At 36.6% G+C, this 55184-nt stretch carries 36 protein-coding genes; 19 read left to right on the forward strand and 17 right to left on the reverse strand.

What is annotated here, in order from left to right; all coding sequences use genetic code 11:
* Positions 1–494: 494 nt before the first annotated feature.
* Positions 495–1865 carry a hypothetical protein gene (locus IR022_RS12225; RefSeq protein WP_194203896.1) on the forward strand — a complete coding sequence of 457 codons (1371 nt, stop codon included), beginning with the start codon at positions 495–497 and terminating at the stop codon, positions 1863–1865.
* Positions 1866–2034: 169 nt separating this feature from the next.
* Positions 2035–2694: an FKBP-type peptidyl-prolyl cis-trans isomerase gene (locus IR022_RS12230; protein WP_194203897.1), complete on the forward strand. Its 660-nt coding sequence runs from the start codon at positions 2035–2037 to the stop codon at positions 2692–2694.
* A 6-nt stretch (positions 2695–2700) separates the two neighbouring features.
* Here the strand turns inward: IR022_RS12230 and dacB are convergent, their stop codons facing one another.
* Complete coding sequence (dacB, locus tag IR022_RS12235) at positions 2701–4137, reverse strand: D-alanyl-D-alanine carboxypeptidase/D-alanyl-D-alanine-endopeptidase (RefSeq protein ID WP_194203898.1); 1437 nt, start codon at positions 4135–4137, stop codon at positions 2701–2703.
* Positions 4138–4253: 116 nt separating this feature from the next.
* Here dacB and IR022_RS12240 point away from each other — a divergent pair, with 116 nt between their 5' ends.
* From IR022_RS12240 to IR022_RS12250, 3 genes are all read left to right on the forward strand, one after another.
* The gene (locus IR022_RS12240) at positions 4254–5390 is read left to right on the forward strand and encodes an AI-2E family transporter (RefSeq protein ID WP_050708575.1); all 1137 of its coding nucleotides are present in this window, start codon (positions 4254–4256) and stop codon (positions 5388–5390) included.
* A gap of 43 nt (positions 5391–5433) precedes the next feature.
* Positions 5434–5814 carry a DUF3127 domain-containing protein gene (locus IR022_RS12245; RefSeq protein WP_194203899.1) on the forward strand — a complete coding sequence of 127 codons (381 nt, stop codon included), beginning with the start codon at positions 5434–5436 and terminating at the stop codon, positions 5812–5814.
* A gap of 95 nt (positions 5815–5909) precedes the next feature.
* On the forward strand, positions 5910–6863 hold the full coding sequence (locus tag IR022_RS12250) for an NAD(P)-dependent oxidoreductase (RefSeq protein WP_194203900.1): 954 nt from the start codon (positions 5910–5912) through the stop codon (positions 6861–6863).
* 93 nt (positions 6864–6956) lie between these two features.
* Here the strand turns inward: IR022_RS12250 and IR022_RS12255 are convergent, their stop codons facing one another.
* Positions 6957–8315: a DUF4026 domain-containing protein gene (locus IR022_RS12255; protein ID WP_050708572.1), complete on the reverse strand. Its 1359-nt coding sequence runs from the start codon at positions 8313–8315 to the stop codon at positions 6957–6959.
* A gap of 296 nt (positions 8316–8611) precedes the next feature.
* On the opposite strand from IR022_RS12255, the gene IR022_RS12260 reads away from it, so the two are divergent.
* The 5 genes from IR022_RS12260 to IR022_RS12280 all read left to right on the forward strand — a co-directional run bounded on the left by IR022_RS12260 (position 8612) and on the right by IR022_RS12280 (position 14251).
* Complete coding sequence (locus IR022_RS12260) at positions 8612–10162, forward strand: L-lactate permease (RefSeq protein ID WP_050708571.1); 1551 nt, start codon at positions 8612–8614, stop codon at positions 10160–10162.
* 119 nt (positions 10163–10281) lie between these two features.
* On the forward strand, positions 10282–11022 hold the full coding sequence (locus IR022_RS12265; RefSeq protein WP_050708570.1) for a (Fe-S)-binding protein: 741 nt from the start codon (positions 10282–10284) through the stop codon (positions 11020–11022).
* Positions 11019–12395 carry a lactate utilization protein B gene (locus IR022_RS12270; protein WP_194203901.1) on the forward strand — a complete coding sequence of 459 codons (1377 nt, stop codon included), beginning with the start codon at positions 11019–11021 and terminating at the stop codon, positions 12393–12395. The genes IR022_RS12265 and IR022_RS12270 overlap by 4 nt, the downstream gene beginning before the upstream one ends.
* Before the next feature lie 35 nt (positions 12396–12430).
* On the forward strand, positions 12431–13009 hold the full coding sequence (locus tag IR022_RS12275) for a lactate utilization protein C (RefSeq protein WP_194203902.1): 579 nt from the start codon (positions 12431–12433) through the stop codon (positions 13007–13009).
* 225 nt (positions 13010–13234) lie between these two features.
* Positions 13235–14251: a pentapeptide repeat-containing protein gene (locus tag IR022_RS12280; protein ID WP_194203903.1), complete on the forward strand. Its 1017-nt coding sequence runs from the start codon at positions 13235–13237 to the stop codon at positions 14249–14251.
* An 84-nt stretch (positions 14252–14335) separates the two neighbouring features.
* Here IR022_RS12280 and IR022_RS12285 read toward each other — a convergent pair whose 3' ends face one another.
* From IR022_RS12285 to IR022_RS12335, 11 genes are all read right to left on the reverse strand, one after another.
* Positions 14336–15265, reverse strand: coding sequence for a hypothetical protein (locus tag IR022_RS12285; protein ID WP_194203904.1), 930 nt, complete (start codon positions 15263–15265; stop codon positions 14336–14338).
* A 131-nt stretch (positions 15266–15396) separates the two neighbouring features.
* Positions 15397–15909 (reverse strand): hypothetical protein, encoded by a 513-nt coding sequence (locus IR022_RS12290; RefSeq protein ID WP_194203905.1) that lies wholly within the window; start codon positions 15907–15909, stop codon positions 15397–15399.
* Between the two features lie 50 nt (positions 15910–15959).
* Positions 15960–17945, reverse strand: a complete 1986-nt coding sequence (locus tag IR022_RS12295; protein ID WP_194203906.1) for a DUF4954 family protein — start codon at positions 17943–17945, stop codon at positions 15960–15962.
* Positions 17946–18257: 312 nt separating this feature from the next.
* Complete coding sequence (locus tag IR022_RS12300; protein ID WP_194203907.1) at positions 18258–20252, reverse strand: glycoside hydrolase family 97 protein; 1995 nt, start codon at positions 20250–20252, stop codon at positions 18258–18260.
* Positions 20253–20303: 51 nt separating this feature from the next.
* Positions 20304–21539: a glycoside hydrolase family 71/99-like protein gene (locus tag IR022_RS12305; RefSeq protein ID WP_194203908.1), complete on the reverse strand. Its 1236-nt coding sequence runs from the start codon at positions 21537–21539 to the stop codon at positions 20304–20306.
* A 59-nt stretch (positions 21540–21598) separates the two neighbouring features.
* Positions 21599–23113, reverse strand: a complete 1515-nt coding sequence (locus IR022_RS12310) for a RagB/SusD family nutrient uptake outer membrane protein (protein ID WP_194203909.1) — start codon at positions 23111–23113, stop codon at positions 21599–21601.
* Between the two features lie 35 nt (positions 23114–23148).
* Positions 23149–26085, reverse strand: coding sequence for a SusC/RagA family TonB-linked outer membrane protein (locus tag IR022_RS12315; RefSeq protein WP_050709366.1), 2937 nt, complete (start codon positions 26083–26085; stop codon positions 23149–23151).
* A 72-nt stretch (positions 26086–26157) separates the two neighbouring features.
* A complete protein-coding gene (locus IR022_RS12320; protein WP_194203910.1) occupies positions 26158–27291 on the reverse strand; it encodes a hypothetical protein in 1134 nt (377 codons plus the stop codon).
* Between the two features lie 113 nt (positions 27292–27404).
* Complete coding sequence (locus tag IR022_RS12325) at positions 27405–27935, reverse strand: DUF5004 domain-containing protein (RefSeq protein WP_082204102.1); 531 nt, start codon at positions 27933–27935, stop codon at positions 27405–27407.
* A gap of 357 nt (positions 27936–28292) precedes the next feature.
* Entirely contained in the window at positions 28293–29903 is a 1611-nt protein-coding gene (locus tag IR022_RS12330) for a DUF6377 domain-containing protein (RefSeq protein ID WP_194203911.1), read from the reverse strand.
* A 187-nt stretch (positions 29904–30090) separates the two neighbouring features.
* Positions 30091–34131 (reverse strand): hybrid sensor histidine kinase/response regulator transcription factor, encoded by a 4041-nt coding sequence (locus tag IR022_RS12335; protein WP_194203912.1) that lies wholly within the window; start codon positions 34129–34131, stop codon positions 30091–30093.
* Positions 34132–34407: 276 nt separating this feature from the next.
* Between IR022_RS12335 and IR022_RS12340 the strand changes: the two genes are divergently transcribed.
* The 8 genes from IR022_RS12340 to IR022_RS12375 all read left to right on the forward strand — a co-directional run bounded on the left by IR022_RS12340 (position 34408) and on the right by IR022_RS12375 (position 50330).
* Entirely contained in the window at positions 34408–37554 is a 3147-nt protein-coding gene (locus tag IR022_RS12340; RefSeq protein ID WP_194203913.1) for a SusC/RagA family TonB-linked outer membrane protein, read from the forward strand.
* A 112-nt stretch (positions 37555–37666) separates the two neighbouring features.
* Complete coding sequence (locus IR022_RS12345) at positions 37667–39466, forward strand: RagB/SusD family nutrient uptake outer membrane protein (RefSeq protein WP_242053232.1); 1800 nt, start codon at positions 37667–37669, stop codon at positions 39464–39466.
* Positions 39467–39623: 157 nt separating this feature from the next.
* On the forward strand, positions 39624–40754 hold the full coding sequence (locus tag IR022_RS12350) for a glycoside hydrolase family 105 protein (RefSeq protein WP_194203915.1): 1131 nt from the start codon (positions 39624–39626) through the stop codon (positions 40752–40754).
* A gap of 128 nt (positions 40755–40882) precedes the next feature.
* Positions 40883–42769: a glycoside hydrolase family 97 protein gene (locus IR022_RS12355; protein ID WP_242053236.1), complete on the forward strand. Its 1887-nt coding sequence runs from the start codon at positions 40883–40885 to the stop codon at positions 42767–42769.
* A gap of 118 nt (positions 42770–42887) precedes the next feature.
* Entirely contained in the window at positions 42888–45038 is a 2151-nt protein-coding gene (locus IR022_RS12360) for an alpha-glucuronidase family glycosyl hydrolase (protein WP_194203917.1), read from the forward strand.
* A 113-nt stretch (positions 45039–45151) separates the two neighbouring features.
* A complete protein-coding gene (locus IR022_RS12365; RefSeq protein WP_194203918.1) occupies positions 45152–47116 on the forward strand; it encodes a hypothetical protein in 1965 nt (654 codons plus the stop codon).
* Between the two features lie 520 nt (positions 47117–47636).
* Positions 47637–48830 carry a glycoside hydrolase family 76 protein gene (locus tag IR022_RS12370; protein ID WP_194203919.1) on the forward strand — a complete coding sequence of 398 codons (1194 nt, stop codon included), beginning with the start codon at positions 47637–47639 and terminating at the stop codon, positions 48828–48830.
* Between the two features lie 27 nt (positions 48831–48857).
* A complete protein-coding gene (locus IR022_RS12375; RefSeq protein ID WP_194203920.1) occupies positions 48858–50330 on the forward strand; it encodes a glycoside hydrolase family 125 protein in 1473 nt (490 codons plus the stop codon).
* Between the two features lie 90 nt (positions 50331–50420).
* On the opposite strand, the gene IR022_RS12380 is transcribed toward IR022_RS12375, so the two are convergent.
* From IR022_RS12380 to IR022_RS12395, 4 genes are read right to left on the reverse strand one after another with little or no spacing between them, the layout of a single operon-like run.
* The gene (locus IR022_RS12380; protein ID WP_194203921.1) at positions 50421–51536 is read right to left on the reverse strand and encodes a DUF4252 domain-containing protein; all 1116 of its coding nucleotides are present in this window, start codon (positions 51534–51536) and stop codon (positions 50421–50423) included.
* Positions 51533–52048: a hypothetical protein gene (locus tag IR022_RS12385; RefSeq protein ID WP_194203922.1), complete on the reverse strand. Its 516-nt coding sequence runs from the start codon at positions 52046–52048 to the stop codon at positions 51533–51535. The genes IR022_RS12380 and IR022_RS12385 overlap by 4 nt, the downstream gene beginning before the upstream one ends.
* Positions 52038–52541, reverse strand: coding sequence for an RNA polymerase sigma factor (locus IR022_RS12390; RefSeq protein ID WP_194203923.1), 504 nt, complete (start codon positions 52539–52541; stop codon positions 52038–52040). Before IR022_RS12390 ends, IR022_RS12385 begins: the two co-directional genes overlap by 11 nt.
* Positions 52542–52574: 33 nt before the next feature.
* Complete coding sequence (locus IR022_RS12395; RefSeq protein WP_194203924.1) at positions 52575–53042, reverse strand: DUF4252 domain-containing protein; 468 nt, start codon at positions 53040–53042, stop codon at positions 52575–52577.
* A gap of 215 nt (positions 53043–53257) precedes the next feature.
* Here IR022_RS12395 and guaA point away from each other — a divergent pair, with 215 nt between their 5' ends.
* Positions 53258–54775: a glutamine-hydrolyzing GMP synthase gene (gene guaA / locus IR022_RS12400; RefSeq protein WP_194203925.1), complete on the forward strand. Its 1518-nt coding sequence runs from the start codon at positions 53258–53260 to the stop codon at positions 54773–54775.
* The last annotated feature ends 409 nt before the right edge of the window (positions 54776–55184 follow it).

Consider the following 55184-nt stretch of genomic DNA (forward strand, 5'->3'; position numbering starts at 1 on the left):
GTGGCCTATGTTTTCTTGTGCTTATTGTGTTGGAAATTAATTGTTTGAATCTATGTTTTTTGTTTTTAACTAATTTAAAATGCAAATCTGATAAAAATATATTTCCTTTGTAGTGTCAATTAGACGCAATTAGAGGGGCTGAAGTTGTAAAATTTATGTTTTTATTTGAAGAGAATCTTGAAGAGGTTCTAATCTGAAGATTCTTAGAGGTTTTCTAAACTTATAGGAACTATAAGTTGTGGGTAAGATTATACTAGTCAATCGAAACCTACTTTGTTTGAAACACTCATAGATGATTATAACATTTTTTGCTTTTGTTGGTCTATCTGAGAACCTAAGAATTGAATATTGCAATGGGTGTTTATCGGCAAGCTACTGATCACTAACATTAGTCGTATTTTATTTTGAGTTGGAGTTCTATTCTCTCATAGTTGTTTGTGAAAGAATGTCCTAATTTTTAAAAAAGTAAATGTTAAACTCGATTAAGCTAGAAAATGAAGAAAAAAATCCTTTTTATTTTATTATTACTCACTGTAATGTTTAGAGCCAATGCTCAGGTGGGAATTAATACAGAAAATCCTAAAGCAACACTAGATGTTAGTGCTGCTAAAACAGACGGGACTACTGCTGAAGGAATTATTGCACCTAAATTGTCTCTTCAACAATTAGTTGTTAAAGATGCAAAGTACACTGCTGACCAAGTAGGTACAATTGTTTATGTTAACGATATATCGGGTACAGTCAGTACCAAAACCGCTAATATAAAGAAGGTAGGGTATTATTATTTTGATGGTACTTTATGGAAATCTTTTGATCAGGGGTGGGGTTTAACCGGAAATAGTGGAACTGATGGTGCTGTTAATTTCTTGGGTACTATAGATGATAAGGATCTGGTATTTAAAAGAGGAAATCAATTAGCCGGTTATTTGGGAGGTACCTCTGGTAATGCATCAAATAATACTGCATTTGGTGTAGGAGCACTTAGTCTTAGTGCAACTGAGATAGGAGCAAATGTGGCTATGGGAAACAATAGTTTACAAAATAATCTTAAAGGTGTTAGTAACACTGCCATAGGGCATAGCTCTCTTAGGAATAGTACTGGTGGTAGTGGTAACTGTGTAGTTGGTACTAGTGCTTTAATAGCTCTTACCACCGGAGGCGGAAATACAGCACTAGGGTATAAGGCTGGGATGGGACTTGTTTCGGGTACTAATAATATTGCTATTGGTGGACAAACTGTATTACCCGAAACTGCCTCTAATCAAATGAATATAGGTAATTTGTTATTTGCTACGGGGCTTAGTACCTCTACTGATCCAGTATCAAGAGTAGGAATAGGAACACCCTCTCCCGCTGCTAGATTGGATCTAAATGGAGATTTAATTATTAGAACAGCTAAGGCTTCAGCTACAAATGTATCTGTAGTTGTGCGTAATAATGATACAGGTTTGATTGGTGTACTACCTCAAACACATTTTACGTTGGTTGTGGCTGCCGGTGCTACTGCATCAATATCTACTGCATCATTGCCTTATCCGTCAGCAGGTTCCCTTGTTATAACTTCAGGTAACCAATGCGGTAGATTTGTGACTGCTATGTTTAGCGTTGTGGTGTCACATCCTACAGATTTTAGCCTTCCAATTGTATACCAAAATAGCATGGCTAGGCAGGTTGTGGGAATACCAACAAAAATAAACTCCTTCAAGTATCAGCTAAAGTTTCCGGAGGTAACTCCATGTCAAACAGAGGGAGGTACCACTCAGTTCGATTTTACTCTGGATACAAGCGTGCCGGGTCAGGTATCTATTACCAATAATGGAGATTTTGAACGTACTTATACTTTGAAAATTTCTCAAGTAGGATAATATTAATATTAAAGAGATTATAAATATAACGGCTTTATTTAGAGAGTGAGAATGATTTTTGAATCATTCTCACATTTATTTTATAGAGTATATGTTGATATTCACATTTTTTATATCAGACTTCTATTAAAAACCTCTATTTTTGCCACATAAATTGAAAATTAGTCTAATGAGAAAGAAATTATATCTTTTCCCTTTGTTCCTTTTAGTATTTTTCATGTTTACAACAACATCTTGTCTTAATAGCAATAATGATAATGATGTAGAAATAGATGAAGAGTGGAAAGCTTTAAATGAAACACGATTTGCAAAAGTCGCTAGCGATGATTCTTTTAATGCATTATTGTCTCAGTCGGGTAATGGTAAAGTATACTGGCAGCCATCAACAGTAATTACGGATGGTAATTCAGTAAGAATGACTGTTGAAGGAAGACCTGAATTTACTGATACGGTAGTTGCTCGTTATGAGGGATGGTATTTTGATAGAGATAATAAAAAAATAATTTTTGATTCTACAGAAAATCCATCACTAATATCTCAGATAAATTATACATATGGACTGTCGTCAAGTGTACAACCAAACTATACTAGATCACAATTTACAGTGAATAAAGTTATTGATGGTTGGATTACGCTTCTTCAAGATATGAAAGTTGGAGATGAGCGTGTTGTTTGCATCCCTCAAGAACTAGGGTATGGTAGTGTTGACAATACATATACTCCAAATGTAACAGGAGCTTCTACTTTTAAGATTATTCCTGCTTATACAACTCTTTGGTTCAGAATCAAGTTATATGAAATTATACCGATGAAACCTTTAAAGGACTAAAATCGGTCAAAAGATATCTAATAATAAACTTTCAATAGCCCTCACAACATCTTTGCGGGGGCTATTGTAGTTATTAACCATAATACTAAAGGTGTATTTTTTGTCTCCATCTATGTAATAACCTGCATAGCACTGTACATTGGCAATACTCCCACTCTTTACATAAAGTTTTCCTTGTAAACGAGTTCCTTTTAATAAATTTCTAACCGTACCTTCTTTTCCTGCTTTGGGTAATGATGTAAAGAATGCGTTTGAATACCTGCTCTTTGTTTGCATATACGCTAATATATCGCAAAGAATCTCGGGATTGATACTGTTTGATGGAGCTAATCCGCATCCGTCATAAATGTGTATTCCATCTGTATTTAGACCTTTAGATGCCCAGAAGTTGTTTGTTCTACTGATTCCTTCAATAAGAGGATCACTATATATATCGGTGTTGGAGCTGCGTCCAATGGCTCTCATTAAATGTTCTGAATAATGGTTGTTACTCTTCTCATTAACTACGCGTATAATATCTTTTAAGGAGGGAGATAGCTCTCTGTAAAAAGGAACTGCTTGATAGGAGGTTGCTCCATAAGAATTGTACATCTGCTTGAAATATTGTTGTCGTGCAGTTTCTATTGAATTTATTCTAAAGTTGTTTTGAGCTAATGTATTCGCAAGAGTTTCACCTAACACCATTCCCGGATCGGGAAAATCTCCTTTAATAATAAAAGATGATCTTTTGGTTGGAATATCTCCTACCAGCCTTCTGTGATTAGAGAATGGTTCTCCATTTATGTTACTATTGTCTTTGTTCTCGTAATTCAATTGCAGATTATTAGTGAATATAATATTCCTCATGTCAGGAACCGTTTTTATGATAACGGGACAAGTATCTGTTCTCATTGTATTCAGATACAATTGATAGGTATTGTCAAAAATACTAATACCATAAGCTCCCGAAGCAAAGTAGTTTCCCATGTCCTCTTTGAGCCATTTGGATGATATTCCGTTATAGCCGAAAAAATCATCGGCAATTGTAATGTCAATAGGATATTCAGGTCTAAATTTTTTCTGAATCTGTTGTACCCAATTCGCCAAAAATGCAGTAGGAGTATCAAATAGATACTGACTACCGAGAGTTGGATCTCCAAATCCTTTAATAATCAAGTGGCGGGAATTGTTTGGGTCAATGGATAGTTCTGTTGCAAATTGATAATTTTCACCTAATAATTCAATAGCGGTTGCAGTTGTCAATATCTTTAGAGTGGAAGCAGGCGTTAAAGAAGTAGCTTTGTTATATGATATGATCTCGTTTCCCGAAAGGTCTTTTACACAGAAGCCGATTGAAGCATGTTCGAATCCGGGTGTTTGTACAAATTTTTCAATTGCAGCATTATTTTGTGCGGAAGCATTTATTAAACAGAAGCTTAGTATGGCGATTAGGTGAAATTTCATATGATAAGAGTTGAATAATATGTAATAAATATTTTACTTTATTTATTAGAGTTATTGTTTCTGAAAAAAAAAATATCTTTGTAAAGATAAACAAATCGAAAAATAAGAAAAATTTCATGAGGAACAGTTTTGATAGGCCTTTTACTTTCGATCGGGTAATCCGCTTGTCTATAAGTGTGATACTGATCGGGCTTGGCATATATATGATTTATATTCTGAGAAGCGTGTTGCTTCCGTTTCTAGTGGCTTGGTTAATGGCTTATCTGCTAAATCCTGTTGTTCGTTTTATCAAAGACAAACTTAGGCTAAAGAAGAGAGTTGTTGCCGTGTTAATTACTTTTGCAATGCTCATTGGGGTGTTAACGCTTTTCTTTTTTTGTATAACACCTTTGGTGGAAAACGAACTTTATCAGATCAATAGTCTTATTACTTCATACGATCTTCAATCCTTTACGGTCAATGGTATGCCATTGAGCGTACACGATTTTATTGCTAAAAATATTGATTTCGATTCTCTCAGAAACGTCTTGTCGAAAGAAAATGCTTCTGATACAATTAGATATTTGATTCCGACTCTAGAAAACATGGTATCTAATAGTATATCTTTTATTCTCGGTTTTACAGTAGTGTTTATTATTATATTATATCTGATATTTATTTTATTGGATTATGATAAGATCAATAAATTGTGGATGGATCTTATTCCTCATCGCCATAGAGCTTTTGTTAGCAGAGTAACTGTAGATGTTGAAAGAAGTATGAATACATATTTCCGTCATCAGGCACTTATCTGTGTTATTGTGGCTATTTTATTTGCAACGGGTTTTCAGATAATAGGATTGCCTTTGGCCATAGTGCTGGGCATTCTTATCGGGTTCCTACATATGGTACCCTATATGCATATTATAAGTATAGTGCCTGCTGCATTATTATGTTGGTTAAAGGTTTCTCAAACGGGTGAGAGCTTTTGGGCTCTTATCGGATTGGTTATTTTACTCTATCTTGTTATCCAATGTATTATCGATATTATACTTGTACCTCGAATAATGGGTAAAGCTATGGGGCTCAATCCGGCTATAATATTACTGTCTCTTTCTATCTGGGGTTCACTTATGGGTATTGCCGGAATGATTATAGCAATTCCTCTTACTACATTGCTGCTTTCTTATTATCAGCAATTTATAGACTCAGAGGAAGAAGTAGAAGGGGGTATTTCTTCTGAAAAATCAGATAAAGAACTCTCTAATGAGTAGTTTTTTGTACCTTTGTCTTTAATAAAAAATTTAAGATTGAATTATGCAATTAATAGCAAAATTAATACAAGTATTGCCAGTCCAAACCGGAATGGGAAAAAACGGAGAGTGGAAAAAACAAGACGTAGTTGTTGAAACAGATGGTCAATATCCAAAGAAAGTATGTATCTCAATATGGGGTGATAAAGCCAGCGAATCGGTACTTCAAATCGGAAATATGCTTGATATATCTTTTGATGTAGAAAGCCGCGAATATAATGGACGTTGGTACACAGATGTAAAAGCTTGGAAAGTAGATTTAGCTATGCCTTCTGCAGGTGGTGCAAGTCAGGGAATGCCTGAATATGCTCAACAAACGCCTCCTCCTCCTCCTGCTCCTGCCGATTTTGGTGGTGGAGATAGTGCCGACGATCTGCCTTTCTAATTATTTGTTGAAAGCAACATATCGTTTTCTGAATCTTTACTCATAAAGATATAAGTATCTTGCTAGAATATTAAATAGTTTTTAGAACTTAGATTATGAAGAAGAAAGTATTGTCGGGACATAATTTTCATCGTGAGCCTTTTCAAGTATTAGATGATTTGTTTGATGTAACGTATCCTCCAACAGGACACTTCAAAAAAGATCAGATACTTGATATTATAGAGGATTACGAGGTCTTTATCCCAAATTTTAGCTTTTATACAGATAAGGAAATTATCGATAAAGCGAAGAATTTAAAGCTGATAGCTAACTTTGGTGTAGGATATAATAATATTGATGTAGAGTATGCAGCTCAAAAAGGAATTGCGGTGACTAATACACCCAATTCGGTTTTAGAGCCTACTGCCGAACTTTGTTTCGGTCTCATACATGCAGTTGCTCGTCGTATTGGTTTTTACAACAATAAGTTGCGTACGCCGGAAGGGCTGAGCTGGGGATTATATGATAATCCGGGAATAGCTATTTTTGGAAAAACGCTAGGGATATATGGTTTTGGACGTATCGGTCAGGCTGTTGCCAGACGTGCTATTGCTGCCGGAATGAATATTATTTATCATAATAGAAAACCTGTTGCAAAAGGTATAGAAGAGCAGTATAATGCTAGGTATGTAAGTTTCGATGAGTTACTTTCTCAATCTGATTTTATAACTATTAATGCTCCTGCTACACCCGAAACTTATCATATTATTGATGAGAAGGCAATTAATAAGATGAAATCAAACGCAATACTTATTAATACTTCCAGAGGTTCTACGGTTGATGAGGCTGCATTAATAAAAGCGTTGAAAGATAATCGGATATTTGGTGCAGGATTAGATGTTTTTGAGAACGAACCTCGTATCAACCCCGAATTTCTAACACTCGATAATGTTGTTCTGACTCCTCATACGGGAACTCAAACTATCGAAGGTAGATATGATATGCAACGCGAGGTAGCCGAAAATATAATAAATTTCTACAATGGAGGAGAAATTTCTAAGGTGAACTAAGTAAGCTGAAAAGTAGAATTAAGATAAGACGATTAAATAAAAAGCCCTTGTGAATCTAATTCACAAGGGCTTTTTATTTTCTGTTGTAATATGTTAATCATCAATATCCTCTTCCTCAATTAGCTGATAAACGGAATCGGGGGTATATTGGTTACCTTCTGCATCATAAATAATCCAATCTGTTAATACTTCAATCGGGTATGATTTAATATCGCCCTCTTTAAGAGAATCTATCCAATAAGGTGCATTAAGGAGTTTTCCCTCTATCTTTTTAGTATCAGCCGAAATAACACTGAACCATAGATGTTCTCTTTCGGTATTGTTATTAGCATTGTCTACTATTAGACCAAATTTAACGATGAAAGACCATTGATTTTGATTCTCTTCTTTTTTTCCAAATAACTTTTTAAAGAATGACTTTGTAGATGGTACTGAATGTTTCTCGAAAATATGTAGAAAGTGAAAGAAACGATCTTTAGCTAATCTGCTCATTCTTAAAGTTTCCTCAGTGGAAACAAATAAAATAGGATTATTGGCAAGAGTAGAGGCGTATATTTCGGGCGAAATAAGGTTTCCGTCTTCAATAGCAAAGAGTACGCCCGAAGGTTCCGAGTGTGCATTGGAGTCTCCCTCTCTATCGTGAAAGCCACCCAGAATAGGAGTCTTAAAATCCTTCAAGGCTTCTTCCCAACGAATCCAAGTCAGATTTATATCTAATCCGTCAAAACCTGCGGTAAATTTTTCATTTTCTTTTACCGGGTCTGATAGAAATCGTTTTACAGTATGGTTTACCAGATCATACATCTGTTGTGCACCATTAGTGGTATTTAGTATCTCGAGTTCAACAAGACCACATCTAACCAACCCATGTGTGTGAAACCAATATTCCGTTTTTTCTCCTTTTTCATCATATACTGCATGAAGTGCATATAAATAATCGGGCGAAGGTGGAATTTTTGAGGATGCTGTCAAACTTAGCCATTTTCCCGAAAGAAGTCGGAAAGACATAAAATCAATAACTAAACTAGCATCGGGTACTATGGCATCCAATACCTTTAGTTGAAGATGAAATGAATCGAGAGCTTTCGATCCAAAGTTTACAGCAGCGTTAATATATTTTTTTTGCGATAAAGCAATATTAAAATCATCTTCATTTACCATATTGGCAAGCCCGAATTCTTCAAGGCGAAGGTCTTCTACTGATAGTACCGATAATACAACTCTGTAAACCTCATTTAAGTATTCTATTGTAGCAATATATTCCTTTTCAACATGGTCGGGAGCTTGTGATAGTTCGAAGGATAAAAGGTTGAAGCCAATGGAGTTGCTGAGGGAGTGGTTGATGTAATCTTGAGTGAAAAGGCTTTCTTGTTTATAAGATATAACCCCCATAATTGAAGGTTGAAAGATTTCTCCTTCACTCAATAGCCTATATTTATTGTCGTTTTCCATATTTATGTCAAGTGAATTTGTAACCAAAGATAAGAATAATAGGGATAAATTAATCTTAGTTGGATTTTGAATTGAGGCTTTCAAGTCTTACAACACCTATATTACCTGAGATTTTACAATTCTTAAACAAATATGCAATATAACATATGAATAGATAGTCGTTTTTTGGAAAAAAAAATATAATTTGCGTTGTCTATCTGGAGTTAACCCCAATTTGGAAACAAACTAATACAATTTCTGCCATGGTTTTAAACGTAATTCTTCAAAGTTCTAATTTAGTCGTAGACCTTAATTGGATGTCAGTTGTATTTGCCGCAGTGCCTGTAATTCTACTTATCATTTTGATGGGTTTTCTGAAAATGTCGGGAGATAAGAGCGCACTTATAACATTAGCGACTACCGTTTTAATTGCCTTATTTGCATTCCATCTTCCTGCGGCAGATACGGGATTGTCAATTATTTATGGAATTCTAAAGGCTATATTCCCTATATTGATTATTATCATTATGGCTATATTCAGTTATAATGTATTGGTACATACGGGGAAAATGGAGGTGTTGAAAGAACAGTTCTCTTCTATATCATCGGATAAATGCATTCAGGTTTTGCTTCTAACATGGGGGTTTGGCGGTCTTTTGGAGGGAATGGCCGGATTTGGAACAGCGGTTGCTATTCCTGCTGCTATATTGATTAGTTTAGGTTTTAAGCCAATCTTTTCGGCAGTAGCCAGTCTGATAGCCAATAGTGTTGCAACTGGATTTGGTGCTGTAGGTACTCCCGTTAAAGTATTGGCGGAACAAGCCGGAGTAGATAACATACAGGTGTTAAGTACACAAGTCGTGTTACAATTATCACCCTTAATGATACTTATACCCTTTGTGCTTGTGTTTATGACCGATCCTCGAATTAAATCTTTACCTAAACATATTCTATTGAGTGTTATCGTTGGAGTTGTTTCGTTGGTAACACAATATATAGCTGCAAGATATATGGGAGCCGAAACGCCTGCGATATTGGGTAGTATTGCTTCTATTATTGCAATAATTTTATATGCTAAAATTACTGCAACAGATGAAGATAGAGAATTGAAAGCTAAATTTCCTCAACGTTCTTGGGGCGAGATAATAAGTGCATGGAGTGTTTATGGTTTGATATTGATATTAGTAATATTAACCAGTCCATTATTACCATTTAGGACTATGCTTGCTCCGATTTTAAGTACAACCTTTAGTTTTAATATATTTGATACTGTTGCACAGGCTGATATTGTACGTGCTGTGAAAATCTCATGGCTTATAGATGCCGGTGTTCTTTTATTCCTAGGTTCTATTTTAGGAGGACTAATTCAAGGAGCTAAAATTATTGAGCTGTTGAAACTATTAGGTAAAGTTATAAAGCAACAACGCAAAACTATCATTACAGTGTGTTGTCTTATTGCTCTTTCTTCGGTGATGGATTTCTCGGGAATGATAGGTGAACTAGGTTTAGCTTTGGCAATAACAACAGGTTCTCTATACCCACTATTCGCCCCAACAATCGGATGTCTTGGTACATTCCTTACAGGTAGCGATACTTCGTCTAATATTTTGTTTGGAAAACTTCAAGCTTCGGTTGGTAGCACTATTGGGGTCGATCCAAGTTGGTTGGCAGCAGCAAATACAGCAGGAGCAACAGGTGGAAAGATTATTTCTCCACAAAGTATAGCGGTTGCAACCTCGGCTTGTGGCTTACAAGGACGTGAAGGTGAGATAATGAAGAAGGCTATGCCTTTTGCTTTAGGATATATTGTTGTAGCAGGTCTCATGGTATATTTTGTTCCCAAATTGATGGGCACACTTATATTTTAAGGTCTCAAAATCCTTTGGTTACAAGAAGTGAGAGTGGATCTATGCATTCGCCATATATGACAGTTACATAGATCTGCTCCTATTAAGAAAAGCATATCAACTAAAAAACTATAATAGAAATGAAAGTCGGACTATTTATTCCATGTTATGTAAACGCCATATTTCCCGAAGTAGGCGTAGCGGCATATAAGCTGCTCGACCATCTGGGAGTAGAGGTAGATTATCCGATCGATCAAACTTGTTGTGGACAGCCCATGGCTAATGCAGGTTTCGAGAATGAGGCTATACCTTTGGCTCAACAATTCGAGAAGTTATTTGATAAGTATGAATACATTGTAGCTCCATCAGCGAGTTGCGCTGTATTTGTAAAAGAAAATTATCCTCGATTATTAGAGAAGGAAGGGCATCTTTGCCAAACTAGTGGCAAGATATATGACTTCTGCGAATTTCTGCACGATGTGTTGAAGGTGGATAAACTACCGGGAAAGTTTCCTCATAAGGTGAGTGTGCACAACAGTTGTCACGGAGTACGTGAGCTTCATTTGTCATCCGCTAGTGAGTTGAATATCCCCCGCTATTCAAAAATCAGAGATTTATTGGATAAGGTTGAAGGGATTGAAGTACTCGAACCGCAAAAAGTGGACGAGTGTTGTGGCTTTGGTGGTATGTTTTCCATCGAAGAACCCTCTGTATCCGTATGTATGGGACAAGACAAAGTAAAGAACCATATGGCTACGGGTGCTGAATATATTACGGGCGCTGACAGCTCATGCTTGATGCATATGCAAGGAGTGGTAAGTAGAGAAAAACTACCTATCAAGTTTATTCATGTTGTTCAAATTTTAGCTGCCGGACTATGAGTACAAAACATACAGAAGCTGCAAACCGCTTCATAGCAAATAAAGAACAGGAGACATGGCACAATGAGACTCTGTGGTTTGTTCGAGAGAAGAGAGACAAAATGGCTATGGATGTACCCGAATGGGAAGAGTTGAGAGAATTGTCGAGCAAAATAAAAATGCACACAATTACTCATCTTGATAAATATGCTGAAGAATTTACCAAGAATGCCGAAGCAAATGGGGTGATAGTGCATTGGGCAAAGGATGCTAAAGAGCATAACGAGATAGTATATAGTATCTTGGCAAGACACGAGGCTAAAAAACTGGTAAAAAGTAAATCGATGCTTACTGAAGAATGCCACATGAATCCTTATCTCATAGAGAAAGGTATTGATGTTGTGGAGAGTGATCTTGGCGAGCGTATTCTTCAATTAATGGATGAGCCGCCTAGCCACATTGTGATGCCTGCCATTCACTTGAAAAGGCAAGAGGTTGGTAAATTATTTGAGGAAAAATTACATACTGAAAAAGACAATAGTGATCCGACTTATCTGACTCGTGCAGCGCGTCAGCATCTACGAAACGAATTCCTTACAGCAGATGTGGGAATGACGGGATGTAACTTTGCTGTTGCAGATACGGGTGATGTGGTGGTATGTACCAATGAAGGTAATGCCGATATGGGAACATCACTTCCTAAAATACATATAGTATCAATGGGATTAGAGAAACTGATTCCCAATCATAAATCGTTGGCTGTATATTCTCGTCTATTGGCTCGTTCGGCAACGGGGCAACCTGTAACGTCGTACATGTCCCACTTCCGTAAACCACGCGAAGGTGGTGAAATGCACATTATTATTGTAGATAATGGCAGGAGCGATATTTTGGGTAATGACGAGCATATTCAAACATTGAAATGTATTCGTTGTGGGGCTTGTATGAATACCTGCCCTGTATATCGTCGTAGTGGAGGATATTCCTATACCTATTTTATACCGGGTCCAATCGGGATTAATTTGGGTATGTTAAAGAATCCCGAAGAGTATTACGATAACGTTTCGGCTTGTTCGCTGTGTTATTCTTGTAACAATGTTTGCCCTGCAAAGATTGATTTGGCTGACCAGATTTACAGATGGAGACAGAACTTAAATTCTTTAGGTAAGGCTGATAAGATGAAAAAGATGATGTCGGGAGGAATGAAATTTTTATTCACTCATCCTGCATTATATAAAGCAGGTCTGAAAATGGCTCCTATTATCAATCATATGCCTCGATTCCTTATTTATAATGGATTGAATGATTGGGGTAAAGGGCGCGAACTGCCTAAGTTTGCATCAGAATCTTTTACTTCGATGTGGAAGAAAGGTAAAGTTCAGAAGAATAAGTAAATAAAAGGGTCTGAGACCTTAAAAAGAATTAAGCTATGAGTAGTAAGAATGATATATTATCGAATGTAAAGCGACATATTAAAGTTCAATATGATATGCCCGATTTAGATATTGCTGCGATTCAATATCCCGACAAGCTCGAAAAATTTACTCAGATGTGTAAAGCAGTGGGCGGCGATGCTATGGTTGTAAAGGAAGGAGAAGATATAAATGCTTTGATACGTTCTCTATATCCCGAGGCTAAAATTATAGCCTCTAATCTGCCCGAAATCGATATAGCAACTATTAATCCTGATAATGTGGAAGATGCCCATAGTTTAAATGGGACTGATCTGGCAGTTATTCAAGGAGAAGTGGGCGTTGCAGAAAATGCTTGTGTATGGATACCACAGAATGTAAAAGAAAAAGTAGTTTATTTTATTTCCGAGTATCTGGTTATTCTTCTAGATAAAAACAAGATTGTACATAATATGCACGAAGCTTATGATCAGATAAAGTTTAATGATTATGGTTTTGGTGTATTTATTTCGGGACCGTCTAAAACGGCTGATATAGAACAATCATTAGTAGTAGGGGCTCACGGAGCTAAAGGTGTGATTGTATTGTTGAAATAGTACATCGTTTATATATAGAGAAAGGCAGATTATCCAATAAGATAGTCTGCCTTTTTCATATTAGCGATCTACCTTAAAAAAGGCGGCATAGAGATGACTAAATGTATTTAATAGAATGTTTTTTAGTTATAACTAGCTATGATTGTTATACTTGTAAAAATAAAGAAATAGGTATGTGAGCTTAATTGATTATCTTTGTAGTCGAGATTGGTTTAAAAATAAGTTATGTCAAAGAGAGCAAAAACATTTTCAGCACTATTAGAAACAAATAAAAAAGCTATTTCTAAGTTTTATTATAAGTATATTTTCCTGATTATTATATTCGGAACTATTCTTCTTGGGATCATTTTCTATAAACTCGATGCCCACATTATGCTCTTTGGAGATACTACGGCTGCGTTAGGAGAATATGTGAGAACAGTAGCAACCGTACTTGGAGGTGCCTTGGTACTTCTCGGTTTGTGGATTAACAACCGAAGGGTGGCAGAACAGACGCGTCAGAATAATATTAATGAAAGAGGGCAGATTAATACTCGTTTTAAAGATGCTGCAACATTATTAGGTAGCGATAGTGTGAGTTCTATACTGTCGGGTATTTATGCTTTGCATCAAATAGCTCTTGAAACTTCTATCGGTGATAAAGGGCAAAGAGGCTATGTGAATATTATACAAGATATTTTATGTGCCTATGTACGAGAAAACACTGATACGATACAAAACGAGGAGAATGGAAAAGCTTGGCGAATAAATAAAAAGCCTACTATTGTTATTCAAACTATTGTTAAAGTACTTTTTAAGAATGATAAGCAGGTATATAGTAATTTGATGACCGATTTATCCGATTGTGTTTTTGAGGGAATCAATCTAGATGAGGCTCATATTGCGAATGTTGATTTTTCGCGGACTAAATTTATAAAGTCAAGTTTTAAGAAAACAGCTTTTATTGCATGCTATTTGGAAGACGCTTTCATTGATGATGTGGATTTCACTGATAGTAGTTTTGAGAAAACTGTATTTGACTTATCTCACATTAAGAACATCTCTTTTGCGAAATGTCGAATTATACAATCTGATTTTTGGGATGTGGTCTTTAATAAGGTGAGTTTTAAGGATGCAGTTTTAGATAATTTGGATTTTAAAGACGTGGTTTTGGAAGAGGATGTATATTTTGAAAACACAAAATTAGAAGGATATTCACCAGAAGAAATTAAAACAAAATCGAGCATCATCACAAAAAGTTAATATCTGAGTGTAGACATAAATAAAAAAGAAGGAACTTAAATTTAGTTCCTTCTTTTTTATTTATAGTTTATCTTATACTATTTATTATTTGATAATAAAAGCATTTTTTGCACTTAGCTTCTCTAGATTTTTACCTATGCGAACAGACGCTTTATCGATATCATTCTCGCTGCTAGCTCTACTCTTGTTGTAACGAGAACTGCATTCTTTCTCTATTTCTATCGGAAATTTGGTGTAATAACGTAATGTATCATATTTTGCTTGAAAATGTTCAGCATCACTGTTTACTAATTCTTTGAAACGACTGCGATACAAGTCTAAATATTTTTGAGCAGGTTCGCAATCAACAGTTATAGTATCAGCAACAAATACAAAAGGCTTTAAATCACTCAATTTATAGTTGCTTTGTTTAAGAGCGAAACCTTCAGGTAAATTTTCACGTCCTACATAGTTGTAAAAGTCATTCTCTCTAAATAGCTTTGATTGAGGGGCAGTCGTTAAATTTGATTCGCCTTTAGCAATTACAACTCCATTCTTATAGGGTTCGGTTATTCCCAGATGCCAGAAATATTCGTATTGTTCAATAAACAGATGATCACTGATTACTTTAAATGGAACATCTATAGTATCTCCTGGTTGTATCTCGAATGGGTGCATATAAGCAGTCTTTATTTTTTCATATTCTGCACTACCTTCTTCCTCTTTGCCTCTTTCGAAATATATTTCGTGGAAGAAAATATAATTACTTAATGTAGGGTTGATAACGCACCCTTGATCATTGGGCTTTACAAAAAATTCAATAGATTCTCCATTATATGCCAAAGAGTGTCTTCCTGCAGGTAATTCTACGGTTAGACCAGAACTGGCTGGCAGATCATAAACGATTGAGTCAATTTTTACCTGAATTGCGTTGTCTGTGGGATTATCCATCCAGAATTGTTTAGATGGTACTTTACTCGATGGGTCACAAGCTGTGAACAAAAGAAGAGTTACAATAAAATAAATAAACTTCATAATAAATATATTTAAAATGCGTGTTAGCTACACAAAAGTAATTAATTTATATTTATCATAATAGTCATCTACGAAAAAGCAGACTATCCTTATCGAATAATCTGCCTTTGTATGTATGATGATCAGAATTTCTATCTTTCAATATAGAACTTGCAACTATCAATATCTATAGTTTCTAATGGATTAAATAATTTTCCATTAAATTCTCCTTCTAGAATATTCCCTTTGATGTATAAACGATATTCAAAGTAAGTCAAATCATCATTGTACTTATCACTGTAATTTCCATACTGAGTAGCGTAATTGGTTCCTGGAGGAGAATAATTAAATGTTACACGATCTAATTTTGACTTTTTTGAAATATATATCGAAACTGCATTATTGACTATAGAAAATGTTTTATCAATATATCCTGTATAATAGATACCTAAAGTATCCCCTTCAGAATTTAAATAATGAAAGGAAGTTATTTCCTTTAACTCTGTTTCAATCCCATTATAATAAATATTGATATAGCCCGATTTCAAGTTTAAACTCTTATATGGATCTGTTTCCTCATTGTCATCGCTACTACATGAAGACAGTAGCAGACAGAACAAAGTCAACAGATAGATAATCTTATTTCTAGATCGTATGTCAGACATAGTTTAATATTTTATGGGTTAAGACCCAAAGTTAATCAAATATTGAACTCTTATAGACTCTTTGACAATCGTTCTATCATGTCTTCACCAAGCTTCGATTTTATCTTGATATGCTCTAGAACGGCTTCAACAAAAGAATTTTTCTCAAAAATACCTCTAACCTGTTCGAAGTCTATTTTCTGATCTTTTTTATCTCCGTCCATTCCAAAGCTGGTATGAGTAGGTAAAGAGAATTCTTTTCGGGCATCTTCGTAAATCATTCGATCTAGTTTAACTACTGCATCTTTCCATTTCTCAACAATAGTTATAATGTCTTTGGCTGTAATTGTTTCTAGAGAAAGGTTAAAGTACTCTTGAATTTTATCCCAAGCCCATGTCCATTCTAAAGAATAATAATCTTTGTGTAGTTTTTCGAAAACAGCATTTATATCTTCAATCTGAGTCAGTTTATCAGATTCTATATCTTCTATTAGTTTATCTATCTCGGTACTTGGAGCTAAAAGCCCTGCCAAATCTCGCCATTTATTTAAGCCTGCAGAACTATCAGGTTTCAGGTATTCTCTGATTTCTTCATCATTGGTACAAGGACAATTACTTAGTCGTGAAATGATAGAGTTACCCAAAAATTTAGTTATAGCTATGTCGTAATACTTCAAGCCACTACGTAACGAAGAACCTTTTATGCGACAACCTCTGTATGTGTAATGTACTGATGCCTCTCCACAAGTGCTTAATAGTTCGTTTAATACTTCAATGCCTTGAAACATCTTTTGGACTGTATAAGGGCTCAGGAGGTTGAAATTGATCTGATCCATTTTGTGTGGATCTTTTCTCTTATCACGTTTAGGGAATTTCTGAGCATCACGAATAGTTCCTACACTACGAAGATTAACTCCGGGTACAAGTACCGTTTCGTCATCATGCTCTATCAGATATGAGAATGGCATCTTAGATGTATCCGAATTCCGATAATGGCGACCCATAACCAAAGAGAATGCTCCTATTTTAGCTGGCCACAATATATATGAATCGCTGGCAGTTTTACCGCCTCTTTCCATTACCCCTTGATGAATAGGTCCCAGTTTATACATGTGATTACTTTGATTGGATCCCGATCCTGCATTCATAAACGAATACATTCCCGATATCAGCAAAGTAGATTTATGATGTGTTACGGTATAAGGACCTGCAAAAATAGCACAAGCCTCTCCATTCTCACCTTGACAATTGCTGAAGAAAAGCGAATCGCTTGCCGAATAAGTATGTCCTAATTGACAGGCCTGACCTACAAAGCAGCGGGTAAGCATGGTTCCGTCTTCCACGTGAGAACCCGAACTGATAATGAAGTCTTTCAGCATTACATTATAGCCAATATGTACAGGATCGTGTTCGTTACTATTGATAGTTCCGTTTTCGAGGTGGCATGTACTTTCTATGGTAGCATAGTCTCGTATGCGTACATTCTTGATAGTGCCAGTGTTTATTATTTTGACATTATTGCCAATAGTTCCTATGCTAGAGGTATTTTGTTGAGTATACTGTTTTACTATTTCCTGCATTTTATGAATTAATACGGGACGATGGCGATAGAATGACATGATGTATGCAAACGAAGCGCTCAGTTTATCATGTATAATAACTTCTCTACCTCCCGTTTCATTCAGAACGGTAACTTCTATTCCATTACCGAAAGACGATTCGTTATCCACATACATCAATTCGAGATTGTGAATAAATACATTATTGCCAATTTTATAATTTGCAATGTAATTGTTTACGTCTGAGATAAAGGTGTTGTTGCCTATTTCGCAATTGTGGAGTGTTACATTCTTGATTCCCGAGTGCTTCTTTATTCCTCCCGGAAGTGTAAATTCTTTCTCGTAGATTCCCAGTTTTATTTCTCCCGAAAAATTTACTTGACGAATATAAGCTGTATTAAATTGGTGGTGAACAGATATATCATTCCAGTTTTTGGCAACACATCCTTGATTTTGTAGCTCTACGATTTCAGATTCAGTTAATTTTCTATACGCCATGGTATATGTATTCTTTTTGTTGCTTTGACTAAATTGTAGCTAGCAAAAGCCTTTTATTATTATCGAAATAAGTACTTATTTTAGATATAAAACGATAATTGTAGAATTATATTATAGAAAATTGAGATTTTCTTTCTTTTTGAAATAAACTGTTAATATTCATTTTTTAATGTGTTTTATCAGGTGCTGAACTTGTGTATTGATTGTAAAAGGATAGCTAAAATTTAAAGATAAAAAAGCCCATGATTTGAGTCATGGGCTTTTTCGTTTATCTGCTATTATCTGACCTAAATTTTACGGAACATAGATTGATTATAGCTTAATTAACCTAATGGCTACTCCTCCGCTTGTTGCCAGTTTTGCATTTAAAACAGTTTCGGCTGTGACCTCCATTTCCTGAATCTCTACAGGGTATGGATTGTTTTTATAATCTGCACCTTCACCGTCTTTAAATATCGTTGCTTTATATTTTGCACCTTTATCTAAAAAGTTGAGAGGTAAACTAAAGTCTCTGCTGTTGGCATTGGTTATGCTTCCAACAAACCAGTTCTCAGAATCACGGTCTTTGCGTACTATGGTTAAATACTCGCCTATCTTGGCTTCGGGTACTATAGTCTTAGACCATGAAGTAGGGCAAGAGGTTACAAAATCGAAAGCAGAATTATTCTCGTAATTTTCGATCATATCCGAAGCCATCTGCAAAGGACTGAACAGTACTACAAATAAAGCAAGTTGTTTTGCTAATGTTGTTTGAACGCGAGTTTCAGGAAATACCTTATTGGTGAAATTGAAAGTTCCCGGAGTAAAGTCCATAGGTCCGGCTAATCCTCTGGTAAAAGGAAGAATAGTTGTATGTTCAGGAGGATTTCCACCATCTCTCGACCATGCATCGTATTCTTGTCCTCTGAATCCCTCTTGAGTCATTAGGTTAGGCCATGTACGTTGCAATCCTGTTGGCATGGCAGGCTCGTGATTGTCTATCATTACGTGATATTTAGCGGCTGTTTCAATCACTTTTCTGAAATGGCGTACGCCGTATTGACTACTATGTCTCTCTTTGTGGTCTAGTAAAGGACTTACATATCCTGTTTTTACTGCATTCACACCGTATTTTTGATATAGGGCAAAAGCACTGTCTAATTGACTCTCGTAGTTAAGAGTTGCACCACCAGTTTCGTGATGTCCTATTAGTTTTACATTTTTAGATGCGGCATATTCGGTTATCTCTTTCAGATTAAAATCTGGATATGCTTTTGTGAAACTGAATTTATCACCTTCTTTTGTCCAGTCTCCATCCCAACCGAAATTCCATCCTTCAACAAGTACCCCTGAAAAATTATGCTTGGCTGCAAAATCAATATACTTCTTGGTATTTTGAGTCGTAGCACCATGTTTAGGTCCTTGTGACCATGTATAATCTTCCATGTGCATCCCCCACCATATACCAATATATCTTCCTGGGCGAATCCACGAAGTGTCTTCAATCTTTGAAGGCTCATTCAGATTCAGCATTAAGCGTGAAAGAAGTAAATCGCTTGCTTTTTCTGCAATAATCATCGTTCTCCAAGGTGTTACGGAAGGTGCTTTTGTGAATACTTTTTCGCCCGTTGACCAAGGAGTCAGATAAGCTTTAAGGGTAGTAGTTCCGTTTTCGGGTGTAAGATTCAACCCTGCGTAATCAGTGAGATTTGCTTCATGAATACTCAAATATAACCCGTCTTTGGTTTCCATAGTCAGAGGAGTGCATACAGTATCGAGGCTGCTGACCGGCGATGGTTTATACAGGTTTTCAAAATACAATGTACTTGTGGGTATAGACCATGCTTTATGATCGCCTGCAAGAGCAAACTCAGTTAACTCATCCATAATGACGAAGTCCTTTAGATTCTCTTGTTCGGGGAATACATAACGGAAGCCGATGCCGTCATTGAATATGCGGAAAACCACCGAAAACTTGCGCTTCAATCCGCCGTTTTCGTGCACATCAACTGTCATCTCATTGTAGGTATTATCCACTGTGATTTCTTCGCCCCACGGTTGATCCCATTTTTCACTGAAAGACGAATGTTTGATGTCAGTAATTGTTACATCTTTTCCTAACTCGCTGTCTTTAAGAACAAATCCGAGAAAGGATTTATTAAGAATAGCTTTGTCTTTTTTATCGACTGTATAATATACCTTCCCGTTTTCCATTCCGGCTTGTAATCGGATGCTCCCATCCGGAGAACTAACTGAGGAGTTTTCTTTTCTTGCACATGAAGTCAAACAAAGGAAAACGAGAAGGATATACACTGGTAATTGTTTCATAATACTCATTATTTTAGTAAGGTCTTATACCTTTTTATTATTTATAGTAAGTTATTTGATGGATCCGACTTCATCAATCAGAGCTTTTGCTTTATCATTTTGTAGTGATACCAAATAATAAAAGGCTTGATTGAGACTTTTGAGCTTTTGAGCATCATTTTTATAAGTTTCTTTCAGAGAATGAAGGCTATAAATGTTTTCTAGAACAGATACATTATAAGACACTCCTGCAAAATTTTGCAATTCGGTAAGATAATTGTATTTGAATTCCTGAGTAGGTTCTATCATCGTTCCTTCACCAAAATCATTCCAAGTAATTAACTGTAAATAATCTACCTTTTTATCTTGAGCCATCTTTAATAGATTCTTAAAAGTAGCTCCACTCTCATGGTTTATGTCTGCTAGTACGCTTTCGCCCCAACCTCCTTCTTTGTAGAAATCATTAAATCCGGGATATGCTCCGCCCATCAATATCTCTTTTCCTGTATATTTAGTTTCCATTGGTGTTGCATCGACCCAAATATATTCGCCTTCTGCATTCTTTATGTCGCCTTCATTGGTTGTTCCGGCAGAGTGTGCGTATAATGTAAGGAAAGTAGGCTTTGTTTTCAGACCAGAAAATATAGAACTCCAATCAGCTGGTTTTTTTATTTCCTGAGGTCCAAAGACCATTAATAGAGGTTTGTTATTGATCTTTATATAATTGTCTTTACTGAAAAAAGTACTCTCCAAGTATTTCATATCGGCTTTGGCTTGAGTTATTTTTTCGGCATCTTGTAAGCCTTCTCTCAGAGATTGATCTTCGTATACTATGGCAAAACTTAATCCTACTTTATCCAATATCTTGACAATAGCTTCTGTATTGTTTTTTATAGATGGGTAATCCCATAGATTACGTGTACCGTTCCAATCTATTAATATACCATCTACTCCCGAATATTTCATGAGTAGGAGATGATATTCTATCACGTTTTCATCACCCGAAGCATAAGGTCCGATAAGCGGGTAATAGTGCGATGCTATTTCACGTTTGCCGTTAGTATCCACGTTGTCAGGATTTTTATTTGCCATTGTCCAATGTTGTCCCCATGTGCCATTATTGGTCACTTTAGTTTCGAACCAAGGCATATAATGCACATATAGCTTCATCGGATTGGTTTTAGTTACCGAGCCGGGACTCAACTCCTCTATAGGTTTTTCTTTTATAACCGGTAGATCGTCCCTTCCGCAATTGCTGAATATAAATAGGGGGACGAAAAACAAGACTGTTAATAGTGCTTTTTTCATTTTCTCTTTTTTATTTAGTAATAGTAGAGACGCTATAAACAGCGTCTCTACTATTATTTTTAATTATAATCAGGGTTTTGCTTTAGATTAGGATTCAAATCTAATACCGTTTGAGGGATAGGATACACACCTCTAAAGGCTGGTGTTACACCTTTTTCCCACCAAGGTTGGAAGAAAGTACCGAAGCGTATATTGGTGGTACGGCGAAGACCTTCAAACACAAACTCATGTTTCCATTCTGTATCCAGACTTTCTAAAGTGAGAGTTGTTAAGCTTGGAAGACCTGCTCTATTACGTATTTCATTTACATAGATAAGAGCAGTGGCTGCAAAGCCTAAACGGAAGTTAGCTTCGGCTTTCATCATTAGAATTTCTGCATAACGGATCAACACCCAATCATTATCTCGTTCCCACTGATCGTCGGCTTGTATTTGGTATTTGAATAAACGTGCTCCTTCGTTTTGCAGGGCATTGGTATATTTGGTGAAATCTTCAGTATATATCAAAGGGTTACCATTATCCATCATAACGGTAGCTCCCGTAGCAAGGTTCTTTTGTTCACCTATAAGTAATGAACCGCGTCTTACATCGTTTTCATCAAATGAAGAGTATAAACCCGGTTGGGCACTGATACCATTACCGCACCAAGGATAAGCTCCAGTGGTGGAGAATGCAAATCGTTGGTTGTAATGGAAGGTCATTGAAGCCAGATAATTACCTACTGTTCCTTCTTTATGATCGTAAGGAATAGCAAAAATAATTTCACGAGATGTTTCGTTCTTTGTCTTGAAACTTGTGAAGTAATCCGACTCAAGAATATAACCTGTAACCTTCTCACTTGCATTGATACAATCTTGCCAACGTGGTGTTCCTGTGTATACTTCTGCATTTAGATATAGACGAGCCAAAAGGCTGTTTGCTACATTTTGAGTAAAACCTCCGTAACGAATAGTTGAGGGGAGCTTATCTAAAATATCTTTCAATTCATCTTCAACAAATTTGAATACATCGGCACGTGACGATTTAGCAGGTAGTTCCGATTCTTCGAAGCTTGTAACAATGGGTACACTACCAAACTGATCTAGTAATTGATAGTAATAATAGGCACGTATTCCTCTTAGTTCGGCTTTTACGATAGCCTTATCATCATCGGTCAGATTCGATTTGTCTACCTGATAGATGATTGAGTTTACGTTTGCTATTCCCTGATAGCAGTATTTCCAAGCACTTAGTATCATAATGTTATTAGCATTCCATGTATGATATTGTATTTGTTGATAGCGTCCTCCATCATACCAGTCGGTTCCACGGGTTGGAATAGTTGCCTCATCTGAAGCGCATTCTTCGAGGAAAAATACGTATTCGCAAGTCGGGAAGCTTATAGTTCCCCCTTTATCCGAGTCGTTGAATCCTCTCAAGGTAGCGTAAGCTCCACCTACAATGGTTTGTATTTCGGCTGCGGTTTTACCGTAATCGTCGGTTGTGACTTTGTCATACAGTTTTTCGTCAAGATCGGTACACGATGTAGAGAAAAATGCAGTCAATACTAATATTGATAATATTTTTGTTTTCATGATTTATCTTTTTCAAAAGTTAGAGGTCTCAGACCTTAAAAAGCTACGTTTAAACCAAAAGAGAAAGTGCGTGGGCGAGGGTAGAAGTTGAAGCGGTCGATACCCGGAGACTCTAATCCGCTTGCATTCACCTCAGGGTCTATACCACTGTAACCTGTAATGGTAAACAAATTTTCGCCTGTTACATATAGTCTGACTTTGTTTAACCCTAAGTTCTTGAAATATTTTACTGTATAACCCAGAGTCAGAGTTTGCAGGCGGAAGAAAGAGCCGTCTTCAACCCAATAGTCAGAGAATACAGGGTCAGATTTAATGCCACTGGTTAAAAAATCGTCAGGTACATTTTGAGCAGGTAAACGGGTTGGATCATACATACTCATATAGGTTGCATTAAGTACTTTTTGTCCGAACATTCCGTATGTAGCAACACTCATATCGAAATCTTTATATGTTGCACTCATCGCAAAACCAAGGTTTACTTTAGGTTGAGCACTACCAAGATATTCGTCAATAGGTTTACCATCAGCATCGGTATTTAGTATATATTTTCCTTTTTCGTCAATACCTAAACATTTCGGACCATAGAATGCTCCTACGGGAAGACCCTCTTTAATTATTTGAGCATATACTCCCGATAGACCTCTTAAGCCATGAAGTGAACCCGATTTAAGTCCAGAATCCTGAAAAACATCATTTGACAGTTTATCTATGTTTTGTTTATTGTACGATATATTGAAGTTAGCATCCCAGCTAAAATCTTTCCCTTTCATAATATTACCGTTTAATGATAGCTCAACACCTTTGTTCGAAAGAGTTCCTACGTTTGCAAGCATAGTTCCTACAAGATTAGGTGGTTGAGGTACAGGATATGTCCAAAGAAGATCATTAGTCCTTTTGTAATAGACTTCAACAGTAGCATTTATTCTTCTGAATAATCCAAAGTCAAGACCAATATTGTATTGAGTGGTAGATTCCCATTTCAGATCAGGGTTTACGTTTTGAATCGGTGCATACGATTTTTTCCATGTTCCTGTAAGAGGATCGTAGTAAGAAGCTCCGTTAGCTCCTAAAAGTGATAATGATTTATACTCACCTATGCCATCCTGATTACCCGTAACACCATATCCTAAACGAAACTTAAGGTTATCCAACCAGTTTGATGTTCCTTCCATAAATGTTTCTTCTGATACTCTCCAAGCAAATGAAGCAGATGGGAATAATCCCCATTTGTGATTTTTTCCAAAACGAGACGATCCATCCTTACGTAAGGTGGCGGTTGCCATATATTTACTCTTGTAATTGTAATTGGCACGTCCGTAGAATGAAACTAAGCTCGATTCGCCCTTGTAGGAATATACATCTCCCGCACGGTAGTCTCCTCCGGCAGCCAGATTGTTATAAAGAAATGCATCTGTATCGAAACCTCTTCTGGTAGCACCAAATCCTTCGTATACATTTTTTAGATACGAATATCCACCAAGTACATTTAGTTTATGATCGGTATTAAATTGAGTATCATAATTTACGAATGTTTCTAATTGCATGGTCTTATAATCTTCGAGAGCTCTTTCTCCACGACCTTTTTCTGCCTGACCATCCATTACTGCATAGGTGGGTAAATAAAACCTGCGTTGACGAGAATTATATTCGTATGATGCGTTACTAGTTGCTTTTAATCCTTCGATAAGATTAACTTCTATTTTTCCATATCCTAGAAAACGGTGACGAGAATCATCAGCAAAACGATTGTTGTTTAATTCCACAGGGTTTTCGGTATTTGTACCACCAATAGAAGTGTAATTTCCGTTCTGATCTCTTACGGGTACAGTTGGGTTTAAGTTTGCAGCACGCTCAAATATACGTGTGTCGATAGGGTTCCAATTGTCAAAGCTACCAGTCATACCCATCTCTAGTTTTAGATGCCTATCTAATCCATATTGATGGGCTGCAAGACTTCCTGCTAGACGTTCGAGACCGCTGTTGTCTATTACTCCTTGACTATCCAAGTATAATAAAGAGGCACTGAATCCGCTATTTGCATTAATATTACTGAAAAATAAGTTGTGAGATTGTGTAATGGCTGTACGTTGTAGTTCTTTTTGCCAGTCGGTATCAGCACCATAATCTATTGCACTTGTTACATTATTATCTCTAACATAGCCTCTCCATTGGTTTGCTGATAGAAGATCCATATTTCTGGCTGCTGTTCCCACAGCTACAAATCCGTTGTATTCGATGCTGCGTTTTTCGATGCCGCTAGCTGCACGTGTGGTTGTAACGATAATAACACCATTAGCACCACGAGAACCGTATATTGCTGCTGCCGAAGCATCTTTTAATACGTCTATAGATAGAATTTCGGATGGTTGAACGGTATTCATATCTACTCCTGGTATACCGTCGATTACAACTAAAGGCGAATTACCGGCAGAAAGAGATGTTCCCCCTCTTAATCTTACAGTAGCTCCTACAGCAGGATCGCCGGAACCTTGTGCTACAGATAGTCCTGCTACTTTTCCTTGCAACAATTGTTCTGCTGAGGTAACAACTCCTTGTCTCAGATCATCCTGATTTACGGAGGCAATAGCTCCCGTTAGATCCGATTTACGCATCGTTCCGTATCCGATGCTTACAACTACGGCTTCTTTAAGAGCAATAGCATCTTCGGATAGAACGATTTTCATGTTTTTTTGAGCTGGTAGCTTTTGGCTGGTAAATCCTATATAGGATATCTCGAGTATACTGCCTGGAGGACATGTTAATGTAAAATGTCCATCTAAATCTGTAACAGTACCTTGCGATTTGCCCTCAACTTTTATACTTACTCCAGTTAATGGATCTTGTGTGCCATCTGTTACAGTTCCTGAAACAGAGATATCCTGAGCAAAAGCTTGTTGCCCCATCATAAAAAGGGCTAACAGGAATAGGAATGGGCTGAGGTGAAGTCTATATTTTTTATAATAAAGTTTCATGGTATTCAGTTTTTATGAAGGTCATAACCCTCTTTGTTGTTTTGTAGTAACATAATAATTAGGTCTGAGATCTTAATTTAAATCAGATAGTGGTACTAGAGGAATATCCGTTTTGAGAATTTCTGCACCATTCTTATCTTTTACGAGTAGGTTAATTTTATCAATAGAAGGCTCATTACTTAGAGACTGAAATAGGTTTATATAAGCTTTCATCTCATCTTTATTACCTGCGAATTCTCCTGTTAGGGTTTTACTGCCTGCAGTGATTGTATAGATTAATCCTTGACTATTCTTTTCATTATTCTTTCTTATTAATGTAAGAATATCGTATTGACTGAATTTTTGAGGAAAGAATGAGAATATCGGATCTAGTGGGATGGGTACTCCGGGAGCTAACATTACAAAATTTTTACCACCTTCGTTTGTTCCTACTTTTGCCCAATCTTTGGTTGGGAATAAAAATTCGATGTTCTCCATAACGAAATCTTCACCCACTCCATAATAATCGCGAGGAATAAAGTCTATTTTATAAATATTGTTACCAATAGGTGTTAGTTTTGTCTTTTTCACAAGGTCTGGGTTGCTCATATTTGCCTCTACGATAGCTCCTGCAGCAAAATTATTAAGACCACTATGAAAGAATATTTCTTCGCCACCCAATCCGGTATGCGCTCCACCAACCCATAGCTTTTCAGCATTAACAAGGATTGAAAGAGGCTCATCTATATAAAATTTCTCAGGGAAAATTTGTACTGCCTCACCCGATTCTTTAAACGTTTTTATGTCTCCTATAGACCAAGGAACTTGAACTACGTCACTTTGTTTTTCGTTTCCTTTGCCCTTCAATCGCATCCAGAAACCCGAAGAGGCTTCGATATCGGCGACCGTTTTACCGAAGTATTTGGTTGGGGTAAGCGTTTTCTTCCAAAGCATGCCACTCACATATTCTAGTTTGGCAAAGTCAGAAGAGTTATCAAAGTTTCCGGCATCAGGCTCAGAGGGCGACCATGCCCAGAGATAAAGGTCTTGTTTTTCAGAGAATCCTGTTCCTGTCATATCAAAATACCAGGTTACTTCCTGATCAAGGGCATATATTACCGGATATGTCCATACTTTTGCAGGTGCTCCCACTTCATCTGTTGCAAAGCTGTTTTTGGGGATGAGTATGGCTACAAAAGTCAATAATGCTATTGTAATGTATTTCATGGTTTTCATGTTTGATTAATGAATTAATTGAAAGTATTTCACGGCTTTTATCTAAACCCGAACAAACTATGGTTCTTATACGAGCCTAAGGAATAGAAAGGTTTCCTACCTTATTATTCTATAGCAGGTGATAATTGATATACATAAGAGACAAAAGTCACACCTTTTGCTTTACGTGAGAATTTAAGCTCCAAAACTCTGTTTGTTCCGGGCATAGATGTTATACTCAATATTGCAACTTGGGTTGTTTTGGCTGCATCAGAATATAGGTTGATGATACTTGCCGATCCGTCTGTATTCTGGAAAGGAAATTCGAGAGCCCAATACCCTTCGGTTGGGAAGAATTTGGGAGCAGTACCTCCTATCTTGTAATCAGTAGGCTGATTGTTCGGGTCAACATTCAAGTTGATAGTGAAAGTTGAGAAATCGAATTGATCGGTTAATGTAATTTCGGTAGGAGTCTGCGAGTTGGCTTTAGCTATTTCATCTACTTGTTTTATAGCTGTTACAGCCCAATTACCATTGACCTTTTCATAGATTGTAATAGGTGCGACAAATGATCCGTCGTCTGTATCGTTGCATCCTGCAAAGGGCAGTACAACGACCATTAGAAGGAAGACATAAAAATGCTTTAATGTTTTCATGGGGTTGAAAGTTTTATTAATAGATTCTAAGTATATAGTTAACGGGATGCATTCCTTATGAATGGGGATATGCTCCAATACAAATGTAAATTCTATTAGAACAAAGTGTCTGTAACTAATAGAATATATAAGCCATTTTGAAAGTGTGATATAGTAAATGTGTTGTTTGTTAGTGTTTTATGTTTTTGGTGGGTGTGTGAGAATATAACCGGAATATCATGAAAATATAGCTGTTGTTAGCTTTTTTTCAGTATCCGGAGTCTTGCAGATTTTAAAAATGGAGCTTTAAAATCACTTTATAATGAAATGTGGGAAGTTGTGTTTACTCCTTTCAAAGGAATAAGAAAGTCTGATATTTTAGTTAGTCTGAACTGTTTTTATTTCCATTATTTTTGACTCGAAAAGTTCGTTAGCTATAATGGATTTATTTTTCACTTTGGTTTTATAAGTGTTGATTGTATTTACCGAGTAATTGAGAAATTTGGCAATACGTTCGCTATCGTGGATACCCAAACGAATAAGAGCAAAAATACGTATTTCGGGGGTTAACCCTTTGCTTATATCCATATCAAGGATATCATCAGGAAGAAACAGTTTTTTGTATTCGTCTACAAAATCGGGGAATAGTTTAAGAAAAGTCTGATCGAAGGACGAATACATGTTTTCTCGTTCTTTTCTTAAATCTGATTCTTTAAGAAAAGAGCGTATATCTTCATATTGTCGGGCTACTATCTTTCGGTTTACTATTTTGTATATATGCTCTATTCGGTCTATATATTCAGAGTCACTATAAATAGATTGTGTTATATACTCATCTTTTATTTTGTTGGCTTCCATTAATTTACTATTCGTGGAGAGTAGTTTTTTATTTTGCTCCTGAATAGTATGTCGTGCCAGCCTCAGTTTTTTTACTTGTTTATATATAATAATGGTAGTAGCGAGCAGTAATAAAAATAGTAAAGAAATGATGAGAACAGAGCCTATCAATATATTACGCTGTTTTTCGACCATCTCGAATCGTTCTTTTTCTATAATAGGAAGAATAGAACTGATTGATATTTTACGATGTCTTGCATTATATAAGTTAGCATCCTCCATTGCCAAACGGACATATTTATTGGCTTTGTGTACATCTCCCGTCTCATATAGTAGATTGGCAAGATTGCGGAGTGCAACCGTTTCTTTGGTTGCCGATTTTATGTCTCCTACAGAAGCCTCTATCATATAATGTATTGCCTTTTGTTTATCTCCTAATTCTTCATATATAAAACCTAAACTAGATGCTGCAATGGCATAAATATGATCGTCAACGTCTTTAGATGACTGGGCTAATGGAAGAAACATATCTATTGCACCTTTAAAATCGCGAAGTTGCATTAATTTCAAACCCTTTATAGACCATAGTTCGGGCGAATTCGGCGGAGTATATACAATTGCTGAGTCGCAGTATCTGTTACCTTCCGATATATATTGGTTTTTGAAAGGTTCTACATTATTATAATCTGCCATATCAAAGTAGAGCCTTGCCAAAAGAGTATAATAATTCTTTTTGACATCTGTACAAGCATTATTTATATCTACGGAGTTCATTATATCCGAAGCTTCTTTGAAAAGTCCCGATGAGAGATAGCAAAAAGCAATATGCTCTTTTGCATCAATTATTTTGCATGAGTCTTTTAACGAGAGGGCAATATCAAGGCATTTATGTGCATATACGTATGCTGAATCGTATTTGTACGATTTGTATTCATTGAATAGCGAGTTGTAATAATTAAGTCTGTCGGTGTTGTCAGATAATGCAGATAGTTCTTTTTTTAGAGTATTTATTCTATTTTCTTTCTGCTGAATATATAAGTCTCTTTGCTCAATTAGTTTATCTAACTCTTTTGTTGAAGAGTCAGTTTGGGGAGACGCATATACAGTGGCGCATAATACTATAAAGCAAAAGACAAATGCCAGCTTCTTCATGTTGATCAATCTAAGTATTAATGATAACACATCATTTGGTATAAATACAAATATAATATTTTTTAATAAGACTAATCAGTCATTGTGTTAGATGCTCTTTTTAGACTAAATAAAAATATTGGGTGAAATATTTTAAAGCCTAAGTCATACCTATGTACTTCCTAAGCGTTAAAAAAACTCTAAAATCTTATTTATTGTCTGTTTTTTTATTCGTCTTGTTTCTTGTTTTTACATCCTCGGCTCTTTGCTCTCTATAATTTTTAGGTGTTATTCCGTATTTTTGAGAAAACATCCTGAAAAAATTACCTCTATTGTTGAAGCCTACTTTATAGATTATTTCTTCTATCGACATATTTGAGGTTACAAGTAATCGTTCAACAATCTTTAATCTATATTCTTTAATAATATCACTAGGGGTTTTATCTGTAATATTCTTCAATTTACGATACAAATGGCGAGTGCTTACCCCTAACGATGAGCTAAGGAACTCAACCGAGAGATCAGGATTTGATATATTCTCGTCAATGATTTTCATTATCTTTTCGAAAAGAGCTTTCTCATCCTTGTGTATAAGGCGTCCGTCTTTAAGATCAAATGAGCTGAAAGCCGAATTGTAGTATTCTTTGAGGTTTTCGTCACGTTGGAGGAATCGGGCTACTACTTTTTCGAGATATTCAATGTTGAAAGGTTTGGTAATAAACATTTCTGCTCCTGCTTCTATTCCTTTTACCTGCATCTCGGGGTCGTTCTTTGCCGAAAGAATAATTATCGGAATATGTACTAGAAATTTATCTGACTTTATGGTTTTAATCAGCGATATACCATCAATATCAGGTAATATCAAATCGAGAATAATTAATTCGGGTTGATCTTGTTTCAGATAATCCAATAAACCTTCCGACGAATTTAATGTCACAATATTGTATTTACCTTCAAAGATTTCAGAAATAAACCACAGCATCTCTGTATCGTCATCTACAATGACAACCGAGGGTCTATTCTTGTCATGATGATGTTCTTTCTGCTCAAATGTGATGGGGATATCTATAAATAACTTAAGAGGCTCTATACTTATAGTTTCCTCACTAGTATTAGTGGTGAGCTTAGGTAGCAATACTTTAAATTGAGTGGTCTCATTAGGTGTACTCTTTACTTGTATCTCTCCATTGAGTAGCTTAACCAAACTATGACAGATAGCTAGTCCTAGCCCGTTTCGGGAAAATAGACCATCTTGGCCTCGTTTTTCGAAGTCGTCCAGTACTTTATACCGATCGAAAATAGTCAGCAAGTTGTCTTCACGAATACCTTTACCTGTATTGGTTATAGAAAATACGAGAGTTTCCTTCTCTATTTGAAGATCTATTGTTACAAAACCATTTTGAGGGGTATATTTAAATGCGTTTGATAATAGATTGGTTATTATTCTGACAAAGCTATTCGAGTCACAATTCCAATAAATTCCCGATGGAATATTCATTTGATAATCAATCTCTTTATTTTCTGCTATCTCAAGAAACAGATCTGCTATGCTTTTTGTTGTTTCTGATATTGGCATCTCTTTTATTTCCAAAGGTCTGTTTCCTGAATCCAGGCGTCTGAATTCTATTAACTCCTGTATCAGAGTGTTTAGTTTTTCTACATTGCGTTGTATTAACGATGCGTATTTCTGTATATGAGAATCGGTATTCCGATGACTTATAATCTTCTCGCAAGGTCCATATATCAATGTTAACGGAGTACATAATTCGTGTGTGATATTCGTAAAGAAGCGCAACTTCGACTCGTATATTTCCTCCTTTTGCTGTTCGTTTAATTGGGCTATGATTGTGTCTTTCTTCATTTTAACCCATTTCAGACTAAGTCTGATAGAAAAGAAAATAAGGCTAAGTATAAGGATGCTATATATAAAATATGCAATATCGGTTCTATACCATGGTGGTGTTATCTTGATTGTGAGAGAGTAAACAGGGCTTTCTTTGCCAGTTATTCTATTTTTATATTTTACGGAAAGGGTGTATTGTCCCGGAGAAATACTGGTGAAGGAGATAGTATTAGAGTTACCGTTTTCTATCCAATTAGGGCTCAACTGATCTAGTTTATAGTAATATTCATAATTATTGCCATTTATATAATCAATTGCAGTAAAAGAAATAGAGAAGAAGTTTTGGCTATAATCGAGCTCTAATATTTCGGAATCTTTGTCTTGTATAAGAAAGTCTGATATATTGTAGCTTTTCCCGAATATAGATAGGTTGTCAAAAAATATGGGGGGAGTATATTCTTTTTCTGTAAACTCATTCTTAGTTATTGTAATAAATCCGTTTACACCTCCGAAGTATAATGTTCCCGAAGTTTCATCTTTGTAATAAGCTCCATCACTGAACTCAATGACGTCTAATTCGTTTTGCTGTTTGTAGGTTTGGAATGTTTTCTCAATTGTATTGAATTTTACAATACCCTGATTGGTGCTTAGCCATAGATTATTGTCATCGTCCTCGAGAATCCCATGTATTGTGTTATTGGGGAAGCCATTCGATTCATTATAAATCTGTTCTTTTCCGTCTGCCAGTCTGATTAACCCGAAGCTGGTTCCAAACCAATAACCTTTGTCGTTTTTGGCAATCGAAAATATATCGTTAAGAGTTTGATTGGTATAATCTTTATCAAACTGAAATGTTTCGTATTGGTCTGTGGTGGAATTCATCTTGAATAGGCCATAGCCTCTATTTCCGAACCAGATGGTAGAATCATCTTCTTTGTAAATCGTAAAGAAATAGTTGTAAGAGGTTTCCCCATTATTTACGGTTATCCATCGAGTCCTATTTATTGTTGGGGCATCCTTTGTGCCTCCTATATTAGCTTTTATAATGCCTTCTCCAACAGTTGCAATCCATAGGGTAGAATCGTTTGCTTCACAGATAGCATGTACATACTTTATGCGGCTGTCTTCGGCGGTAATTTCTACTTTTTTTATTCTATTTTCTTTGTACGAATAGTAATTTATCCCCTCATCGCTTCCTATCCATAAGATATTACGACTACTTTTGGCAAAGGCAAAAACCGAATTATCATTCAAATTACTGTTTGTGGATAATATATGTTCTTTTTTGCTATCCTTAATATCCTTGTTAGGATCATAATTGGGTATTTTTATAATACCATCACCTTTAGTTCCTATCCACAGAGAGTTGTCTTTATCTACGAAGAGCGATCTTACGGGCTTATTTATAGGGTAACTGAGAGTATTAAAGATGGTAGATTTTATAGAATATGCATCTATATAGTACATATATACGCCCTGTCCGTCTGTTCCCACCCATATAATATCTTGAAACTTGTCTTTTATCAAGCAGAATATTCCCGATTTAATATCAATCTGACTTACCGAATAATTATTTTTCTGATCGGGTATGTTTTTAAGATGGAGCAAACCGTTAGTTTTAAAACCAATGTAATAATCGTTGTTGTGCTTTATGATTGCCGAGATTTCTCCATTATCGTTAATCTCCTTTTCTAGGTCGTATATATAATATTTCTTTTTGGTAAGAAGATCATATTCGTATAGAATGTGACTCTCATCAACAAAGTACACAGAATTACCCTCGTTGAAGCAAGACGAAAGTTTCTTATCATGCTCAAAGAGATTAGCGGATTTCAGATTAATCTTTTTGCCCTTCTTCTCTATATAATAGGATTTGCTGTTACCATCATTTGTAAATATCCATAGTATGTTATTGTCATCTACAACTGCCTTTAAAGTTGATGAATAACTGTTTTCTAGGGGATATTTTATAAAACGATCTTCACCTTTCTTTAAATAATAGATAGAATTGTCTTCGGTAATCGCAAAAACATCGCCTTGGGGACTAGTGGCTAGCTTGCTTTTGCCTTTAAGTTCTTTATAGGTTATTACCGTTTTTTTCTTTTTATTGAACTGATCTAGTCCATAATTTGTTTGAACCCACGATATATCATCTCCTGCTTCTATTATAGATTCGATAAGGTTGCCCGATAGATTGTTTTTTCCATTGGTAGGTTTATATACGCGGATATTCAGTCCGTCAAACATATTTAGCCCATCGCATGAGCCAAACCACATGAAACCATTATTATCTTGGCTGATAGAGAGGATTGCACTATTTGACAATCCGTTTTTGCTCGATAACTGCCTAAGGCTGTAAGGTTTTAAATCTTGACAGAAGGTGAACGTGAATATAAAGAGAAGCATGTACGCTTTCTTTAAGCTAAGGGTTGTATGCATGGTAATAGAGGTTCTGGTTTATAAGGATAAAGCAAAAATATTGGAAATTTGTCGTAAAATGAAGCTTCAGATCGACTAATATAGATGAAATAGTCCGATTTTGGGACATTCTTATCTGTTTTTAAGACATTGTCTCTCAGGGGTTCTATCATGTCCGAAAATCAGACCAATTGGAGCTTAAATATATGATAAGTTTGGGTTCCAATTAATTTTTGTTAAACCTATCCTAATACCTAAAAAATTATGCATGTACATAAAAAGTACTTTCTAAGGCTGTGCTGGCTGGGTACATTATGTCTGATCTCTGGATCAAACGTATTGTTTCCTTTATCAGCAGAAGAACATATCTCCAACACTACTAGCATTTCTCAACAAGCGACTAAACGAAAGATAACAGGAATTGTTACCGACCAATCGGGTCCATTAGTGGGCGTAACTGTCACTGTAAAAGGTTCTACCATAGGTACTGTTACCGATTTGGAAGGTGTATTTTCTCTGGATGTAGAAAATGGACAAACTATTGATATATCGTACCTTGGCTATGTACCTCAGTCTATAAGAATAACCAATCAGACAAATTTAAATGTCGCATTGAAAGAAAATGCCGCAGTTTTGGATGAAGTTGTAGTTGTGGGATACGGAACTCAAAAGAAGTCCGATATTACCGGTGCTATGGTTAATGTAAAAGAAGACATAATCAGACAGGCTCCCGTAGCCAACGTAGCATCGGCACTACAAGGTTTGGCTGCAGGTGTGCAAGTGCAAATGGAGGGTGGAGATACTCGTCCGGGTGCTGTACCCAAAATTAGAGTTCGTGGAGAAAGATCGATTAAAGCAGATAACGATGCACTTATTGTTGTTGACGGAATACCTTTTGCAGGAAGTTTAAATGATATAAACAACGATGATATACAAAGTGTAAGTGTTTTAAAAGATGCTTCATCTACTGCTATTTATGGATCGAGAGGAGCTAATGGGGTTGTACTTATTACTACCAAACGTGGAAGTAAAGGTAAAATTCAGGTTTCCTATAATGGTTTTTATGGAGTGACCAGTGCTATTAAAAACTTCGATGTAATGAATAGTGACCAATTTATCAGGCTTAAACAATGGTCTCAATATAATGCAAACCCAGATAAATATACAGGAGTGGACGATCCTGAGTTGATGAAAATAGGAGTTGTTTTTCGCGATCAAGATGAGATGGATGGTTTTAATGCCGGAAATAATACCGATTGGCAAGATCTGATTTTTAAAAATGGTATCAGAACCAGTCATCAGATTTCATTGAATGGAGGTAGCGAAAAAACATCTTACAATGCTTCTGTCGGATACTTTAAAGGCGAAAATAATTATCGTGGGCATTCATTCGAACGTATGACTGCTAAGTTTTCTCTCGATACAGAAGTTAGCCGAATACTTAGAGTAGGGCTTTCGTCTTTGAATACATTTACTAAAACGAAGGGTGAAGATGTTAATCCTATGGATCAGGCATTGAGAGCTTCTCCGTTTACAACTCCTTATAATGATGATGGATCTTTGAGAACTTATTTACCCGGAAGTGGTCAGAATGTATGGAACCCCTTACTTGACGAACAAGAAGGTGCAGTGGTTGATGATAGAAAAACACTTTCGACATTTACATCGGGATACCTTGAACTGACTTTACCCGAAGGTTTCAAATACCGTTTTAATGGAGGTATACAATTGAGACAAAACAACAGAGGTGAATTTCTTGCCTCTAATACTACCCGAAGAATGGGTGCTTTAAATAAAGCATTTTCTCAAAATGAATTTATTCAAGATTATACAGTAGAGAATATCTTGACATGGGATCGCACTATAAATAAGGTTCACAATATTTCGTTTACAGGACTATTCAGTTACGAAGACCGTATTCTTGAAAGAAACAGCATAGAGTCTTTTGACTATTATGATGATAATGTACAGCATCATAATCCGGGAAAGGCACAAGGAGCAATTACAGGAGGCGGAACTTTTGATAAATGGAGTATCTTATCTTATATGGGACGTTTGAATTATAACTTTAAAGAAAGATATTTATTTACTGCAACAGTTAGATATGACGGATCTTCTCGTCTGGCAGAAGGAAATAAATGGCATGCTTTCCCATCATTGGCTTTGGGGTGGAATGTAATTCAAGAATCTTTCATGCAAGAAGTAGGTTTCCTTTCGGGTTTGAAATTACGTGCAAGTTGGGGTAATGTTGGTAGCACGGCGATTGATCCATATCAAACAATGGCTCGGTTATCTGATAATAAATATCTATTTGGCACAGCAGGAGTAATGGGAGTATATCCCGGTTCTGTACCCGATAAAAGCTTAGGATGGGAAAATACTGAAACATATAATATTGGTATTGACTTCGGATTTTTATCGAATCGTATCAATGGAACATTAGAGCTATATCAACAAAATACAACCGATTTATTATTACCAGTAAAATTGCCAGCAACTTCGGGCTATTCCAGTTCATATCTAACCAATCTAGGTGCAACCCGAAATAGAGGAGTAGAGTTCAATGTGAGTACTGTTAATATAAATGGTGATGGGCAGAATAAATTATTGTGGACTACCGATTTTAATATTTTTGCTAATCGAAATAAGGTCGTGGATCTGGGAGAAGGTGTTACTCAAATTCCAGATGAAAACTTGTATTTGGGTAGAGATCGTTGGGCCATTCTTTCTCTAGAAGCAGACGGCATTTGGCAGGACACACCCGAAGACAGGGCTTTGGCTGAAACATTTGGATATAAAGTATCGGGCCCGACTTCTGTTATTGGTAATGTAAAAGTTAAGAATCACCATGTTGATTATGAAGACGACGGAGTGACTCCAAAGGCCGAACAAAAGATTAATGACGATGATAGAGTATTCATAGGAAGAAGAGCTCCTAATTTTGAGGGCGGTATTAATAACCGATTTGCATTAAAAGGATTTGATTTAGCATTCTTATTTACATTCCGCGAGGGAGGAACTCTAACCTCGGATATGCATAATAGCTGGATGAATGAGATGAAAGGTTCGTACAACAACCTGAATGTTGATTACTGGACTCCCGATAACACAAGTGCACGCTGGCCTAAACCGTCTGCTGCCGAGGTGCCGAATAAAGGTTTATTGGCAAGATACAGTGCTTCATATCTGAAACTGAGAAATATTACAATAGGATATACCGTGCCTAAGAATCTTTCTACCAGATATGGTATACAATCGGCAAGAGTATATGCTACAGCTTCTAATCTTTATACATGGTTCGATTCTCAATATAAGAAAGATGGGGGTATAGATCCTGAGACAACCAGTACTATAAATCTTACAACACCTCCAACCAGAGCTTTTGTATTTGGACTGAACTTATCATTTTAACTCTATAAGTAACGGTAAATATTAATTTTTACATTTTACAACTATAACTATCTCTCACTATTATACTTACCAGAGTAACAAATTGGTCTGAGACCTTAATTGAAATATGAACATGAAAAAAATAATATATCTGATAGCAATATCCCTGATGGTAGGTTCTTTTACTGCTTGTGAAGACAAATTAGAAGAAGAGAACCACGCTAATACCACTCAGGATTTTATGAAAACCCCTAAAGGGTTTAAAATGGGATTGACTTCCATATATGGAACTTTGAGAACAATGTATGCTTATGAAGAGGGAATACATGGTTTGATGAATCCCGGAACGGACGAAATAAAGCCTAATATGGCAGGTAGTAACAGAACTACGCATATAGGTAATTATCACCTCGAAAGTTTTAATACGGATAATGAATTTCCTCGAAAACTGTGGAATGACTCGTATACTAATATCAATACACTTAATTTTTTAATAGAAAATGCTCCTAATGTTGATACAGGAACCGCAGATTTAACTCTTGCTGAAAGAGATCAGTTTCTAGCCGAAGCAAAATTCTTTAGAGGCTTCTTCTATTTTCTCATGGTTGAGCAATTTGGCGATCTAACGGTAAATACAACCTTCAATACCGAGCCTAGAACATCGGCTGTACGTGAAGATATGCTTTTGGCGTACGATGTAATTATTGCTGACCTCGAAGATGCAGCTAAAGGATGTTCGCTTAGTCCTCAGCAAAATAGTTTACCTTCGGGACGTGTTTCGGCTGCTGCTGCACGTCACCTGTTGGGTAAAGTTTATTTGACATTAGGATGGGTATATGACAAAGATGCCTCTAAGTATCCCAATAATCCGCATAATAAATATTACAACCCATCGAAAGCTCAGGAATACTATCAAAAAGCATACACAACATTGAATGGTCTTATAACTGATGCTCCCGGACTTGGAATTTCTCTCATGCCCAAATTTGCAGACGTGTTTGATGAAAACAACGATGCACCATCAGGCAAAAACAAAGAAGAATTATTTGTTGCACGTATGGATTGGGATGATGACAATGTTTATGGTGGACGCACAACCCTGAACCATTATTTTGTAAACGGATACGATGCTTATCTGGGTGAACGTAATATAAATGACGGTCGTTCTTATTCGTGGAACAACCCCAATACTTATACTTATAACGCATTCAATAATAGAGATAAAGACACTCGTTATCAAGGTACATTCCAAATGGTGTGGTTTGCAACTAAAAAGCAAAACGGAGGAGCCATATCATATAATATTAATGGTGTAAAAGAATCTTTTGATTGGAAATTGACCACTATTGGAGATACTGCTATCTATTATCCCGGTTATAAAATGTCAGCCAATGACATAAAAGCTCGCACTCAACATAGAGGAGACAAGAACCAGTACATAATTTTCACTCCTGATGCTTATAACGGTACAGGTATTTTCCCTACAATAACAAAGTTCTTAGATAGAACCCGCGCTGTACCCAATGACAATTCAGATCGTTCTTACATTATTTACCGTTTGGCAGAAACCTATCTGTTGGCTGCGGAAGCTGCATATAAGTTGGGAAATAATGCAGATGCAGCTAGGCATATAAATGTTGTACGTGAGCGTGCCCGTAATAAAGAAAAAACTGTTGCAGGAGCTTTAGATGTAAAAGCGTCTGATATAACGCTTGATTTTATTCTGGAAGAAAGAACACGTGAACTTTTGGCTGAACATTGCCGCTGGGCAGATCTAGCGAGAACCGGAACCTTGTTGGAAAGAGTAAGAAAGTATGGAGAGGGGAATGCTCCGATAAATATACGTGAGAAGCATATACTTCGTCCTATACCCAAGCAACAAATAGACAGAGTTACCACGGGTACACCATACCCTCAAAATCCGGGATGGTAAGGTCTCGCACCTTTTTATTGGCTTCGCTAAATGTGCTTTGTCTATTGAAGCATGCCAACAACTGTTAGCCCTGCTTTGAAATGTGATGTTAAATATTTTCCCGTTGACGAGTAGATAGCGCTTGTTTACTCGTCAACTATTTATAAAAGAAAAAACAATGAAGAAAACACTTCTGGCAATTTTTTGCTTTTTGCAAGCCACTCTTTTTTTGACAATGGCTCAAAGCGGAGATTTGAAAAATTTTCCGAAAGGAACAGATCCGCTCGATGTAGGTCTGAGAGTATCTCAACGATATGTATCAGAGCCATTCAGAAACTTTGATGGTATAAAATCACCTCCCAATGAAGTAACTTATCCCGAAGTCTGCGCTTGGTTTGGAGCTTTGAAGTTTGCAAATGTCTCAAAAGACAAAAAACTCCTGAGACAACTCGAAGAGCGATTTTTTCCCCTCTTGGGAAGTCAAAAACACTTGATGCAAAAGCCCGATCATGTTGATCATACTGTTTTTGGATCAGTGCCTTTACAGCTATATATGCAAACGGGTAATGAATTGTATTACTATATAGGGATTGATTTCGCCGATCGTCAATGGCAGATGCCTGAATCGACCAAACATGCTGAACAATATCAGAATTTTCTAGACAGGGGTTTATCGTGGCAGACTCGTTTTTGGATCGATGATATGTTTATGATTTCTACCATTCAGAGTCAAGCATATCTGGCTTCGAAAGATAAGATATATATAGATAGAGCTGCCTATCAAATGACAGTCTATCTGGACTCGATACAACAGCCCAACGGATTGTTTTTTCATGCAAAAGAAGCTCCTTTTTTCTGGTGTAGAGGAAATGGGTGGATGGCAGCAGGTATGGCAGAACTATTAAAGAATTTGCCAAAAGACAATTCCGACCGTCCACGCATTCTGAGAGAGTATCAGAAAATGATGGAAACTCTTCGTAAATATCAGAATGAAGAAGGGTTATGGGGGCAACTGGTAGATCAGCCAGACGCTTGGACGGAAACTTCGGGGTCAGCAATGTTTACCTATGCTATTATTACAGGCGTGAAAAACGGTTGGCTCGATTCGAAAATTTATGCACCCATTGCACGTAAAGCGTGGATTGCTCTGAATACATATATCAATATAGATAACGATCTGCGAGAAGTTTGCATGGGAACCAATGTAGGTAACAGCAAAGAATATTATCTGGCTCGTAAACGAATTGTAGGAGACCTACACGGCCAAGCTCCTATACTGTGGTGTGCAACAGCTTTACTAGAAAAATAGGTCGTTGACCTTTTTATTAAAAAACACAATAGATGAAAAATTTACTATTATCAAAGAAATCATTTTTGATTTTATTCTCATTATTAGCCTATTGCTCTTTAGGAGTAGTAAGTCTATTTGCTCAAAAAATGGAATTAAAATCTCCAAGTGGAGAAATTAAAGTTTCGCTTAATGTAAAGGACAAAATTTATTATTCGATTGATTATAATAACGATCCATTGCTAAACGGTTGTTATCTGCAATTGGCTTTGGATACTGAAATTTTAGGTGAAAACCCTAAACTTGCAGGACAAAAACGAAGTGTGATTAATGAAAATATTAATCCCGTTGTGCCTCTTAAATACTCGACAGTAAGTAACAACTGCAATGTGTTGTTACTGAATTTTAAAGGAGATTATTCAGTTGAATTCAGAGTTTATAATGATGGAGTGGCTTATCGCTTTATTACCAATAAAAAGAAAGAATCTATCATAAGAGGTGAAGATTTTGTGATTAATTTTCCTTCTGACTATTTAGCGCATATGCAACAACCGGGCGGGTTTAAGACTGCTTACGAAGAAAAGTACACACATGTGCCCACTAGTAAATTTGTTTCAGAAGAGCGAAAAATGGCGGTTTTGCCAATGTTACTTGATACTAAGAAGCAATATAAAATACTGATCTCAGAATCTGACGTAACCGATTATCCATGCATGTTTCTTACTGCAACAACGGGTAATGGCATGCGATCGACTTTCCCTAAAGCTCCGCTTGAATTTGGTGAAGACGGAGACCGTAGCTTAAAGATTCTGAGAGAAGGCGATTATATTGCCAAAACAGCAGGTAAACGCAGTTTCCCTTGGAGATACTTTGTAATAACGAACGACGATAAACAATTGCTGGAAAATACAATGACTCTGAAACTCGCACCTAAGAGTCAATTGCAAAATACATCATGGATCAAACCCGGACAAGCTAGCTGGGAATGGTGGAATGATGCTTCTCCTTACGGACCTGATGTGAATTTTGTTGCAGGCTATAACTTGGATACCTATAAATATTATATTGATTTTGCATCCAAATACGGCATCCCTTATATTATAATGGATGAAGGTTGGGCAATGAGCACGCATGACCCTTATACCCCTAATCCCAAAGTGGATGTACATGAAATTATCCGTTACGGAAAAGAAAAAAATGTAGATGTTATCCTTTGGTTGACATGGTTGGTAGTAGAGAACAATTTTGACTTATTCAAAACATTCAAAGAGTGGGGAGTGAAAGGTCTTAAGATCGACTTTATGGACAGAAGCGACCAATGGATGGTAAACTATTATGAACGAGTAGCGAAAGAAGCTGCCAAAAACGAATTGCTTGTCGATTTTCACGGATCGTTCAAACCAGCCGGATTAGAATATGCTTATCCCAATGTAATATCATACGAAGGTGTGCGTGGTATGGAGCAAATGGGCGGCTGCTATCCCGATAACAGCATCTATTTACCTTTTATGCGTAATGCCGTCGGACCGATGGATTACACACCCGGAGCAATGATAAGTATGCAGCCCGAAGTATATAAAGCCGAGCGCCCTAATGCAGCAAGCATCGGTACACGTGCCTATCAATTGGCTCTGTTTGTAGTATTCGAAAGCGGAATTCAGATGTTAGCCGATAACCCTACGCTTTATTATCGCAATGACGATTGTACCCGTTTTATCACAAAGGTTCCGACCACTTGGGATGATACAAAAGTACTCGAAGCCAAAGTAGGCGAATATGTTATTGTAGCTAAGCGCAAAGCTGATAAATGGTTTATCGGAGGTATGACTAATAATAACGAGAAAGAAAGAACTTTTGAAGTAAGCCTCGATTTTCTGAATGATGCAAAATCGTATCAAATGACATCTTTCGAAGACGGTATTAATGCAGGACGTCAGGCAATGGACTACAAGATGAAAGAATCTTCGGTTAAAAAAGGAGAAAAGATAAGCATCAAAATGGTACGTAATGGTGGCTGGGCGGCTGTGATTCAATAATGGTTAGATTTATGACGTGCTTCACGGTAGAGACTCTGCCCTGCCCGTAAAATAATAAAAGCCTAACAGGGGATGGGGTAGAGCTCCACCCCTATAAACAAGGACTTAAACAGAAAACATGAAAAAGACAATATTAACCTTTCTGCTATTGTGTTGTGTACACTTCACTTTTGCGGAAAGCGGATACGAATTGTGGTTACGTTATCACAAAATTGATAATCCAACTCTTTTGGAAAAATACCAAAGTCAGAATAAAGGAATTGTTTTTCCAGCTAATTCCGACAGGCTTAAAGCTGCCAAGAAAGAACTAGACTTAGGACTGAAAGGATTATTAAACATTGATTTGGCGGATTCTCAAAGTCTGACTTCGGGAGGTTTATTAATCGGAACACCTCAATCTTCGGATTTGATTACCCGATCGACTTATGCTAAAGAAATAAACGCACTCGATCCCGAAGGATATATAATCCGCACAGCAAATATAGATGGGAAACAGGTAACACTTGTTGCTGCGAAAACAGATATAGGAGTCCTTTATGGAGTATTCCATTATCTGAGATTGATGCAAACAAATCAGTCGTTAGATGAGCTGTCAATCACCGAAGAGCCTAAATTGCAACTGCGGGTATTAGATCATTGGGATAATCTGAATGGTACAATAGAACGTGGATATGCAGGGTACACCCTTTGGGATTGGGCACGCCTTCCCAACTATAAATCGCCTCGCTATACCGATTATGCACGTGCGAATGCCTCTATTGGAATAAATGGAGCAGTACTAAACAATGTCAATGCGAATGCCAAAAGCCTCCGTGCCGAATGGATTATAAAGGCTGCTGTTTTAGCCGATGCCTTTCGTCCTTATGGTATAAGAGTATATTTGACAGCACGTTTCAGTGCCCCTAAAGAAATTGGCGGATTATCTACTGCCGATCCTTTAGATCCTCAGGTTAGGCAATGGTGGAGAGATAAGGCGAAAGAAATATACGAATACATTCCCGACTTCGGAGGTTTTTTGGTGAAAGCCAATTCCGAAGGTCAACCCGGTCCTCAGGATTATGGTCGCACCCATGCCGATGGAGCCAATATGATGGCTGAGGCACTCGAACCATACGGAGGTGTGGTATTCTGGAGAGCCTTTGTTTATCAGAACGAAAGGCATATAGACCGAGTGATGAATGGTTATGAAGAGTTTAAACCATTGGACGGAGCTTTCAATAAAAATGTATTTGTGCAACCTAAGAACGGACCGATCGATTTTCAACCCCGTGAACCCTTTCATCCATTATTCGGAGCAATGCCTAAAACAGCCTTAGCACTTGAGTTTCAGATAACACAGGAAAATTTAGGGCATGCAGGACATCTAGTATATCTAGGCTCACTCTTTGAAGAAACACTACAATCAGACACCTATGAAAATGGTAAAGGATCGACTGTATCGAAAGTACTTCAAAATTATAAAAAGACACATGGAATATCGGGAATTGCCGGTGTACCCAATACAGGAACTGATATTAACTGGACAGGACATTTGTTCGGTCAAGCCAACTGGCATGCTTTCGGACGTTTGGCATGGAATCCCGATATGACATCGAAAGATATGTCGGAAGAGTGGATACGAATGACATTTTCTAATGACAAAAAGGTGATTGCTCCTATACAGAAAATAATGTTGATGTCACGGGAGGCGGCAGTTAATTATATGACACCTTTGGGATTGAATCATATTATGAACTACGATACTCACAATGGTCCCGAACCTTGGCACGACGATCCGGTTTGGAGTGCATTTGATTATCACAAAGCAAGCGAATCGGGTGTAGGGGTAGATCGTACCCATACAGGAACGAATGCAGTAGGGCAATATCATCAACCATTGAGCAATCAATTAGATGATGTGAAAACCTGTCCGCCTCAATTTTTATTGTGGTTTCATCGGGTTGCATGGGATTATAAAATGCCATCGGGCAATACCCTTTGGAATGATTTAGTAGCACATTATTATCTGGGAGTGGATGAAGTTCATCAAATGCAGTCAATCTGGAATACATTGGAGAAAGATATGGATGATGAGCGTTTCGTTCATGTGAAATCGTTACTCGAATTGCAAGAACAAGAAGCTGTATGGTGGAGAGACGGATGTGTATTGTTTTTCCAACAATATTCAAAACTGCCTATTCCTGCGAAATATGATAAACCAAAACATTCATTAGATTATTATAAGCGGATTCCTTATCCATATAATTGGAAAGAATCGCAATATAAATAACACAGTTGTAGGGGCGTATTGCATACGCCCAATTATAGAATGTTTCTATTTTTTTCGGGCTTATGCAATACGCCCCTACGCTATTATCTGCAATAACTTTAAAAAGTAACAATATGAAAACCTCACAATATATACTGTGTATTCTCCTTTTTATAGGGGTGCTTTTTAGTCTGCGAGGACAAGACGCAAACGGAAACGACCCTTTCCGGACTTCTCCTCAGGGAACATTCGAACAAAGGCGGCAACAATATATAGACTATTGTTCAAAAGAAGGAGATACCGAGGGGCAAGGCGGAAGAACAATTATTTTCAAAGAAATAACCCGTGTTGCAGGAGGACTTCCTATTGATGAAAAAAAGGTACAAGAAACATTGGATGTAATTTATTACAACAGAGATTGTAATGACTTTACATTAAACGGACTGCTTCGTTTGGAGTATCAGAATCGGGAAAAGCCAATCCTGTCAAAAGAAATGAATGGCAAGGTAGAAGATTGTATTCTCGATTTCAAATATTGGTGGGATGATGCAAGACGTGATACTACCTACAAATGTTATCATACCGAAAACCATCAGGCATTGTATCATACTGCCGAATTGCTGGCAGGTCAATTGTATAAAGACAAGATTTTCAAAAATGGAATGACAGGGCAACAACATATGGATCATGCAAAAGAACGTTTGGTTCGTTGGCTCGATTTTCGTTTTCGTTTCGGATTCAGCGAGTGGCTTTCTGCCACTTATTACGATGTAGAAGTTCTTTTGCTGTGTAATTTGTATGATTATGCCGAAGATCCACTGATTAAATCGAGAGCGGGATTAGTTTTGGATATGTTGATGTTCGACCTGGCACTTAATAATTACAAAGGAGTGTTAGGTGCAACAACAGGGCGAATTTATGCACCTACGTTGCTTACGTATGAAAATCCTATTTCACCTGTCATGAAACTTGTTTTTGGAGTAGGGCAATATTTACCCCGTCATATTATGGGAAGCACTGCACTTGTGACCAGTAGCTACAGATGCCCCCAAGTAATAGAGAAAATTGGAACCGATTATTCGGTAAGAATGCGTAACCGCCAACGGAATAGTATTGAAGTAGCGGATGCTCCTAAATACGGGCTTTCGTATGACAGCGAGCTTGATACTCATTTATTCTGGGGTATGCAGGAGTTTATTCATCCTCTGGCTATACGTATGTCTAAACATATTTCGGAGACACACGATGCTTGGCCTTATCGCGATTACGACCGTTATATTAAAATTTACGATGATCAGATTGCTAAGTATGGAAAGGTGACGACTCCTGATCTCGATCGCTTTGCTCTGTCGGAAGCCAATATCGAAACATACCGCACACCCGATTATATGATCAGTTGTGCATCTGATTTTCGTCCCGGAGCAATAGGTTATCAGCAGCACCCGTGGCAGGCTACTTTGGGCAATAAAGCATTGGTATTTACCAATCATCCCGGATCGGAACACCTGAACGTTACACCTAATTATTGGGCAGGTAATGCCGTATTGCCTCGTGCAGCACAACATAAAAACGTAGTTGTATGTATTTATAATACTCCCGAAACCGAGAAAATACATTTCACACATGCTTATGTACCTAAAGATGCTTTTGATGAGGTTATCGAAAAAGGCTCTTGGGTATTTGCTCGAAAAGATGATGGATATATTGCTATCTATTCGCAGCATCAAACCCGATGGAAAGCCAATGATGAAGGTGTAATAAACGATCTGATTGCCGATGGTTTACAAAATATATGGATTTGTGAGATGGGTTCTAAACAAGAATCGGGAAGCTTTGCCAAGTTTGTAACCACTATCTCAAAATCAAAGGTTGTAACCAATAGTCTGGATGTTGCTTATAATTCGCCCTCACAAGGTAAAATTGAATTTGGTTGGACGTCTCCATTTAAAATAAAAGAGAAAGAAGTTTCCTTAAAAGGCAATTATCGTTACGATAATCCATATAGTAAAACGCTTTTCAATAGCCGCAAAATGGAGATTACAAAAGGAGGAGAAACTCTTATTTTGGATTTCGAGAATGGTAAGCAATCAATAAAATAGATATGTCCTCATAGAGATTATATGATAGAAGCATGTACAGTGCGCTCTTACAATAATTATAGCGATGAGTCTTTTTCTAGCTCGGTAGGCTCGATTTTTCTAGCTGTGAGATAATTAGATTTTTGATGCTGAATCAAAGTGCCAATTAGAAAGAAGGAGATACATGTCACTTTTATTACTTCTGTAACCTTTTTTAGATTTATGTTGTGATGGACAGTAATTTAGAAAAGGTTACAAAGTTACATACTAAGGCTCGCTAATTATTACCTTTGTTTACTAAGGTATATATAGTTGTTAGCTTATTGTATAATTTAATTGAGAAAGTAAGATAAAGGATATTACAATATCCTATATGTGAAAAATTCATATAGAGTGATATTTAATTTTATTTGAACAATAAACCTTTTTATCTTAGCTTCCGAGTTTATTAATCAGCTATTATAATTTATGATCTCAAAAGAGATAACAGTTAACCATTGTATTGAAAAATATTAGCAAAGAATCTTTAATAACAATAACCATGTTAAAACATACCTTAAAATACTTGTTCTTGGTTTCTTTAGTTGTTTTTGCAGTTTCATGTAAAAAGGAAGCAGCGAGGCCAACCAATATAAATTTAGAAAGAGCACAAGAAACATTAGAATCATTATATTCTCATTACTCGGTAGATAGTACTAATCTGCTTAGAGAAACATACCCTTTCAATGATAAGTATTCAGCCACCTATCTGGCATCGGCAGAGCAGGCAGATGTACCTAATGCTTATTCTTATCTCTGGCCTTTTTCTGGAACTTTTTCGGCTGTAAATGTATTGCTGGAAACATCGGGAGATAATAAGTACAAAGAAGTATTGGACTCTAGGGTATTGATGGGGCTGGAAAAGTATTTCGATACTTCAAGAACTCATTATGCTTACTCTTCCTATATTAGTGAAGCCCCACAGTCGGATCGATTTTATGATGATAATGTTTGGTTGGGGATCGATTTTACAGACATATACATGTTGACCAAAGAAGAAGCTTATTTGAAGAAAGCAAAACTCATATGGGATTTTGTGATAAGTGGAAGTGACGACAAACTTGGTGGAGGTATCTATTGGTGTGAACAAAAAAAGGAATCGAAAAATACATGCTCAAATGCTCCGGGAGCTGTTTTTGCTCTTAAGCTCTTTGCGGCAACCAATGATAGTACTTATTTCTTGCAAGGAAAGAACTTGTATCAGTGGACTAAAGAAAGTTTACAGGATTCTACAGACTATTTGTATTTTGATAATGTAAAACTGAATGGAGATATTGGTAAAGAAAAATATGCTTATAATAGCGGGCAGATGATGCAGGCTGCTGCATTATTATATAAGCTGACCCACGACAAACAGTATCTGGCAGATGCTCAAAATATAGCTAAATCTGCGTATAATTATTTTTTCGAAGATTTTAAAGATGAAAAAGGAGAACAATTTAAGCTTCTGAAAAAAGGAGATGTGTGGTTTACGGCAGTTATGCTTAGAGGTTTTATAGAACTTTACGAGATAGACAAAAATCCTTTGTATCTTGATGCCTTCAAAAAGAATCTCGATTATGCATGGAATCATGCTCGTGACGAGAAAGGTCTGTTTGATAAAGATTTGAGTGGGAGAAAGAAAGATGAATCAAAATGGTTGCTTACACAAGCTGCAATGATAGAAATGTATGCCCGTTTGGCTGCAACAAAATAACCGAAATATAATATAAATAAACAAAACATGGTCGTAAAGAGAAATCTAACAAAAAAAGTATTAGGATTGTGCATGTTGTCTGCTGTCTCAATAGGCAGTATCCATGCTTCCGATTTGGGAGTAAAAGCCGAAACGGCAGTAGTGAGTGATAATACAAAAGTATATGTAACCAATCGTCCCAACCCTTCGGAGAGATTATTTGAGTCGTCGGCTGTCGAAAATGAAATAATTCGTATTAAGAAATTGTTGAAAAATGCACGTTTAGCGTGGATGTTCGAAAACTGTTTTCCTAATACATTAGATACTACAGTCCATTATCGAGTACAGGATGGTAAGGATGATACTTTTGTTTACACAGGAGATATTCATGCTATGTGGTTACGTGACTCTGGAGCACAGGTGTGGCCTTATGTTCAGTTGGCAAATAAAGATCCAAAACTGAAAAAAATGTTGGCAGGAGTAATCAATCGTCAGATGAAAAGTATCTTGATTGATCCATATGCGAATGCCTTCAATGACGGTGCAGATCCTAACGGGCATTGGATGAGTGATCTGACGGATATGAAGCCCGAACTTCACGAGCGTAAATGGGAGATAGATTCTCTTTGTTATCCTATCCGCTTAGCTTATTTCTATTGGAAAGTTACGGGCGACACCAGCGTGTTTGATGCTGATTGGGTAAAAGCAATAGAGCTTGTATTACAGACATTTAAGGAGCAACAAAAGAAAGACGGAGTAGGTCCTTATAAATTTATGAGAGTAACCGAACGTCAGCTAGATACCATGTCTAATGATGGATTGGGCAATCCTGTAAAACCAGTAGGTTTGATTTCCTCGGCTTTCCGTCCATCGGATGATGCTACTACATTTCAGTTTCTGATACCTTCTAATTTCTTTGCAGTAACATCGCTACGTGAGGCTGCTGAGATTCTTACAGAGGTCAATAAAAATAAAACTTTGGCTAATGAATGTACTGCTTTAGCGAATGAGGTAGATACTGCCTTACAGAAATATGCAATTAATAATCATCCTAAATATGGAAAAATTTATGCATTTGAGGTAGATGGTTTTGGTAATCAACTGTTGATGGATGATGCAAACGTACCTAGCTTATTGGCTTTGGCTTATCTGGATGCAGATCGTATTAATGACCCCATTTATCAGAATACAAGAAAATTTGTATGGAGTGCCGATAATCCTTATTTCTTCAAAGGTACAGCTGGTGAAGGTATTGGCGGACCTCACATTGGTTATGACATGATCTGGCCAATGAGTATTATGATGAAAGCATTTACTAGCCAGGATGATGCGGAAATTAAAGAATGTATCAAAATGCTGATGGCTACAGATGCAGGTACGGGCTTTATGCACGAATCGTTCCATAAAAATGATCCTACAAATTTCACCCGTTCTTGGTTTGCTTGGCAAAATACATTGTTTGGTGAGCTTATACTTAAACTGGTTAATGAAGATAAAGTAGACCTGTTGAATAGCTTATAAAGAAGCATGTCTATCATAAAGAACGAGTTCCATTTCTTATATGAAATGGAACTCGTTGTATTAAATATTTTGTTGACGGAGTTATAATTTTTAGTTTGCTTTGCGGGCTTCAGCTTCCTTCGCTCTTTCTTCTGCCCTTTTAGCCCTTTCATCTGCTCTCTCTTCTGCTCTCTTAACTCTTTCCTCGGCTCTCTTTTCAGCTCTTTTAGCTCTTTCCTCGGCTCTTTTCTGAATTTCTAGTGCTCTCTTTTGAGCATCCTCGGCAATCTTTTGAGCTTCCTTATTTCTCTTTTGTGCTTCTTTGATTCTTATATTCAACTCAGCTTCGCTTAGTCTGGTAGAGGTGTTTGTATTTATAGTGGTATTAATATTCATATTAGTATTGTGTTTGTTGGCAATATTCTTGATATCCTGAATAGAAAAGTTTCCCAAGAATCTGATAATAGTTGCATCGGCTCCATCTTGTGTTATCATCAGCATCTCAGAGCTTTGATTCGACTTATTCTTTTTTACATAAAAAGCAGTTTTAGAATCCTCGTCTTTAATTAGCATTAGAGTTTCGTAATCTCCACCTTTTAATAACCCTTCTGACGCACTGGTTAATCGTTTCGAAGCAAGCTCTTCTTCTGCTGTATATATTTCAAGAGATTCTAATTTGCTTGCAATGTTTCCTATATCTACACCCGGCATATCCATATTGGGCATCATACCCAGCATCGATTTTGAAATATATACGACTTGAACTCCTTTAAGATTAGATAAACGGGAGAAGAGGTCATCATTGTTTTGTGGAGTTTCATTTATGGTATAAGAATATGTGTGATTGTTTTCTCCCTTTGATGTTTCACTTTTAACGTAGGCATAGGTATTTCCTTGGTTAGTATCACTCACCACAATATTAATAGAGGGTTGAGAAGGATTCACTGTCAGATTTTGAAAATCCAAACTCTCCAGATTAGATAGATTTTCAAGGTCGCCAAGATCTACCCAATTTAGTTGGTTTTCCATATTTGCAAGGCTTTCGCTAATTTCAACCTTCATGGCATCCATATCTAGGTCAATAGCGGGGATGCTTGGTGGTATCTTAGCCAGCTCACTAAATATCTCTGCTTGCAAATCATCCATGTTTATTACAATTTCAGATTGTGCCTTGCTAAGTGAAGTCACAGAGACTGCGATAAATATTAATACTATTAGCCTTTTCATAACTGTACGTCTTTATCTATGATATCGTTTACTTTTTCGATTTGTTTAATGCCCTTATTGAGTTTGCCAGATACAAGTAGTAACGTTTTCTGAGTTTCCAGATATGCCTCTTCCGGATTTGAATAGGTGTCTACAAGCATTTTATTGTTGTTTCCGTTGTTTCCAAAGTGTGCAAAGATACCTGCTGATAAAATAATCAGTACACTGGCAGCTATACTCATTGCCCATCTCACAGATTTACTAAGGTGCCTTGTTGGCAAAGTAATATGAGATGTTTTATGGCTTTCTTCTTCTGCTAAATTGTCAATCAGTGTATTTAGTCTTTCCTCTAAATGTGCAGGTACATTGTTTCGGTGAGCCGAATATAGCTTAAGAAATATTCTTCTTTCGTCCTCCATATCCTTGGGAACACTTTCTGTTTCAAAAAAATCAGAGAGTATTTTCTCTTCCTCTTTCGAAGTCTCTCCTTCATAAAATGAATGAAGTAGGCTCTTTATATCTTTAATGTCCATAATTGTAACTATTAAAAAGTTCCTTGATTTTTTTTCTGGCTCTCGACATCAATACTCTTACATTTACACTTGTCAAGCCCATTATTTCCTCAATTTCCTCATTCGAATAATCATCAAAGTGTCTTAGTTTTATAATCTTCCGCTGCTGTTCAGGTAAAAGATCTATTATAGTTTCTATATGTTTAATTTCATCAACGGTTTCTATTTCGTCCGAAAGTACCATACTGTCTGATATTACAGTATCTTCTGTTGATTGAAATAGATGTTTCTTTTTTGCTCTTAAAAAATCGAGACATAAATTACGGAGCAAAATTACACAATATGCCTCACTGTTTGTTACATCTCTTAATTCATCCCGTTTATTCCATAATTTTATGTAAGCTTCCTGTACAACATCTTCGGCATCGCAAGCATCCTCAAGAAGTCTGTACGCAACTCTATACAGCTTTTGATGATAGGGAATATATTTCTCTTTAAATGTTACAGCATCCATTTACTATGGAATATTTACTTGCTAATGTTTTTACTAGTTCCTCTTTGTTCCTCCGTATTCTTTCTTTATATCAGCTAAATCGCTTAGCTTAAAATTACCTTTTAGCCTGATTATGGTAGGATCGTTTACGGTGATTATAATTAATTCTTTAACCTTGCCTTTTTTACTTTTCGACATTATCAGCACATTATCATCATCGTCCTTTACTTTCATTAATACTTCATAGCCTTCTATCTCCAGATTTTCTATTTGTTCAGCAAATTGAAGCTTGGTATCTCTAGAACAACTTTCGAGATCGAGTACAGACATTGAGTTGATCTTTTTATTGAAATCTTTACTGCCCCAATTCACTATTGTTAATGATGAAAATAGAAATTTTCTCAGATTGACGTTTTCTGCATGCGGAGTTTTAGAAAATTCGGAAATAATATCCTCCAAAGTCTTACCTGAAGCCGAAAAACTAAGTATAAATGAGAATAAGTATATAATTGCTTTTTTCATAATGAATCTCTCTTTATACTAAAGACGTAACAAGAGAATAAAATGTTACAGCCCTCAAATATAAAATTTAATAATAATCTTTTTATCTTTGTATGCATAAAAGAATTAAGGTGCTAAACCTTTCTATTGCTTTGGTAAATGTATCAACCAAAGATTGTTACTGACTAAAAAAGTGATATTCTTTTATTTACCATTACTTAAATAACTATTCTCCTATGCTCGAAAAGATTATTATCCTCGATTTTGGCTCACAAACCACCCAATTAATTGGTCGCCGTGTTCGCGAACTGAATACATACTGCGAAATAGTTCCTTATAACAAGTTTCCTAAAGACGATGCTACTGTAAAAGGTGTAATCCTTTCAGGTAGTCCTTTTTCTGTAAACGATAAAGATGCATTTAGTGCCGATCTATCAGAAATCAGAAAGAAGTATCCAGTATTAGGTATTTGTTATGGAGCACAATTTTTAGCGCATACATCAGAAGGAAAAGTCGAAAAAGGCGATTCTCGTGAATATGGTAGAGCACATCTTGTGTCTATTGCCAAAGATCCATTATTTGATGGTATAGCTAAAGATTCGCAAGTGTGGATGTCTCATGGAGATACTATAACCGTATTGCCTGAGACTTTCGATATAATAGCAAGCACAGAAGATGTAAAAGCTGCTGCTTATAAAATACAAGGAGAACAAACTTGGGGAGTACAATTTCACCCAGAAGTATTTCATACAGTAGATGGAACTAAGTTATTGAATAACTTTTTGAATATCTGTGGTTGCAAAAAAGACTGGACTCCGGCTTCATTCATTGAATCTACCGTTGCCGAACTTAAAGCTCAGCTAGGTGATGATAAGGTTATACTGGCACTGTCGGGAGGAGTTGATTCCTCTGTAACAGCAGTATTACTAAACAAAGCAATTGGAAAAAACCTGACATGTGTATTTGTTGATCATGGTTTGTTACGTAAAAATGAATTCGAGAGAGTTCAAAAAGACTATGAGCACCTAGGCTTGCATGTTATAGGAGTTAATGCAAAAGAAAGATTCTACAAAGCATTAGCAGGTGTTGCTGATCCCGAAGAGAAGAGAAAGATTATAGGAAAAGGCTTTATAGATGTCTTCGATGAAGAAGCTCATAAGCTGAAAGATATAAAATGGTTGGGACAAGGTACTATCTATCCAGATATTATTGAATCGCTTTCAATAACAGGCACAGTAATTAAGTCACACCATAATGTAGGTGGACTTCCTGAAAAGATGAACCTGAAACTGGTAGAACCTTTGAAGTTGTTATTTAAGGACGAAGTTCGTCGTATTGGTTTAGAGTTAGGCATGATGGAACATCTTATCAAACGCCATCCATTTCCAGGGCCGGGTCTTGGTATCCGTGTTTTAGGAGATATTACTGCCGAAAAGGTAGAGATACTTCAAAATGCTGATGACATCTATATAAAGATGCTGAACGATTATCACCTATATGATAAGGTGTGGCAAGCAGGAGCAATCCTTCTACCCGTAAAATCAGTAGGAGTAATGGGAGATGAGCGTACTTATGAATTTACAATCGCACTTCGTGCAGTAACCTCTACAGATGCTATGACTGCCGATTGGGCACATTTACCCTATGAGTTCCTTGCTAAAGTCTCTAATGAGATTATCAATAAGGTAAAAGGAGTGAATCGTGTAGTATATGATATATCATCTAAACCACCTGCAACTATAGAGTGGGAGTAAACAGATGTTCTATATATAATAAGATAATAAGAAAGAGAAGCAGACCATAAAGTCGGCTTCTCTTTCTTTATAGATGTCGATTCTATTGGTTTTATTAAGATAAAAGGATTTTTTATCCATTTTGTAAATCTTTGATGTTAAATTTTCAGCCTCAAAATTTACCTTTTTTGCTTCTGTGATTGTAGTGTTGGTCAAGCTTTCGATGTTTTGAAAAAAACTTTCAAAATAAATCATGTTGTAAAACACTGTTTAAATAGCAGTTAAGCAAAAACGCGAAAAAACTTTCAAAAATAGTATATAAATTATTTGGAGTGTATTATAAAAGGGACTACTTTTGCACTCGCTTTACAACCGAGAGATGGTTGTTACCAGAAGCAAAAAGAAGCGATCATTGACAAGGTTATACATA

This window comes from Dysgonomonas sp. GY617 (assembly GCF_015233815.1).
In the GTDB taxonomy this organism is placed as follows: Bacteria; Bacteroidota; Bacteroidia; order Bacteroidales; family Dysgonomonadaceae; genus Dysgonomonas_A.

Coding starts and splice junctions, on each gene's coding strand:
- IR022_RS12385 (WP_194203922.1), bottom strand. CDS start 52,048: ATGGACATTAAAGATATAAAGAGCCTACTTCATTCATTTTATGAAGGA.
- dacB (WP_194203898.1), bottom strand. CDS start 4,137: ATGAAATTTCACCTAATCGCCATACTAAGCTTCTGTTTAATAAATGCT.
- IR022_RS12305 (WP_194203908.1), bottom strand. CDS start 21,539: ATGAAAAAAGCACTATTAACAGTCTTGTTTTTCGTCCCCCTATTTATA.
- IR022_RS12250 (WP_194203900.1), top strand. CDS start 5,910: ATGAAGAAGAAAGTATTGTCGGGACATAATTTTCATCGTGAGCCTTTT.
- IR022_RS12370 (WP_194203919.1), top strand. CDS start 47,637: ATGTTAAAACATACCTTAAAATACTTGTTCTTGGTTTCTTTAGTTGTT.
- IR022_RS12240 (WP_050708575.1), top strand. CDS start 4,254: ATGAGGAACAGTTTTGATAGGCCTTTTACTTTCGATCGGGTAATCCGC.
- IR022_RS12375 (WP_194203920.1), top strand. CDS start 48,858: ATGGTCGTAAAGAGAAATCTAACAAAAAAAGTATTAGGATTGTGCATG.
- IR022_RS12360 (WP_194203917.1), top strand. CDS start 42,888: ATGAAAAAGACAATATTAACCTTTCTGCTATTGTGTTGTGTACACTTC.
- IR022_RS12390 (WP_194203923.1), bottom strand. CDS start 52,541: ATGGATGCTGTAACATTTAAAGAGAAATATATTCCCTATCATCAAAAG.
- IR022_RS12230 (WP_194203897.1), top strand. CDS start 2,035: ATGAGAAAGAAATTATATCTTTTCCCTTTGTTCCTTTTAGTATTTTTC.
- IR022_RS12245 (WP_194203899.1), top strand. CDS start 5,434: ATGCAATTAATAGCAAAATTAATACAAGTATTGCCAGTCCAAACCGGA.
- IR022_RS12365 (WP_194203918.1), top strand. CDS start 45,152: ATGAAAACCTCACAATATATACTGTGTATTCTCCTTTTTATAGGGGTG.
- IR022_RS12285 (WP_194203904.1), bottom strand. CDS start 15,265: ATGAAGTTTATTTATTTTATTGTAACTCTTCTTTTGTTCACAGCTTGT.
- IR022_RS12225 (WP_194203896.1), top strand. CDS start 495: ATGAAGAAAAAAATCCTTTTTATTTTATTATTACTCACTGTAATGTTT.
- IR022_RS12320 (WP_194203910.1), bottom strand. CDS start 27,291: ATGAAATACATTACAATAGCATTATTGACTTTTGTAGCCATACTCATC.
- IR022_RS12315 (WP_050709366.1), bottom strand. CDS start 26,085: ATGAAACTTTATTATAAAAAATATAGACTTCACCTCAGCCCATTCCTA.
- IR022_RS12340 (WP_194203913.1), top strand. CDS start 34,408: ATGCATGTACATAAAAAGTACTTTCTAAGGCTGTGCTGGCTGGGTACA.
- IR022_RS12260 (WP_050708571.1), top strand. CDS start 8,612: ATGTCAGTTGTATTTGCCGCAGTGCCTGTAATTCTACTTATCATTTTG.
- IR022_RS12290 (WP_194203905.1), bottom strand. CDS start 15,909: ATGTCTGACATACGATCTAGAAATAAGATTATCTATCTGTTGACTTTG.
- IR022_RS12345 (WP_242053232.1), top strand. CDS start 37,667: ATGAAAAAAATAATATATCTGATAGCAATATCCCTGATGGTAGGTTCT.
- guaA (WP_194203925.1), top strand. CDS start 53,258: ATGCTCGAAAAGATTATTATCCTCGATTTTGGCTCACAAACCACCCAA.
- IR022_RS12300 (WP_194203907.1), bottom strand. CDS start 20,252: ATGAAACAATTACCAGTGTATATCCTTCTCGTTTTCCTTTGTTTGACT.
- IR022_RS12380 (WP_194203921.1), bottom strand. CDS start 51,536: ATGAAAAGGCTAATAGTATTAATATTTATCGCAGTCTCTGTGACTTCA.
- IR022_RS12265 (WP_050708570.1), top strand. CDS start 10,282: ATGAAAGTCGGACTATTTATTCCATGTTATGTAAACGCCATATTTCCC.
- IR022_RS12270 (WP_194203901.1), top strand. CDS start 11,019: ATGAGTACAAAACATACAGAAGCTGCAAACCGCTTCATAGCAAATAAA.
- IR022_RS12280 (WP_194203903.1), top strand. CDS start 13,235: ATGTCAAAGAGAGCAAAAACATTTTCAGCACTATTAGAAACAAATAAA.
- IR022_RS12350 (WP_194203915.1), top strand. CDS start 39,624: ATGAAGAAAACACTTCTGGCAATTTTTTGCTTTTTGCAAGCCACTCTT.
- IR022_RS12275 (WP_194203902.1), top strand. CDS start 12,431: ATGAGTAGTAAGAATGATATATTATCGAATGTAAAGCGACATATTAAA.
- IR022_RS12395 (WP_194203924.1), bottom strand. CDS start 53,042: ATGAAAAAAGCAATTATATACTTATTCTCATTTATACTTAGTTTTTCG.
- IR022_RS12255 (WP_050708572.1), bottom strand. CDS start 8,315: ATGGAAAACGACAATAAATATAGGCTATTGAGTGAAGGAGAAATCTTT.
- IR022_RS12330 (WP_194203911.1), bottom strand. CDS start 29,903: ATGAAGAAGCTGGCATTTGTCTTTTGCTTTATAGTATTATGCGCCACT.
- IR022_RS12310 (WP_194203909.1), bottom strand. CDS start 23,113: ATGAAAACAAAAATATTATCAATATTAGTATTGACTGCATTTTTCTCT.
- IR022_RS12335 (WP_194203912.1), bottom strand. CDS start 34,131: ATGCTTCTCTTTATATTCACGTTCACCTTCTGTCAAGATTTAAAACCT.
- IR022_RS12325 (WP_082204102.1), bottom strand. CDS start 27,935: ATGAAAACATTAAAGCATTTTTATGTCTTCCTTCTAATGGTCGTTGTA.
- IR022_RS12295 (WP_194203906.1), bottom strand. CDS start 17,945: ATGGCGTATAGAAAATTAACTGAATCTGAAATCGTAGAGCTACAAAAT.
- IR022_RS12355 (WP_242053236.1), top strand. CDS start 40,883: ATGGAATTAAAATCTCCAAGTGGAGAAATTAAAGTTTCGCTTAATGTA.